The following is a 54774-nucleotide window of genomic DNA, read 5'->3' on the forward strand; positions in this document are numbered from 1 at the left end:
TTGGGATGTCACCCGGCTGCCCTATGACGGGCCGGCAGACCGCTGGTTCGATGCAAGATGGCTTACGTGAGGTGGCAACGTTGCCAGAAATCACCGCGACCAATGAAGGCTCGGCCCGTTCGATCCGGGGAACATTTAGAGCTCGTCGCGGCCCAAGTTCCAGTCCGCATTTTATGCAACTTTACATCGACCACAGAACCGACAGCGGTGCGGCTTGCAATTTTTCGCCGAACGGCGTCACACGGTGATGATCGTGCAGCACTAGCCCGCGCACAAAACGATCGCGGGACTCCTTCCTGCAACTGGCGCAATCCCCGAAAGTCCTGCGGACGCACCGTTGCGGAGGCCTTCACCTCGATACCGACGACCCGACCGCGTCGATCCTCGATCACGACGTCGACCTCGTCCTGATCCTTGGTCCGGTAGTGTGAGAAAGACACCCGTCGCTCTGACCACGATGCGAGCTTCAGGAATTCCGACACCACGAAGCTCTCGAGCAAAGCACCGAACCGCGATCGGTCCTACATCCTTCATCTACGGCCGCTCACAAGATTGTCAACAATCTTTAAAAGTTTTGTTGACAGGTGATTGATTTGAGCCTTCACTCACAAAAGTCCGCGTATCGGTCGAGTTCTGTCGCAACAATGCGCGGCCTCCAAGGGGAAGAACAATGATCAACAGACGTTCAATAATCACATTCTCCGCGCTCGGCGCCGTCTCCGCGCTGGCAATCATGGCCGGCGGCACAATCACGGTGCACGCCGCCAACAAGGAACTCAAGATCGGCTTTGTCGGCGTGACGAGTGGCGCGGCCGCTGCGTGGGGCACATCCAACGTCCGCTCGATGCAGACACGCGCCACCTGGATCAACGAAACCGGCGGTGTGAAGATTGGTGACGAGACCTATGACATCAAAATCGTCACCTTCGACGACCAGAAGGACCCGAAGCGGGCGATCGCCGGCATGGAGAAGATGGCCCAGGAGGGCATCCACTATGTCGTCGGTCCGAATGTCGACGACGGCGCGGCGGCGGTGCGTCCCGTGGCAGAATCCAAGGGCATCATCTATTTTCCCTACGCATTCCCGAAGGAACTCTACACCCCGCCGGCGTCCAACGCCGTGCTCGGCATGATCGCCAACTACCAGTCGGCTCCGGCGATCTACAAATATCTCATGGAAAACAGGGGCGTGAAAAAAGTTGCCTTTGTCGCCGCCAACGAATCCGATCCGCTGAGCCAGCGGGATGGCGGTGTTGCCGCGGCAAAGGCGCTCGGGCTCGAGGTTGTGGCTGCCACGGATGTCTACCAAAACGATACCCGCGATTTCACGCCGGTACTGACGCCGATCGTTTTGCAAAAACCGGACCTGCTGGTGCTTTCGGGTGTCGCGCCGGGCAATGCGCCGCTGCTGATCCGCGCCGCGCGCGAGCTCGGCTACGAAGGCCTGATCTCCACCGAAACGGCGCAGGATGCCAAGGTGCTGGAAGAGGGCGCGGGCGAGTTGGCCAACGGCTTCATCTCGGTCGGGGGCGCATCGACGCCCGACATCGCGTCCGACACGATGAAGGAATTTGTCGACCGCTATACGAAAATGTTCGGCGAATACAATGACGAGTCCAACACCAAGGTCTACGCGCTCGAATACATCATCGAGACGCTGAAGGCGAACCCGGCCGCGATCGACAATGTCGAGGAGTTCAAGAAGACGATCGACACTTTCTCAGCGCCCAATCCCTACCTGAAGGACGATGCCAAGCTGACCTATGTCGGAATGACGTCGTTCGGCCAGAAGCGCCAGCTTTCGGTCCCGATGGTGGTCACGGAATACCGCGACGGCAAATTCGAGACGCTCTTCGTCGCTGAAGTCGATTGACGCAACTGCACCGAAGCGGATTGCCGCGGAGGCTCGAGCATTCGTCTTCAGCCTCTGAACGGCCGGAACCATCCTGATGGAACAAGTCATCGCCAACGGGCTCTATCTTGGCGCGCAATACGCCTTGATCGCGCTCGGTCTGACCCTGATCTTCGCGCTGATGAACGTGCTTAACTTTGCCCATGGGCAGATGTACGTTCTCGGCGGCTTCGTCACCTACACCGTCTATGGCCAGCTCGGCATGCCTTTCGTCGTCGCGCTCGTCGCGTCCGGGATCACGCTGCTGGTCATTGGAGCGCTGGTCGAGAAATTCCTTTTCAGAACGGTGATTAAGCGAAGCGTGCGGGAGGAAAGTACGATGCTTCTGGCGGCGGCGGTCGCATTCTTCCTCGACGCCGTGATCCTCCTCCTGTTCGGTGAAAAGCAGCGCGGCGTGCCGAAGATCGTCAACGGCGTCTTCGTCTCCGACAGCCTCATAATGCCTTACGACCGGCTGCTGGTCGGCGCTCTCGCCATACTGTTCATCGCATCCTTCGTGCTTTTCATGCAGTACAGCAAGCCGGGACGCGCCATGCGGGCGCTGGCGCAGGACCGGGTCGCGGCGCAGCTTATGGGCGTCGAGGTCGACCGCTATTCGATGATCGGCTTTGCGCTTGGCGCCATGCTTGCCGGCATAGTCGGCGGGCTGCTGGTCGCCATCACCGGCGTCAATTCGGGCATCGGCGGGCCGATCTCGATCAAGGCGTTCTTGATGGTGATGATCGGCGGGGCCGGCGTGGTCAGCGGAGCGATCGCCGGCGGCTTCATCCTCGGCATGATGGAATCGGTCGGCCTGACGGTGCTACGCCAATATGGCGACGTCACTTATCTCGTCATCTTCGCCGCGCTGATGGTGTTCCTGAGCATCCGCCCGAACGGGCTCATGGGCAAGCCGTGGGGGTGATGGACATGAAGCGTACACGCAACATCCTCGCCGTCGCTGTCTTCCTGCTGGTCGTACTCATCGGCGTGCCCTGGCTGATCGAGGCGACCGGTCGGCTCGACCTCTACTACACGCTGACCTCGGTCGCGCTGCTCAGCATCGCCAGCGCCGGGGTGTGGGTGACTTTCTACATCGGCCGCATCAATATCGGCCAGGGCGCCTTCGCGCTTATGGGCGGCTATGTTTCGGCCATTCTTGTCGTCCAGTACGGTGTGTCGTTCTGGCTGACACTGCCGCTGGCTGGGCTATTCTGCGCCGCTGCAAGCGTGCTGATCGGACTGCCCATCCTCAGGCTTCGCGGCGTCTATTTCGCCATGGTCACGCTGGTTTTGACCGAAGTGGCGCGGCTGCTCGCGCTGGCGCTGCCGATCACCAACGGAGCCAAGGGCATGGTCAGCATTCCGCTCCCCGGCGGCATCTCGATCTTCGGGCTGACCATCCTTCCCGATTTCGCGACGCTCGCCAATCCGCGTCCCGCCTTCTATCTGGTGTCGGTTGTGCTGATGGTGCTGTGCTTTGCGGCGCTCTACCGCCTAGTCCATTCGCGCATCGGCAAACTCTGCCAGTCGTTGCAGCAGAACGAGGAACTGGCCTCCTCGATCGGCGTCAACATCGCCTATCTGCGCGTTATCGCCTACGCCATCTCCTCATTCCTCGGCGGTCTCGGCGGTGCGATGTTCGTCGCCATCTCGCAGTCGATCTATCCGTCGAGCTTCACCGTCACCGACTCGGTGAACTTCATGCTGAACTGCTTCCTCGGCGGGCTCGGCCATGTTTTCGGGCCGATGATCGGCACCTTCGTGCTCTATTTCGGCTGGGATTTCCTGTTCGAGACCGGCGAGTTCCAGTTGCTGATCTTCTCTTCGGTGCTGATCGCGCTGATGCTGTTCCTTCCCAACGGCCTGCTCAGCCTCAGGCTGTTCGGCAAGAAGCAGGGCTAGGACCATGACTGAGCTTCTCCAGATCAAGGCCGTGACCAAACGCTTCGGCGGGCTGGTCGCGGTCAACAATGTTTCCTTCGCGGTCCGCGAACGCGAAATCCTCTCCGTCATCGGCCCCAACGGCGCCGGCAAGTCGACGCTGTTCAAGCTGATTTCCTCTTTCCTCAATCCGACCTCGGGCGAAGTGCTGTTCCGGGGAGAGCGGATTTCAGGCCTGGCGCCGCATATCGTCGCCCGGAAGGGCGTGGTGCGCACGTTCCAGGAGACGACGATCTTCAAGGGCATGACGGTGCGCGACAATGTCATCATCGCGCATCACCTGCGTTCCAATGCCAGCCTTGCCGGCTTCTATCTCGGCACGAATACCGCACGGCGCGACGAGGATGAATTCGGCCGCTCGGCCGACGAGATCATCGACTTCCTCGATCTCGGCGCGCAACGGCATGAGATCGCCAGCACGCTGCCGCACGGCCATCTGCGGGCGCTCGGGATTGCCATCGGGCTCGCCACCAACCCGACCGTGCTTCTGCTCGACGAGCCCTTCGCCGGCATGAACCATGACGAAACCGTGCGCGCGGTGGAGATGGTGCGCGGCGTGCGGAAGCGCGGCGTGACTGTCCTGCTGGTCGAGCACGATATGCCTGCCGTCATGAACATTTCCGATCGCATCGTCGTCCTGAACTTCGGTGTGAAAATCGCCGAGGGAACGCCGAAGGAAATCCAGGAGAACGAAAAGGTCATCGAGGCCTATCTCGGCGCCGAAGATGAGACGATCGGATTTTAGCCATGAGCGAACTGCTGAAAGTCTCCGACGTCGAACTCTACTACGACCATGTCTATGCACTGAAGGGCGTGTCGCTCAACGTCAACGAGGGCGAGACCGTCGCGCTCATCGGCGCGAACGGCGCGGGCAAATCCTCGATCCTGCGCGCCATCACCGGCCTAAAGAAAGTCCGCAGCGGCGAGATTCATTTCCGGGGCCACCGCATCGACGGAACGCGCCCGGACGAGCTGGTCAGGATGGGCATCGCCATGGTGCCGGAGGGTCGGCGCGTCTTTTCCTACATGACGGTGCGCGACAATCTGATGATGGGCGCCTTCACCCGCACCGACAAGGCCGAAATCGCCAGGACGCTGGACATGGTGCTCGGGCGCTTTCCGCGCCTGAAAGAACGCTATTCCCAGACGGCGGGCACCATGAGCGGCGGCGAACAGCAGATGCTGGTGATCGGGCGGGCGCTGATGGCCAAACCGAAGCTTCTGCTGCTCGATGAACCCTCGCTCGGCGTCGCGCCGAAGCTCGTCCAGGACATCGCCCGCTCCATCGTGGCGATCAATCGCGACGAAAAGGTCAGCGTTCTCTTGGTCGAGCAGAATTCGCGCATGGCGCTGCGCATCTCGCAGCGCGCCTACGCACTGACGACCGGAAAGATCGCGCTGGCCGGACATTCGGCTGAGCTGCTTGGCGACGACCGGGTCAAAAAGCTCTATCTCGGCGGCGAAATATGAAAGCGCAAATGGACATACTCGTCGTCAATCCCAACACCACCGCGTCCATGACCGAAAAGATCGGCGAGGCGGCGCGCGGCGCGGCTTCGGCCGGCACCAGGATCATCGCCGTCAATCCGAAGGACGGGCCGCCGAGCGTCGAAGGCTATTTCGACGAGGTCTTCGCCATCCCGGGAATGATCGGCGAGATCCAGAGACATCCGGCGGCGAGCGCCTGCGTCATCGCCTGCTTCGACGATACCGGCCTCGACGCAGTACGCTGCGTCGGCGAGATGCCGGTGGTCGGCATCGGCGAAGCGGCGTTTCACATGGCGAGCCTAATTGCCGGCAAGTTCAGCGTGGTGACGACGCTGTCGCGTTCGGTGCCGGCGATCGAGCACAATCTGGTGCGCTACGGCCTCGCCAGCCGCTGCGCCAGGGTGCGGGCAAGCGACGTTCCCGTTCTGGAGCTCGAAGTGCCCGGTTCCAACGCCCGCCATCGAATTTCGGAGGAGATCGAGCGCGCCATCCGCGACGACCGGGCCGAAGCGATTGTGCTGGGATGCGCCGGCATGGCCGACCTCGCCGCCGCGCTCAGCCGCGAACATGGCCTTCCTGTGCTCGACGGCGTCGCCTGCGCGGTACAACTCTGCGAGAGCCTCATCAGCCTTGGCCTGTCGACCTCGAAGCGCGGCGGCTACCAGGTTCCACTCGAAAAATCCTTCGCCGGAATCTTTGCGCCCTTTTCGCCCTCCGGCCGTGTATCCTGATGCGTGCAAAATTGTTGAAATTCCCACACAGGATGTTCGATGTCCGGCCGGAAACGCGGTGTTCGCGCCGCTATGCGATCCGGCCGCCGGGACAATGAGACGATGGACCTGCTTGGACCAAAGACACGGGATGGCGACAAGCCGACGATGCGCTGGTTTCCGGTCTATGCCGGCCTGCGCGACGCCATCGTCAGCCACCGCCTCGCACCGGGCACAAAGCTGCCCGAGGACGAACTCGCCTCGATCTATTCGGTGAGCCGCGCGGTGATACGCGCGGCGCTGCAGGCGCTGTCGCATGACCGCTTGGCTCGGCTCGAGCCGAACCGCGGCGCTTTCGTCGCCCAGCCGACCAAGCAGGAAGCGCGCGAGGTGTTCGAAGCGCGGGCGCTGATCGAGCCCAAGGTCGCGGCGCTTGCCGCCGAAGTGGCAAAGCCGGCCGAGATCGCGCAACTGCGGCTTCATCTCGAAAAAGAGCACGAGGCCCTGCATGCCGGCCGCGACAGCGACGCCATAATGCTGTCGGCAAAATTCCATGTCGGCATCGCCGAAATCGCCGGCCATTCGATCCTGACCGGCTTCGTCAAAGACCTGTTGTCGCGGTCGTCGCTGATCATCGCGCTCTACTGGCGCCGCCGCGACACCACCTGCGAAAGCCACGCCCATCACGCCCTCGTCGATGCCATCGAAAAGCACGACGCAAAAAACGCGTCCGACCTGATGCGAAGTCATCTCATCGACCTTCTGTCGGGCCTTGATCTGTCGCTTGGCGAGAAGAAACCCGAGAGCCTGTCGGACATCTTGCGCTGATCTCGCTGTCAAAATCTTCGCCGGAGTTCGCCTATGTCCGCACCATGCTGCACTGCTTCTTCGTTCCTTCTGTCATAACAGTAGCGCTCGTTGAGTCCGCGGCGCTGCCCTCCAGCTGCACCTGCTCCTGCTGGGCCATAGAGTCCCTCCCGCACAACGGTCGGGCAACGCGCCCGATCAGAGCTTGACGCAGCGCAGTCGCAGCAAGGATTGGGCAAACTGCCGGTTTTTCTTATGGGCTTTAGATACGACCTGATGCGATCGGTCGATGGCCCTCGCGAGAGGCCAGTTCCAGACTGCATCTGCCTGGCAGGCGACGGCACGCCCCCTCAATGCCTCTTGAAATACTGAACCTCGCGTTCGTGCTTCTCCGCAGCCTCGCGGCTGTCAAACGTCCCGAGATTGCGGCGCTTGCCGGTCTTTTCGTCCTTCTTGCGCGAATAGAGGCGGTATTTTCCGTCTTTGAGTTTTCTGATCATCTGTCACTCCCCGAGCCGCTGCTTCCCCTTGAGATTGCGCGCGGCTTGTTCGATCGCCGCCCGGTCGTTTCCCAACCTGTCGATTAGCTCCTGCGCCTGTTCGCCCGATATGCCGGTGCGCACCGCCAGGGCCTCCACCGTCAAGACGTCGGAGCTCGCGACCTCGCGGGTTTCCGGCAGGGCATCGCCTGCCGTCAGCGGCAGGGCTGCCTCCCTGTCGATCTCGGCCTCGGCCCGGTGCCAGTGCCGCTCGGGATCGCCATGGATGCGGCCTTCACGTTCCCAGATCTGGTATGCGCGCTCGCGAATCTTGTCTTCCCGGTCGTCGCCCATCTTGATTCCTCCTTGGGTATCGGATGAATGCCGCGCCAACCCGAACGATCCAAGAAATCTGCGTGATCGGTCGCATAAGGCGCCACGCACTGCGCCGCCAACCCGCCACCCGCCTCCGCCCTGCCTACTCGCACTGCCGGCGCGGGCCGCCGGAATAGGGCTGGTAGGTGTTGTCTTCCGGCCGATAGGAGCGGTAGCGGCTGAAGCAATATTCCACGTGGTGGGGCGGAAGCTGGGCGCCGCCGGTTTCATCCGCCGGAACGTTCCCATCCATTGACCACGTGTCGGTCGCCTCGACATAGCTGGCGCTATCGTCGGCAGGCTGTGCGACGCGCTCGGCAGCGCCGGCATCGAGATAGGGCGAGATGCAGGGACGCTGCTCTCCGCTGTAGGATGTGTAGTGGTCGTCGCTTGGCCTGTAGGAACGGTAGCGGCTTGCGCACCATTCCACATGGGCGGCGGGCACCGCCTGCTGCTCGTGCGCTGCCGGCTTGATAGAGGCGGTAGCGTTGGGGTCGGGTGACGAAGATGCGGCATCGGCAGGTTTCGATGTGCGATCGACGGGGACCTGATCAACTGGGACTTCGCGGGCGGGAAGGCGCTCAAGACGCTGCGAAGCGGGGTTCACCTTCCGCGGCTCCCTCGGCCACAGTTCGGCAACGCTGGAAGTCGGGGCGGCCTGCCGCACCGGCTCGGCGGAAAGAATCCAGACGGCGAAGGCCAATCCGCTGGCGAAAACCGCCAGCGTCAGCACAAAGCCGCCAAGTACCGCGGATAAAACTTTCACCTGCGCTCCTTTGCCCCGTCATCTCTAGAAATGCGAGGCATTGGATCCGGTTCCAACGAGGAGTGGCACAAGCTTGCGCGCTGAAGGAAGTCTCCGTTTCTCGAAAGGCCCCTCTCCGTCTCGGCTTCGCCGAGCCACCTCTCCCGCTTTGGGGGCGAGGAACCCAGGGTTCAAAGGTCGCCGACAATCTCCGTATACGCCCTCAGCTCGCCATCCTGCCCGCGAATCCGCCAGGTCTCTCCGTCCTGCGCCTCGACATAGGATGCGCCGAGCGGCACTTTGCCGCCGCCGTCCGGCAGGTCCAGCACATAGACGGGGTTGCAGATGCCCGACAGGCGCGCGCGGAGCGCGCTGGCCAGCGCCTGTCCCTCGGCGATGGTGGTGCGCCGGTGCGCCATGCCGCGCGCGAGGTCGCCGTGGTGCAGGTAATAGGGTTTTACGCCGAGGCGGTACATCAGCTCGCGGCACAGCTCCTCCAGCACCTCGACCGTGTCGTTGACGCCTTTCAGGAGAACGCTCTGGTTGAGCAGCACGAAGCCGCCTTGCCGCAACGCGCGACAGGCCTGCTCAGCGGCATCAGTGATTTCGCGCGCGTGGTTGAAATGGGTGACAACCGTGACCATCAGCCGGCCCTGCAGGGAGCGAACCAGCCCTGAGGTGATGCGCGAGGGCAGAGCGACCGGCACGCGGGTGTGGATGCGCAAGAGCCGCACATGCGGAACCGCCTCGATGCGGGCGCGGATTTCCGCCAGCGCCTTGTCCGGCAGCGACAGCGGATCGCCGCCGGTCAGGATCACCTCGCGGATTTCGGGATGGGCCTCGATATAGGCGAAGGCCGGTTCCAGCGCCTCGCGCGAAAAACCGCGGCCGATCGAAGTCAGCGACTCCTTGCGAAAGCAGAACCGGCAATAGACCGCGCATTGATAGGTCGGGAACAGCAAAACCCGGTCGGCATGACGATGCGTCAATCGCGGCACCGGGCTGAAGGCATGGTCGGCGATCGGATCATCGAGCTCGCCTTCCAGCTCGGCCAGTTCTTCGGGCGACGGGATGACCTGCGCCCGGATGGGGTCGGCGGGGTCGCTCCAGTCGATCAGATCGAGATAGGCTTTTGGGATGCGAACCTTGTGGCGCGTCGCCGCGGCTTGAGCCGCCTCGCGCTCGGCCGGCGACAGCGGCAGGGAATCCAGATCGCGCACATGCCGCACGCCCGCGCGAACATCGTCCTGCCACGAGGCGTCATCATCGTGGGCGCGCCCATCATCGGCGGCCATGCCGGCTGCAGCCATGCTGGCGTCGGGGATGTCGAGGTGTGAGGTCATCGAAGGCTCCTTGAATTCGGGGCTGGATACAGCATTGGAGCCATGGCTTGAAGGCAATAAGCGTTGCCGAGATGGCAGGGACGAAAAGGCCGCGCTCAGCGGCTTCGGCGCCGCGACCCGGTGCACCCTACCCATCAGCGCCCGCTTGATTTCCCAGCGCGCCCATCCGGCTTCATGATGATCTCGCGATGCGGATAAGGGATGTCTATGCCGTTTTCCCTAAAGGTGTCCCACAGCGCCAGCAGTACCCTGCCGCGCACGTTGGTCAGACCTTGCTGAGGGTCGTGGATCCAGAAGCGCAGCACGAAATTGAGCGAGGAGTCGCCGAAGTCCGTGAGCCAGCAGACCGGCCGCCGGTCCGCTTCGACCCGGCCGACGCTCATGGCGGCCGCTATCGCCAGTTCGCTGACCTTATGCGGGTCGGCGTCGTAAGAGACCCCGAAATTCACGTCGAGCCGCACGAGGTTGTCGCTGAACGACCAGTTGATGACCCTTTGGGTGATGAAGTCTTCGTTCGGGATCAGGTATTCGCGGCCGTCGCGCGTCACCACCGAGACAAACCGCGCCCGCAATTCGCGTACCCAGCCGAAGGTGCCTTCAAGCGAAATGGTGTCGCCCGGCTTGATCGACTTGTCGAGCAGGATGATCATACCGGAGACGAAATTTGAAACGACCTTTTGCAGCCCGAAAGCCAGGCCGACGCCGACGGCGCCGGAGAATATCGTCAGAGCCGTCAGGTCGAGACCGACGGAGGACAGGGCGATGGCACCCGCCACCAGCACAAGGCCGACCTTTGCGACCTTGCCGACGAGGACGCGGATCGAGGGTGTCAGCTCTTCGGAGATCCGGACGCGTTCATCGATATACTTGCCGACGACCACCGCAAGCCAAACCGTGGCGATCAGCAGCAGCGCCGCCTTCAGCACCATGAGCGCCGAAAGGCGCGCCGCGCCCAAAGGTATTGCGAGGCTGTCCAGGAAAGCCGCGGCGTCGTCATCGATGCCCAGAATGACGAGGGCCGCATAGATCCAGGTCAGCCAGGCGAGAGCCCGCGCGACAAAGCGGTTGCGGATGATGCGCGACAGCACCGATGCGAACAGCCACGCGAGGGATAGCGAGAGCGCGATATAGATGAAATGGGTCCGGCTTGGCCAGGTGACGGCGCGCATGAGAGTGAGCGCGGCAAGCAGGAAGACCGTGAACAGGATCCAGTCGGTGCGCCGCAACAGCGCAACGACGACCCTCAACAGTCCGGGATGCCCCTTGATCTGGCGTGCCCGGTTCTCCATGAGCGGTTCGATGCGCTGCGCCGCGAGCTTCGCGACGAGGAAAAGCACGACGATGATGGCAGCCTGATAGAAGAACCACGGCGTGACGGCATAGTCGAACCATCGGCTGGCCCAGGCCAGCGATTCATCGATGGCGTTGCGAAAATCCATTCCCACACGACCGCTATGGACTGGCGAACAGCACATCCACAATGTCGCCGGCTTGGTGAAGGGTCAAGCCGACGATCGAGAAGCCCTCAAGCGAGCCCCAGCTCTGCGCTTCAGCCCCGGCGCCTCTGGCCGGTGCGCTCGACATTGCCGCAGCCACAGGTGTGGATGCCCTCTGGCGTCAGTTCCAGCACCCGGATTAAGCGCGCAGCAAGGAAGCGGCCGGCAGAAACATCCATGGTCAGGAAACAGCCGCTGGAAACGGCTAACGCATAACATTAGCTTGCGCTTACATTAGCTTAAGCGTATGTATCTCTACGGCCGGTGATCTACCCCCCAACCGGTTAGGCTCGGCGCCAGTCCCCCCCTCAGGCCAACGACGCCGGGCCGCTCGGGCTTTTTTCGCTCAATCCGGGAAGCGCTTTTTAAGTACCTCCTACTGTTCGCTTTCGCCGGGCTGCCGGTCGTCGAGGCCGGTGAACACATCGACTATCCCCTCAGGTGTCGGCCTTCCCGCCGCCAGCCACGCCCGCTAATCTCGGATCCCGGAAGAGGCTGGAGACGAGGGAATGACGAATGGTCTGTCGCCAAGGCTTTTGGCGATCGTCGATGCACTGCCTTTGCAGCAGGGCATGCGGGTTCTGGAGATCGGCTGCGGCCCGGGTGCTGCGTCGCGCGAGATCACGCGCCGGATTGGCGACGGCCACGTGCTGGCGATCGACCGCTCGGCCAAGGCCATCGCGCAGGCCAGGGCCGCCTCGCGCGCCGAGATTGCAGCGGGCCGGCTGAGCCTGCGTCAGGTCGCCATCGAGGATTTCCAGCTGGAGGCGGACGAGCAGCACTTCGACATTGCCGTTGCGGTGCGCGTCGGCGCGCTGGACGGGCGTCATCCCGAGGCAGGAAAGATCGCCCTGCAACGGCTCAAGGCCGCGTTGACGGCGCAAGGCCGGCTGTTCATCGACGGCGGCAATCCGCTGCGCGAAATTGTTCTGCACGGCTGAGCAGCCCGTGGCTTCCTTGAGCGGCAGCGCCGGGCCTGCGCCTCAGCTCCGCAACCCAGGCGCCTCTTGTCCCGTCCTCTCGACATATTCCGAATAGCCGCCGCCATAGGTGTGGATGCCCTCGGGCGTCAGTTCCAGCACCCGGTTCGACAGCGCCGCCAGAAAATGCCGGTCGTGCGAGACGAACAGCATGGTGCCCTCATACTGCGAAAGCGCTGTGATCAGCATTTCCTTGGTGGCGATGTCGAGGTGGTTGGTCGGCTCGTCCAGGACCAAAAGGTTGGGCGGGTCGAACAGCATCAGCGCCATCACCAGCCGCGCCTTCTCGCCGCCCGACAGCACCCGGCATTTCTTCTCGATCTCGTCGCCGGAAAAGCCGAAGCAGCCGGCCAGCGCCCTGAGCGGCGCCTGGCCTGCTTGTGGAAACGCGTCCTCCAGCGTCTGGAACACGGTGCGCTCGCCCTCCAGTACTTCCATGGCATGCTGGGCGAAATAGCCCATCTTGACGCTCGGGCCGCGCGCCACCGTGCCATTGTCCGGCTCGGAAGCGCCGGCGACCAGTTTTAGCAGCGTCGACTTGCCGGCGCCGTTGATCCCCATCACGCACCAGCGCTCGCGGCGGCGCACCTGGAAATCCAGCCCCTCGTAGATCGAGCGGCTGCCATAGCGCTTGTGGATGTTCTTCAGCGTCACCACGTCCTCGCCGCAGCGCGGCGCCGGCTGGAAATCGAACGATACCTTCTGGCGGCGCTTGGGCGGCTCGACGCGATCGATCTTCTCCAGCTTCTTCACCCGGCTCTGTACCTGGGCGGCATGCGAAGCGCGCGCCTTGAAGCGCTCGATGAAGGCGATCTCTTTGGCCAGCATCGCCTGCTGGCGCTCGAACTGCGCCTGCTGCTGCCGGTCGGCGATCGCCCGCTGCTGCTGGTAGAATTCGTAGTTGCCGGAGTAGGCGGTCAGCGAGCCGCCATCGATCTCGACCACCTTGTTGACGATGCGGTTCATGAACTCGCGATCGTGCGAGGTCATCAAGAGCGCGCCGTCGTAGTTCTTCAGGAACTGCTCCAGCCAGATCAGGCTTTCCAGGTCGAGATGGTTGCTCGGCTCGTCGAGCAGCATGGCGTCGGGCCGCATCAGCAGGATCCTGGCCAGCGCCACGCGCATCTTCCAGCCGCCGGAGAGTTTTCCGACGTCGCCGTCCATCATCTCCTGGCTGAAGCCGAGGCCGTCCAGCACCTCGCGGGCGCGGCCATCCAGCGCATAGCCGTCGAGCTCCTCGAAACGCGCCTGCAGGTCGCCGTAGCGGGCAATGATGGCGTCCATCTCATCTGATCGCTCCGGGTCGCCCATGGCGGCTTCGAGCTCGCGCATCTCGGCCGCCACTTCGCTCACCGGCCCGGCGCCGTTCATCACTTCGGCGACAGCGCTGCGGCCTTCCATGTCGCCGACATCCTGGCTGAAATAGCCGATGGTGACGCCGCGATCGACCGAGACCTGGCCCTCATCGGGCTGCTCCTCGCCGTTGATCATGCGGAACAGCGTCGTCTTGCCGGCCCCGTTGGGGCCGACCAGCCCGACCTTCTCGCCCTTCTGCAAGGAGGCGGAGGCCTCGATGAAGACGATCTGCCGGCCGTTCTGCTTGCTGATACTTTCCAGTCGAATCATGCTTTCCACGCGCGCCAAAGGGATTTTCCCCGCGCCAATACGCGATAGGCCTCGCCTGCGGAAGCCCGCAAATCAAATGGCAATACGACGCCAGTTTCGAGGTTCGAACTGAATCAGCGGAACCTTGGATATCGCCGGCAGTTTAGAAAGACAGGCTCAAACACCGAAAGGAGAATAAGATGAAGACGGTTACCGCTATTTTGCTCGCCACCTCAATGATCGGCCTGACCGCCGGCACGGCAAGCGCCACCTGCCATGACACGACTGCATCGATCGAAGCTCAATCAGGCATCGCAAAAGACGGAACGCGTGCACCCCTCGAAACTGATGCGAATGCCGGTAGCAAGGTTGAGGGCGGCCCTGCCAATAAGGACGGCAACACCATGCCGCTAGCCAACCAGGAAGCCGGTGGGGATAAAAACCTTGCCACCTCGCAGCAGGATGTCGAGGCGCAGCAGGAGGGCGACAAGACAGCGGCGGCCAAAGCCGACCCCTGCAAGCCGGACTAACGCAGATTGAGAAGCCGGCCGCAGGCACGGCGCCGTATGCCGCCATCGGCGGCGAGCGTAGCGCCGTTCCTGCCCGATCTACTTGCGCAGCGAGCGCCGGAATTGCTCGTCGAGCCGCTGGAACTCGGCAAACAGCCTATCGCAAGCCCGGCGACCTGCTTCGCATCGCATAGTCCGTTTTTGGCGCCAGCTGCCTTGCCAATCCCTGCTGAGGCGTCTGCACGTTATGGCGGGGTAGGCCTGTTCGGTGGGTCTTGTGAAACTCCACTGCGTCAGCTCGTCAGCAGAAACGAACAGTTCGAAGCGGGATGAAGCAGTAACCCGGCGCAGCCCTGGAGATGCCTTCACTCGCCTGATCAAATCAAGTGCGTCAACACCCTGGAAACCGCACATCGTTGACGGCCCTTTTCCGTCGCGGTGAATGTCTTCGGCCAAGTTCTGAGCGTACGAGTTGCCGTAGGTTGCGAGCATGATCGCGCCAATTACAAGAGATCTTCTCATCCGAGCTTTCCTATCGCCTGCTGTCTTCCGTCAGCATCTGTACTTGCAGCAGCCCCCTCACCCAATCCCGCCTGTCACCGCGTAGGCGCCGGCCGCGCTCCCGTCCGCTAACCGCACCACAGCAGTGGCGATCGAGCCGTACGAGCCACGCCAGGCGCTGTGGATTCTCTCATGCTCTTTCGCGGGTACGGCCGCACGCCCGGTGAAGCGCGCCCCGGTCCGCTGCATGCGAATGGGCTGGCCGTTGATATGGACTTTCACGCTGGTCTCGGTTCCGACCTCGCCATGCACATCGAGCGTGATTGTTATCTCGTCCTGATCGCCCGCACGACGCGCCTCGGCGGCAAGCGTGACGGTCAGCGGCGGCGCCTCGCCCGGCCCGCTAGCGTTGTGTCGGGCGGGAAAGACATCGTCGGGAAGTTCGGGAGTGCGCGGCGGGCTGGTGCGGCGCTGGCCAAAACGCTCGAAATCGCCGGCTAGCCGAAGCAGTTTCGTATCCTCATAGGCCTTGCCGGCGAAGGTCAGTCCGACCGGCATGCCGATATCGGCCATTGTGCCCATCGTCACGGTGACGGTCGGAATGCCGAGATGGCGCGGCACCAGATTGCCGTTGGCGACCCAGGTGCCGTTGCGCCACGCAAGCGCGGCGGAGGTCTCGTTGACATCCGCATCGGCCGGCCCGACATCGGCGACGGCCGGAAACACCACTGCATCCAGCCTTTGCGCGTCCAGCCAGTCCTCGAAATCGATCCGCCGCGTTGCCTCGAGGCCTTTCAGGCCAGCGTCCAGCTCGGGAATGGCCTCGAATGGGGTGACGCCGCGCTTGGCACGCCCGACATACTCCGCTAGATCGAAGCTGTCCTCGTAGCGGTCCGGCAGCGTGCCCGGCGGCTGCGGAAAGATCTTTGCGCCGTCGACCGAGGCGAGATCGGGGATGGCCGGATCGGCATTGGCGCGCAGGAAATCGTCCCAGGCGAAGACGCACAGGTCCCATATCTCGCGCTCGGCGAATTCTTCCGGAACCAGCCCGCGATCGACCATGTTTTTGGTGCCCGGCCGGTCGCGCTCGTAGTTGGAGACGACGGGGAAATCGACCTCGACCACATCAGCACCGAGCCGCCGCAAATCCGATGCCGCATGCTCCCACAGGTCGAGCACCGACTCGCGGGTCGGGATCGGAACGTCAGCCTCCGTGTCGCGGCCGATATACATGCGGGGCACGCCGAGCCGCACGCCTTGCAGCGCTCCCTCCGGCGTGAGGCCGGTATAGCGTGGCGGTCTGACATCGGAGCTCGTCGGCAGCGCCACCCAGGGCTGCGCGCGCCAGAAATCGCCTCTTGTGTTCGGGTCGTCGGCGACGATCACGTCGAGCAGTTCGAGCATGTCGGCAACGCTGCGCGTATGCGGCACCACCACGTCCATGGTCGGCACCAGCGGCCAGTTGCCACGCACGGAAATGACGCCGCGCGACGGCGTGTAGGCGACCAGCGCGTTGTTCGACGCCGGCGCCCGGCCCGACGACCATGTCTCCTCGCCGAGCCCGAAGGCGGCGAAGCTGGCGGCGGTCGCGGTGCCGGAACCATTCGACGAGCCCGAGGCGAAGGCGGCGGTCAGGTAATCGGCATTGTAGGGGCTTTCCGCCCGGCCGTAGACGCCGCGCTGCATGCCGCCATTGGCCATCGGCGGCATGTTGGTAAGCCCGATCAGCACCGCGCCGCCGCCCCGCAGCCGCGCAATGGTGAAGGCGTCCTCGTTGGCGACGAGATGTTCGAAGGCCGGCGAGCCGGAGGCCACCGTCAGGCCCGATACCTTGTAGCTGTCCTTGGCGGTATAGGGGATGCCGTCCAACGGGCTGAGCACGGCACCATTCCTGCGGCGCTGGTCGGACGCGGCCGCCTCGTCGAACATTTCGGGATTGAGCACAGGGACGGCATTGAGGGTGATGCCATGGCGGTCGTAATGCGCAATCCTGCGCATGCAGGCGCCGACCAGCTCGACGCTGGTGACCGTGCCGTCCTCCAGCGCTTGCCGCAACTGCTCGATCGAGGCTTCGACGATGTGGAGATCGGTCATGGTGTTCCTGCGCCTGCGCGACGATGAGGCCTTACGTCGATTTTGTATAGGTCGCGACCCTTCAGAGGGGGTCGCTCAAGCTCCGGTGAAATTGATCACTCCGGCGCGCCGGCGAAGAGCACTATGCCGTCGCCGCCGCCCGCCGGCCAATCCCAAATTGTGCGGTCGTAGCCGCCGGTCAGCACCGTGCCGTCGGCGGCGAACGCCACGGCGTAGACCGGACCGGACCGGCTGTCGAACAGGGCGGTCTCGCTGCCGGTTTCCATGTCCCACAGCCGTGCCGTGCCGTCGAGCGATCCGGACAGCAGCCGCTTGCCGTCGGTCGACATCGCCAGCGCATAGACCGTGCCCGAATGGCCCTCGAGGCGGCGGACTTCGCGGCCGGTGTCGAGATCCCAGAGCTTGATCGTATAATCGCCGCTGCCGGTGATCAGATGGCGCCCATCGGCCATGAACACCACGCCATAGGGGCCACGCTCATGCCCGTGCCAGCTGCGCAGCTGCTTGCCGGTGCCGATGTCCCATAGTTTTAGCGTGCCCTCGATACTGCCGCTGATCGCGCGTGTGCCATCGGGCGAGACGCCGACCCCGCTGATCGACCAGTCGTGCCCCGGCATCACATGCAGCACCGAGCCTTTCTCGATATCCCAGACGATGACCCTGCCGGTGTCGTGCCCGCTGACAGCACGTTTGCCGTCGGGGCTGATCGCCAGCTTGTTGACGCCGCCGTTCTGGCCTGACGAGAAGACGTGCAGCACCGCGCCATCGGAGAGCTGGCGCAGCACGATCTCGCCATCGTCGCCCGCCGTCAGCGCTCGCGCCCCATCGGGCAGGAAAAGCGCGGTACGCGCCATGTCCTTGTGGATGCCGAGGGTGCGGATCAGGCGCTTGCCGTCGATATCCCAGAGCTTGATCGTGCGGTCGGTACTGGCGCTCAGGATCGAGTGACCGTCGGGCGCCACCGCCAGCCAGACCACTGCATCACGGTGACCGTCGGGTTGCGTCGGCTGCGGCGGCGGAGCCTGCGGCAGCGGCGCGACGGTCTGCGGTGGCGCAGCCGGGGCTGGAGCAGCCTCCGGCGGTAAGGCGGGCGGGCCCAGCGCGACCTCGGATGGCGAGGCAGGCGCCGGCGGGTGTGCCGGTTCCCTGCTGGCGCCAGGGTTTGCACCTTGCGCAACCGCATCGCTGGGCTGATTGCCGTTGCCGCTCGGCGGCGGAGGCGTAGTCGCTTGTTCAGGCGGCTCGCGCGCTTCCGGCGCAGGGGCTGGTGCGCTGGCGACGTCCTGGCCTTCCGGCACGCTCGGCGCGGGTTGCTCGGCGATCAGGCTTTTGCCGACGTCCTGTGGCTGCCGCGACCAGGGGCCGAACTGGTCGGCCATCAGGGCCAAGACGGCGAGGAACGGAACGACGGCAAAGAGCTGCCGCAGGCGTGGTCCTCCGGCGGGTTGCGCTTCGGCGCCCCTGCCGAACAGCGGCGTCTTCGGAGCGAGCGTCGACCGGCCTGGCAACCGGCCGGCCCAGAACAGCAGGGCTGCAAGGGCTGAGAAAACGCCCGCCGCGCCGAAAAAAGCCAGGCGCACCGACGCGAAAGCGTCGCGGGCGCCCTCGTCACCCAGCGCGAGATACACACGTGTGAAGCAGAGCATGCCGATCGCCAGCAGCAGCATTGCGAGCAGCCTGTCGACAAACCTGTGCATCGGGCTCCCCCCTGGGCGCTTTCGCTTTGCCCGCAATGATGCAGGTCGGCGCCGGGCTTGTCGATGCCCCGGTTCAATTCCGAAGATTACCAGCGAACGGCGAGTGCAAAAACGCTCGCCTGCGCCAAAGCGCTGGATGCGCCCGGGGATCTCTCGGTCGCCGCAATGTTGCCCGGTCGTGCGCTAGGATCCCTCGGCAGGGCTCAAGACCGATCGAGGCCAAGCGATGGATGATTGGAAATTACCTTGGGAAGGCGGCTGCCTGTGCGGTGGGATACGCTTTCGGATAAGTGCGCCGCCCTTGCTGACAATGGCCTGTCATTGCACCGGCTGTCAGAAGCTGAGCGCGAGCGCTTATTCGCTGACTATGGCCGTGCCAAGCAACGGTTTCACCATAACGCAAGGCGAGCCGGTGGTCGGCGGCATGCATGGGCCGCACCGGCAACTCTACTGCCCGCACTGCAAGAACTGGATGTTCACGCATCCGCACGGCCTGGACTTCATCGTCAATGTTCGCGCTACCATGCTGGACGAGCACCGTTGGTATGTGCCCTTCGTCGAGGTCTTCACGTCGGAAAAGCTGCCTTGGGCCACGACCGCCGCCAGCCACAGCTTCGCCATTCAACCCGACCTTGAGGGATACGCACCTTTGATCGAGGCCTTTGCGCGCGAAGCGGCGCGACCGGTGGGACTGGTTGTGAGTGAGGGTTGGCGATAGCGCCAGCAACCGCCAACCTCCCCATAAACGGGGAGATCGAATGTTCTCCACCCCTCACCGCAATTCCACCCACACCGGCGCGTGGTCGCTGGCGCCGGGCTCGCCGCGCACTTCGCGGTCGATGCCTGCCCGGGCCAATCGGCGCGCCAGTTTCTTGGAGAGCAATATATGATCGAGCCGCAGGCCGGCGTCGCGCGGCCAGCGGTTGCGGCGATAATCCCAGAATGTGTAAAGCGTCTCCTTCGGGTGCTTCTTGCGCAGCGCGTCGGTCCAGCCTTGGGCGAGCAGCGCGGCGAACGCGGCGCGGCTTTCCGGCTGCACCAGCGCATTGTCGTCATAGGAGCGGGTTGGGTAGATGTCGCGCGGCTCAGGCACGATGTTGTAGTCGCCGGCCAGCACCACCGGCAGGCCGGTGTCGAACAGTTCCGCCGCATGCGCGTTCAGGCGCTCGTGCCACGCCAGCTTGTAGGTGAATTTCGGACCGGGCTGCGGGTTGCCGTTCGGCGCATAGAGGCAGGCGATGACGATGCCGCTGACCGCTGCCTCGATGTAGCGGGCCTGGTTGTCGCTCTCGTCGCCGGGCAGTGCCTCGCGGATCAGAACGGGTTCTGAACCCCGCGCGAGTATGGCGACGCCGTTCCAGGTCGGCTGTCCCACCCATACCGCGCCATAGCCCGCAGCGGCGAGTGCTGTGCGCGGAAACTGCGTCTGCCTTGCCTTCAGTTCTTGCACGCAGACGATGTCGGGCTTGGCGACAGCCAGCCAGGCCAGCACGTTTTGCAGCCGGCTGTTGATGTTGTTGATGTTGAAGGTGGCGATCTTCATCGACAGGGTCAGGAAGCGATCCTGCTCGTCCAGGCCTTCACCGCGTCAGCGAGCGTCTTCAGATGATCGGCGACTGAGAAGCCGGAGATGCTTTTGCGCGGCTTCAAATCGTGGTCGCCATCTTCCAGCCAGAACATTTCGATGCGGTCGGAGAGATCGTAGGTCGCGACTTCGTCCTTCGTGCCGAACTCGTCGCGCGTGCCCTGGAAGATCAACGTCGGGGTTTTGAGGCCAGCCAGATGCTTGGTGCGCAATTGCGTTGGCTTGGCCGGCGGGTGGAAGGGATAGCCCAGACAAAGCAGGCCCGAGATTTCGCCCTTGGAAAACATCTCGTCGGCGATCATCGAGGCGACGCGGCCGCCCATCGACTTGCCGCCGATGATCAGCGCCCCCGTCACGCCCTTCGCCCTCAGATCGGCGATCGCCTTGACATATTCCGGGTTCACTGTCTCGGCGCGCGGCGGCGGCTTGCGGTGGCCGTAGCGGCGGGCGGCCATGTAGTGGAATTCGAATCGCGCGACGCGGAAGCCGGCTTCGGCCAGCGCCTTGGCCGTGGCGGTCATCGAGGCCGAATCCATTGGCGCCCCGGCGCCATGGGCAAGCAGGACGGTGATGGGGGCGGTTTCGGGCCCGTCGAAGAGGAAGGCGGTCATTGGGTGGCCCGCAGATGAAGGCCGAGTTCCTTCGCGCCCCCCTCTGGCCTGCCGGCCATCTCCCCATCAAGGGGGGAGATCGGCAGCTTCGGTTGTCCGCCCAGCTTCCAACGTTGGTGATTGGCCAAAACGATGGCGACATCCAACCTCCCCCCTTGCGGGGGAGATGGCCGGCAGGCCAGAGGGGGGTGTTCAGGCGCGACCATTGCGATCCTTTTTATGCAGAGACCCCACCGCAAACCTTTGACTGAAGATACTCGACCTGAGCGGCCAGCAATCCGGGCCAGCCAGTCGCATCAATGTCACCTATCCATTTGCAAGCAACCTCACGCCCATGAACTTGTTCCAGCAGGCAGAAATATGCCGTGTCACGCCATGCTCCGCATAATTGCGAATTGCCATCCATCACCTCCAGAGCCGACGCCCAGGTGAACCATCTCCTGATCCATTCGCCGACTTTGCCGTCGAGATCGGCGGCGCACTGAGTTATGAACGCATCGAGATCACCTTCATTTGCCACCCAAAACGAGCCACGACCTCTGACGAAATCCCCGTCAATGGCATCGAACCCTACCCTGCAAAATGATTTACTCGATCGCCGAGAGCTTTTGGTTTTGAACTGTGCCGAACTTGGATCCTCGACTTCATACCAAGCGTCAAAATCCTTCCATAATTTGGCAAATTTCTTCCATTTGAAGACAGCTGCGATCGAGCAGTCGTATTCGCCATATCGGCGGTCCGTATAGCAATCAAGCTCAACACTGAAATCGGTGAGGTTACCGACCGGCGTGACAACAAGCTTAGGGCTATCTGGCTTGAACCATCTTTCGCCAAGCCGCGTAAGGAGCTCTTCGACAATTCGCGCTCGGATGGTTTTTGCATCGAGCATCACGTTTGGTCTTACCCCGCCGTGCGCGCCAGTTGCAGATCGATGAACTGGATGCCCTTGGCCGCCATGCGCGCCCATTCAGAACTGGCATCGAGCTCAAGATAGCGCGCCCAACGCCGCCGCGCCTCGGCCAGGTTGCCGGCGTCGAACTCCAGCCTCGCAAGGTTGAACACCGCATCGGCATAATCGGCATCGAGCGCAATCGCCTTTTGCAGATGCCGTCGCGCCGAGGCCTCGCGGCCTTGCTCGGTCATCAGCCCGGCCAGATTGAACCAGGCCTCGACAAAGCCGGGGTCACACTTGATGGCGCGGGCATAGTCATGCGCCGCCTCGGCCGCGTGGCCGGCGCCGCGCAGGCAGTTGGCGCGGTTGAAGGCGGCTATGGCGTCGGTCGGGTCGATGGCGAGACAGCGCTGGTAGAGTGCGGCCGCCTGCTCGTGATCTTCAGCCTCTTCCGCGGCTTCAGCGTCGGCGAACAGTTCTTCCAGCGTGTCGTCATCGGGCGACCCCAAGTCGAACAGCAGCTGGCCGTCGAGTTCGCTCTGGCCACCATCGAGATAGATCGCATCCGCGCGCCCGCGCTGTGAGCCGACATTCAACGACTTGGCGGTGAGCGAAGCCACCGGGCCGGAGCGGTGCACCGAGCGCGCGATTGCGCCCCACGAGGCGCCGCCGGCGACCAGCCCGGCATATTTGCGGGCCAGGATCAGGTCGCGAAACGAATAGGGCTCGCAATCATTCTCGAAGGCATCGAAGAGACTGAGAAGGTCGAGGTCGGATGCGGCCAATCGCGACTGATCGAGAAGCGACTGCCGCGACAGGGCCGAGGCCTCCAGCGCCTTCATCAGCCCTAGCAGGCGCAAAAAACCGTTTTCGCTGATCAGCTTTCGGCCGGCCGCGCGCTCGGCCGCGACGCGGCGCTCGATCTCGGCATCCCCGGCCTTGGCGAGAAGTGTGCGGCCGAACACCACATGGCTAGTGCGACGCGTGACGCCGCGCCTTAACTGGCCGTGCTGGCGTTCAACCTCGCGCGCCGCCAGCCTCAGTGGAAACGCCGCCAGCGCGCCGATGGCGCCGAAGACGGTGCCGGCAAGCGCCGTCACGCCTTGCTCTTGCCGACGGCCTTCAGCAAATTGGCCTTGAGCGGGTTTTCCTTGGCCGCGCCGGCCTTGCCCTTGGCGGCAGGCTTTGCCGCCTCATCGGCCTTGCTCTTCGACTTGGCCGGCGGCTTGGCCGATTGCGACAGGCTGGCCTTCAGCGCATCCATCAGGTTGATCACGTTGCCGCGCTCGGGGGCGGCCGCGATGATCGGCTTGTGGCCCTTGAGCTTCTCGCGGATCATCGCCATCAGCGCGATCTCGTAGCGATCCTCATAATTCTTCGGGTCGAAGGTGGTTTCCTTCTGCTTGATCAGCGCTTCGGCGAGCTGCAGCATTTCCGGGTCGGGCTTGCCGGCCGGGATGTTGCCGAAATATTCGGCCGTACCGCGCACTTCATTCGGGTTCCTCAAGGTGCAGACGAACATGCCGTTCTCGCGCGCGCCGATCGTCACGACGCGCTCGCGGCTGGACAGCACCAGCCGCGCGATCGCCAGCTTGCCCGACTTGCGCATCGCTTCGCGCAGCACCGCGAAAGTCTCCTCCGCCATCGCGCCATCGGGCGCCAGATAATAGGGCGCGTCCTGGTAGATGACGTCGACCGAATGCTCGTCGACGAAGGCTTCGATGTTCATCGTGTGGTTGGATTCGATGCGCACCGCCTCGAGGTCGGCATCGTCGATGATGATGTACTGCTTATCTTCGTATTCGTAGCCCTTGACCAGATCCGAGCGCTCGACCAGCCCGAGCTCGGGATCGACCGGCTTCATATTGATGCGGTTGTGGGTGTCCTTGTGCAGCTGATTGAAGCTGATCCGCTCGCTGGCACTCGTCGCCGGATACAGCCGGACCGGACAGCTGACGAGACTGAGCTTGAGGTAACCTTTCCAACTTGCCCTGGGCGCCATAAAACTCTCCTACGCGGCCGTGCACTGTCGAACTGTTCGCAGCGCTTCGTCCAAAGGACGAACAACGCTGCGCAAAACCTACATCGCCCTCACAATACCGGCAAATCCCTAGCGAAATCTTCCATGTTGGCCCAGGGATCGCCGGAGGTGGCCAGAAGGCCCGGCAGCGAAGAATAATTCAAATCTTCCGGAGCGTCGATGGATTCCAGATCGGACCAACTCACCGGCGTGGAGGCCGGCAGGTTGGTGCGGGCGCGCAGCGAATAGGGTGCCGCCGAGGTGTGGCCGCGCGCATTGCGGTGATAATCGATGAAGATGCGCCGCTTGCGGTTGTCCTTGCCCATCGTGGTGGTGAAGGTGTCGGGCGCGGAGGCGGCCAATGCCGAGGAAATGGCGCTGGTCGCCTGGTGCAGTTTCTTCCAGTTCTGTTTTTGCGTTACCGGCACGGTGATGTGTATGCCCTTGCCGCCCGACGTTTTCGCGAACGGCATCAGCCCCATCGCCTCCAGCTCGGCGCGGATATGCACTGCCGCCTCCACCACCTCGCGCCAGCTAATCCCCTCGCCCGGGTCGAGGTCGAAAACGATCAGGTCCGGTCTGTCTAGCCGCGTGCGGTGGGTGCCCCAGGTGTGGAACTCGACGACGCCGAACTGCGCCAGCGCCAGATAGCCCTTGGCATCTTCCACCGACAGATAGGATTTAGTCTCGCCCTCGGAATTGGTCGTCTCGAAGGTCGCCACCGATGAAGGCATGCCGGTGAAGGCATGGCGCTGGAAGAAACAGTCCTGCGGCTTGCCGGTCGGGCAGCGCACCAGCGACACCGGGCGGCCGAGGATGTGCGGCAGCATGAAGTCGCCGACCAGCGCGTAGTAGACGGCGATGTCGAGCTTGGTCGGTCCGGTCTTGCCGAACAACCGCCGCGTCGGATTGGTCACCCAGATTGTGGCGAGATCGGCTTCCGCAATCAGCCGCTTGCGCTTGGCCGACACCGGCGTCGATAGGCCGACGTCGCGCAGACCGCGGAACACCGCATGGCGCAGCGCATTATCGGTGGTCCGGTTGGCATAGTGGATATGGGCCGAAAGCAGTGGCCGCACCCAGTTCATCTCGCGCATGATCTCGCGCGGAACCCCTTCGGGTGCAGACGCGCCGGCGCGCAAGGGCTCCAGCCGAGCCAGCAACGCGCCTGATGTGGCGGCATCGAAGCCGGTGCCGACCTTGCCGCGATAGTGCAGTTCGCCGCCCTCGAATTCGCCGAGGCCGAGGGCGGCCAGCCCCTCAGCCGCATCTGATGTGGTGTAGCCGGCGATGACGAAGTCGCCGGTCTGCAGCGCCTTGGTCTTGGTCCATGTCTTGGTGCGGCCGCTCTGGTAGACCGCCGTGGCGCGCTTGGAAACGACGCCTTCCAGCCCAAGTTCGGAGGCCTGATCGTAGAGTGCTTGGCCGTCGCCCTCGACATGATCGGAGAACTGGATGGCAGAATTGGCGCCAAGGCCGGCAAGCAGTTGCGACAGCAGCGCCTTGCGTCGGCCGAGCGGCGCTTTCCTCAGATCCCAGCCGTCGAGGTAAAGCAGATCGAAGGCATAGAAATGAAGCTTGCTGCCGGCGCCTTCTGCCAGAGCGTCCTGCAACAATGCAAAACGGCTGATACCCTTGGCATCGAGCACGACGATCTCGCCGTCAATGACGGCGTCGCGGCACGGCAGTTTTGCGAAGGCGTGCGGCAGGTCGCCATAGCGCTTGGTCCAGTCGATGCCGGCGCGGGTGATCAGCCGCACCTCTCCCTCGGCCAGATGCGCCATCGTGCGATAGCCGTCGAACTTGATTTCGTGCAGCCACTCCTCCCGGGTGTTCACTCCATCCGGCGGCTTTGCCACCGTCGTCGCCAGTTGCGGTTCGATACGGGCGGGCACCGGCGCCTTGACCGCGCCCGGCAGCGCACCGGGGTTCAGCACCGCCGGCTTGGCAAGCTTGGCCGCCGGCTTCGATTTTTTCACCAGTTCCTCGATGCGTCTTCCCGATTTGACGCTTTCAGGCCGCGCGGCAAGAATGTCGAGCGCTGTATCGGCAGCGAGATCGCGCTCCTTGAACAGCAGCCAGTTTTTCTTCTCGCCGTCCTCGCCCGGCTTCGGCTTCAGCCGCGCCAGCATCCAGCCGCCATTCAGCTTCTCGCCGGCGAGACGGAACTTGAAGGAACCGGTGCGGAGGCTCTTTTCGACTTCGTCCATCGGTGCCCAGACGCCGGTGTCCCAGACGATCATCGGCCCGCCGCCATATTCGCCCTCGGGAATGACGCCTTCGAAGTCGATATATTCAAGCGGATGGTCCTCGGTCTCGACCGCCAACCGCTTGTCGGCGGGATTGAGCGACGGGCCGCGAGGCACCGCCCAGCTCTTCAGCACACCGCCGACCTGCAGACGTAAATCATAATGGTCTGATGTGGCATGGTGCTTGTGAACGACGAAGCGGTTGCCTTCTGCGGCAACAAGCCCGCCGACGGGTTCCGGCGTCTTACTGAATTCGCGTTTGGCGCGATAGGCCTTGAGTTTGGGGGTCATGTCCGCATGCCAGGCGGAATGCTTCGGCTGCGCAAAAACAAGGACTTGACCCGTATCACCTGAATCATTTTGTCAGCATGCGGCGGGCCGATGTCGTGCCTCACACAGCTCAATCGTCGGTGGCCGGCGTCAATTCGAGCTCGGCCGGCGACAGACCCTGCTGGAGCTGGCTCAGCCGGAATTCGTCGACCCAGTAGGCCTCGCCGTCGACGAGGACACGCGCTTTGTAGGCGCCGGCCGAAAAGCTCTGTGCGGTGATATAGACCTTGTGGCGGTCGAGCGCCTTGCGCACGGCGGCACGCTTGGAATTCTGGCTGGTGACGGAACTGGCCATGTTGCGCTCATACACACGCCGCCGCAGGAAAAGGCGGCTGGCATAAGGATGGCCGAGACCGGGTGTTCTGTCAATTTGGGCAGTGGCCAGGGAGTGGGCAAGGCGCTTAGCGGAAAAGCTCACACGATCGTGCGATCAGCCTCGACCGAGCGACTGTGGAAACCGAGCGAGCGCTCTATATGGTCCTGACGCAATAGTCCTGACGCACGCGAACCCTGTCATTATCCGGAGATCTCATCTATGACCTTGAGCACACGCAAGCTGGGCAGCCAGGGGCTGCAGGTATCGGTGATCGGCCTCGGCTGTATGGGCATGAGCCAGTCCTACGGCCCGGCCGACGAGGCGGAATCGATCGCCACCCTGCACCGCGCCATCGAACTCGGCTGCACCTTCCTCGATACGGCGGAAGTCTATGGCCCGCACACCAATGAGGAACTGCTCGGCCGCGCGCTGAAGGGCCGGCGCGACCAAGTGACGATCGCCACCAAATTCGGCTTCCGTATCGAAAACGGCAAGCAGATCGGCACCGACCGCGACAGCCGGCCGGAGCATATCCGCGAGGCGCTCGAAGGCTCGCTCAGCCGGCTCGCGACCGACCATATCGACCTGCTTTACCAGCACCGCGTCGACCCGGCAGTGCCGATCGAGGATGTGGCGGGTGCTGTCGGCAAACTAATCACTGAAGGCAAGGTGCGCTTCTTCGGCCTGTCGGAAGCGGGTGCGGCCAACATCCGCCGCGCGCACGCCGTGCTTCCGGTATCAGCGGTGCAGAGCGAATATTCGCTGTGGGAACGCAACCTCGAACCGGAGATTATCCCGCTGCTGAGCGAACTCGGCATCGGCCTGGTGCCGTTCGCGCCGCTTGGCCGCGGCTTCCTCACCGGCGACGTCAAGCGCGGCGAGGATTATCCGGAAGGCGATTACCGCCGCGGCGACCCGCGCTACCAGGGCGCCAACTACGACGCCAATGTGCAGGCAGCCGGAATTGTCCGCGACATCGCGGCGGCCAAGGGCGTCAAGCCGGGCCAGATCGCGCTGGCCTGGCTGCTGCACAAGGGCAGCGATTTCGGGCTGGACATCGTGCCGATCCCCGGCACCAAGCGCAGAAAATACCTCGAGGAGAACGTCGCCGCTGCTTCCCTCCAGCTTGACACCGTCGCAATGCAGGCGCTCGACGACGCGCTGGCGCCGGGCAAGGTCTCGGGTGAGCGCTACAACGAACGCGTGATGGTCACGATCGATCGTTGATCTTCCCTTCTCCCCCTGTGGGAGAAGGTGGCCGAGCGAAGCTCGGTCGGATGAGGGATGCTGGACGGATCGCCACATTGGAGACGTAACCGCCTAAAATTCTTCGATATTTTCACGCCGCGTTCCCAACACCCCTCATCCGGCTTGGCGCTGCGCGCTGATCGACCTTCCAGCACCCAGTTCTTGCGCAAACCTCCGGCCTTGGCTAGCATCCGCCCGCCGGCGCCGAGCGGAGGAGAACGTCGCGGTGGACCGGCTGGAGCGCCGTTGCGTCCCCTTGGGCGCTCAAAGGACACTCCATTTCTAGATCGACGCTAGGAACCTTCCGGAAAACCGGAACCGTTTTCGGGTTCATGCGCATGTGGAGGAGACTAAATTGATGAACAGACGTGAGTTCCTGCTGTCGTCCGTGGCGATGGGCACATTGGCGCTGGCCGCGCCGCAACTGGCTTTCGCCCAGGACAAGCTGACTATCCTAGGGTCGGTGCCGAGCCTCGGCTTTCCGTTCTTCGTTCACATGCTGAACCAGATCAAGGCGGAGGCGCAGGCGCAAGGCGTCAACCTGACCGAGAGCGACGGCCAGAATTCGGCGCCCAAGCAGACCGCCGATATCGAGGCTGCACTTGTGCAGAAGGTCGACGCCATCGTCATCTCGCCGCTCGACGTCAACGCGCTGGCGCCGGCCATAGAGCAGGCGGTCCAGGCCGGCATTCCGGTCGTCACCATCGACCGCCGCGTCGACGGCGTCGAAGGCATCCTCGCCCATGTCGGCGCCGACAATGTCAAGGGCGGCGAGGCCGAAGCGCAGGCCATGGTGGCGGCGTTCCCGAACGGCGCCAAGATCTTCCATTTGCAGGGCCAGCCAGGTGCTGGGCCCGCGATCGACCGCAACAAGGGCGTACACAATGTTCTCGATCCGCTGAAGGACAAGTTCCAGATCGTCTTCGAGCAGACCGCCAACTTCGCCCGCGCCGAGGCGCTGTCCGTCACCGAGGCCGGCCTTGCCGCCAACGGCAAGCCCGATGCGATCATCTGTGCCAATGACGACATGGCGCTTGGCGCGGTCGAAGCCTGCGCGGCGCGCAATTTCACCGACGTCAAGATCTACGGCTTCGATGCGCTCCCCGAAGCGCTGGTCGCCGTGCGCGACGGCAAGCTGGCCGGCACCGTCGAACAGTTCCCCGGCGAACAGTCGCGCACCGCGGTGCAGATCGCCGTCGCCTATGCCAGGGACAAGACCGAGCCGAAGGAAAAGCTCGTCCTGCTGACGCCGATCGTCATCGGCAAGGACAATCTCGACAAGGCTGAAAGGCTAGGTGAGACGAAGTAGGGAGACGCCGAGGGCGCGCATAGCGGCAAAAGTAGCGTTCTGCCGCGCCCCCCTCTGCCATGCCGGGCATCTCCCCCACTTGGGGGGAGATTGGCAGCTTCGACGCCGGCTCTCCCTCTGCAACGTTGGTGATTGGCGAAACCAGTGATGAAGGCGCAATCTCCCCCCTTGTGGGGGAGATGCCAAGTGGTGGCAAAGAGGGCAGGAAAGAGGGGGGCGCTGTCCCGCCAACCTTGTGTAACAATCGGAACGATCGATCTTATCTTTCAGGGAGGATTTTTTGTCTCCAGCCGAAGCCGCAGCGCCGTCGCCATCGCCCGCCCTCCTCGCCGTCGAGGGCGTGACCAAGCGCTTTGCCGGCGTCACCGCGCTCAGCGACGTCTCGCTCGAGGTTCGGCCCGGCGAAATCCTCGGCCTGCTCGGCGAGAACGGCGCCGGCAAGTCGACGCTGCTCAAGATCCTGTCCGGCGTGATGCCGCCTTCCAGCGGCCGCATCGTCTTCGACGGCGTAGAATTCAATCCGCACAATCCGCAGGATGCCAAGCGCCTCGGCATCGTCACCATCTACCAGGAACTGAGCCTGATCCCGACGCTCACCGTGGCGGAGAACATCTTCATCGGCCGCGCGCCGCTCGGGCCGCTCGGCCTCGTCAGCTGGCGGAAGATGGAGGAGGACTCCCGCGCGATCATCGCCCGCGTCGGCCTGAATATCGATCCTGCGACACCGGTGTCGGCACTGTCGGTGGCCGAGCAGCAGCTGGTCGAGATCGCCCGCGCGCTGTCGCTGAAGAGCCGCCTCATCATCATGGACGAGCCGACCTCGGCGCTGACCGAAACCGAAGTGCAGAAGCTGATGTCGATCATGGGCCGGCTGCGCAAGGACGGCGTCGCCATCATGTTCGTCACCCACCGGCTGGAAGAGGCCTCTGCCATCTGCGACCGCATGACGGTGCTGCGCGACGGCAGGCTGGCCGGCCATCTCGACCGCGACGGCGGGCCGATCAAACTGCCGAAAATCATCGAGAAGATGGTCGGCCGCGCTGCATCCGAGCTTTACGCCAGACCGACGCTGCGCGACGTCGCCGGCGACGTCAGGCTCTCCGTGCGCGGCCTGCGCACAGTGCGCGATCCGCAGGCGCCCCACGCCATCGTGCTCGAAGGCGTCGACCTCGATCTCAAGGCAGGCGAGATCCTCGGGGTCGCCGGCCTCGTCGGCTCCGGCCGCACTGAGCTCGCCCGTGCCATCTTCGGCGCCGACCGCATCGCCGCCGGCACCATCACGCTCGGCGGCAAGCCGATCGCACCTGAAACACCCGCCGACGCCATCGCGCTCGGCATTGGCCTGGTGCCGGAAGACCGCAAGCATCAGGCGATCTTCGCCGCGCTCGGCATCCTGACCAACTTTTCCATCGCCGCACTCGGCCGCTACTCCAACGCCGCCGGCTTCATGGCCGAGCGGCGCGAACGCGAGGCGCTGGCAAGCTACAGGAAGACGCTGTCGATCCGCATGGCCTCGCCCGAGCAGCCCATAGAGGGGCTGTCCGGCGGCAACCAGCAGAAGGTCATCCTCGCCCGCTGGCTGGCGCGCGACCCCAAGGTGCTGATCGTGGATGAACCAACGCGCGGCGTCGATGTCGGCGCCAAGGCCGAGGTGCACCAGATCCTGGTGCAGCTCGCCGCGCGCGGCATCGCCATCATGATGATTTCGTCCGAATTGCCCGAGGTGCTTGCCGTGTCGGACAGGATCGTCACCATGCGGCGCGGACGCATCACCGGCGAGATGCCCGGCATCGAGGCGACAGAGGAAAAACTGATGGAACTGATGGCGCTCGACCAAACGCAGGAAGCGACGCAATGACCAGCACGACCGAACCGAGCCAGCGCGGCGGCATCAATGTCGCGCGGCTGCTGATGAGCTTTGGCCCGCTGATGTTCCTGGCGCTGCTGATCGTCGTTTTTACCGTCCTGAAGCCGAGCTTCATCGACCCCATCAACATCTTCAACATCATGCGGCAGATCTCGATCACCGGCCTGATCGCGCTCGGCATGACCTTCGTCATCCTCACCGCCGGCATCGACCTGTCGGTCGGTTCGCTGCTGGCCTTTTGCGGCATGGTCGCGGCGGTGGTGGCCAAGGGCGGCACCGCCAACACGCTGTCGCTGTCGACGTCCGGCACGCAAGGCTATGGCTGGTTCGCAGCCCTTCTGGCTGCCGTCGTCGTCGGCGCCATGGCCGGCGGCGTCCAGGGCTTTGCCATCACCAGGCTGAAGGTGCCGCCTTTCGTCGTCACGCTCGGCGGTCTCACCGTCTTTCGCGGCCTGACGCTGACGATCTCCAATGGCGGCCCGATCTCCGGCTTCGATGCCTCGATGCGCTGGTTCGGCACCGGCCTGATCGGCCCGGTTCCTGTGCCGGCGATCATCTTCGCGGCAGCGGCGATCCTCTGCCACATCGTCTTGCGCTACACGCGCTACGGCCGCGCCGTCTACGCCGTCGGCGGCAATGCCGAAGCGGCACGGCTGTCCGGCCTGCGCGTCGACCGCATTTTGATCTCGGTCTATGTCATCGTCGGCTTCTTCGCCGGCCTTGCCGCCTTCGTGCTGTCGGCAAGGCTCAATTCCTCGGAAGCCGTCGCCGGCATCGGCTACGAGCTGACGGTGATCTCGGCGGTCGTCATCGGCGGCACCTCGCTATTCGGCGGCGTTGGCTCGGTCGGCGGCACGGTGGTGGGTGCAGCACTGATCGGCGTGCTGCAGAACGGGCTGCAGTTCAACAACGTCTCGTCCTACACGCAAAGCATCGTCATCGGCCTGATCCTGATCCTCGCCGTGGCCTTCGACCGCTGGCTGAAATCGCGGGTAAGGCGGTGAGGATTGAGGATCCGGCGCAAAGCGATCTTACCTTCCCCCTGTTGTGGGAGAAGGAAAAGGCGCGTTCACGCTGGTGCGTTCACACGCTGCGAACGCGTCCAATCGGTGACTGTTCCGCCCGCAACCGTAGAGCTCGTCTGCGGCGCGAGAAGATCGTTGCGGCGGGCGAACGCCACGAAGGTTGCCCGCGCCGTCTCGGCGTCGATCTCTCCCTCCATCGCGGCACGGCAGGCTTTGGCGGCGATGTCATGCGCGGCCGTCCGGCTCGCCGACGGCCAGTCGGACAGCAGCGCATAGGCCTCAGCCGCGCTTTCTATCTTGGTCGGGCTACCGAGGCCGGTGAGGATGGTGACCGGCTTTGCAAAAGAAGAACGATCCATGACACTCTCCTTTGGAAGCTCAACTAGCTCCTTTCGGGACTCAACTGTCCGGCCGCTGCGATCCTCAAGAACGGCCTGCGCGATGACAGCGCCGATCTGCGAATGCAACGCGGCCGGCTGCGGCGGCATGCTCGGCCGTGGCAGCAGCCGGTGCACCTTGGCGAGCGTCTCCAGCCAGGCCATTACGACAAGGGGCGGATGTTCACGCCCGTAGAGCCAGGCCTTTGCCTTAGCGACCGGATAGCCCGCCTCTTCGGCGAAATCGGTTTCCGACCACCTCAGCAGGCGCAGGCACTCACGCATCCGCGCCGCAATCATTTGCGCTCCTCCTTGTCGGCTCCCAATCGCTGAGCCGACAGGAACATCAGCGTGTAGGCTGCCTTGCGGCGATCCCAGCCGGCCGACTCGACTGCGTCCAGCAATCCGTCGACAAGCGGCGCCAGCACCGTTTTGCACTCCGTTTCATAGTTGAAATCGGTCTTGGAAAGAGTCGGCGCCGCGATCTTTCCAAAACTGTTCATCATGTCCATGGCAACACCTGCTTATGATCCGGGCAAGGCCGTGCCCGACTTCGCGTCGGCGGACACGGCCATTTGTCCTTAGAAGCCTGGCGTCAGAAGTCCATGCCGCCGCCGCCGGGCATCGCCGGAGCGGCCGCTTCCTTCTTCGGCTTCTCGGCCACCATCGCCTCGGTGGTCACCAGCAGGCCGGCAACAGAGGCAGCACCCTGCAGCGCGGTGCGCACGACCTTGGCCGGATCGATGACGCCTTGTCCGTAGAGGTCGCCGAACTCGTTGGTCTGCGCGTTCCAGCCATAGCCGAAGTCGGTCGTCTCGCGCAGCTTGCCGACGATGATCGAACCCTCCGCACCGGCGTTCTCGGCGATCTGGCGCACCGGCGCTTCGATGGCGCGACGCACGATCTCGACACCGATCGTCTGATCGGGATTGTCGACGACGACGCCGTCGAGCGCCTTCGCCGCCCTGAGCAGCGCCACGCCGCCGCCGGGCAGGATACCCTCCTCGACCGCAGCGCGGGTGGCGTGCATGGCGTCGTCGACTCGATCCTTGCGCTCCTTGACCTCGATCTCGGTCGAGCCGCCGACGCGGATGACGGCGACACCGCCGGCGAGCTTCGCCAGCCGCTCCTGCAGCTTCTCGCGGTCGTAGTCGGAGGTGGTTTCCTCGATTTGCGTCTTGATCTGGCTGATGCGCGCCTGGATTTCATCCTTGCGGCCGGCACCGTCGACGATGGTGGTATTCTCCTTCTCGATCAGCACCTTCTTGGCGCGGCCGAGCATCTCCAGCGTGACGTTCTCGAGCTTGATGCCGAGGTCCTCCGAGATCGCCGTGCCGCCGGTCAGGATGGCAATGTCTTCCAGCATGGCCTTGCGGCGATCACCGAAGCCTGGCGCCTTGACGGCTGCAACCTTCAGGCCACCGCGCAGCTTGTTGACGACCAGCGTCGCCAGCGCCTCGCCTTCGACGTCCTCGGCGATGATCAGCAGCGGCTTGCCGGATTGCACGGCGGCTTCGAGCACGGGAAGCATGGCCTGCAGGTTGGACAGCTTCTTCTCGTGGATCAGCACATACGGTTCTTCGAGTTCGACGCGCATCTTGTCCTGGTTGGTAATGAAATAAGGCGAGAGATAGCCACGGTCGAACTGCATGCCTTCGACCACTTCCAACTCGGTCTCAGCGGTCTTGGCTTCCTCGACAGTGATGACGCCCTCATTGCCGACCTTTTCCATCGCTTCGGCGAGGAATCGGCCGATCTCGGCATCGCCATTGGCCGAGATCGCGCCGACCTGGGCAATCTCGTCGTTCCTGGTCACCTTGCGGGCATTGGATTTCAGGTCGGCGACGATGGCGTCGACCGCCTTGTCGATGCCGCGCTTCAGGTCCATCGGGTTCATGCCGGCGGCAACCGCCTTGGCCCCTTCCCTGACGATGGCTTGAGCAAGAATCGTCGCGGTCGTGGTGCCATCGCCGGCAGTGTCGCTGGTCTTCGACGCGACCTCGCGCACCATCTGCGCGCCCATGTTCTCGAACTTGTCCTCAAGCTCGATTTCCTTGGCGACGGTAACGCCGTCCTTGGTAATTCGCGGGGCGCCGAATGACTTGTCGAGGACGACATTGCGGCCCTTGGGACCGAGCGTCACCTTCACCGCGTCGGCGAGGATGTTGACACCGCGCAACATCTTCTCGCGGGCTTCGGTATGGAATTTCACATCCTTGGCAGCCATTGGATAACTCCTTCAAATAGGCAGCTTTTCGTTGACTGATTGCTTGTCCAGGCCCCGCTCAGGCGGCCTTCTGCATCTTGTCGGTCGATTCGATCACGCCCAGCACGTCGCTTTCTTTCATGATGAGCAGGTCCTCGCCGTTGAGCTTGATCTCGGTGCCCGACCATTTACCGAACAGGATACGGTCGCCGACCTTGACGTCGAGCGGCTGCAACTGGCCGCTATCGTCGCGCGCCCCGGGACCGGCGGCGATGACCTCGCCTTCCTGCGGCTTTTCCTTGGCGGTGTCGGGAATGATGATGCCGCCCGCGGTCTTCTCGTCGACCTCGATGCGGCGGACCAGGATACGGTCATGCAATGGACGGAACGCCATGTCGTTCTCCTCATAGGACAAACAGATTTTCTTGGACCTCCCTTCGCAGCCGACGGTACAACGGCCGACGCGACGGTGCGCGACCCCTGCTCGGGCATCGCGCGCTTATCGAATTAGTCTGCCGATCCAGGCTTTCAAGAGGATGCCAAAAAAATTTTAGCACTCGCCGTGGTCGAGTGCCAACGCACTGTAATAATGGCGCTATTCCAGGATTTGAAACCATGGATGCGGCTTGAAATCGCGGCGCAAGATTCCGACATCGTCGTCGATCCCCGGCACCGCCTGCCGGCGGCCGGAACAGATGAGGAAGCGGAGGCGTTTCCATTCGGAGGATGGACGCCTGATCGTTCGAAAAGGAGGCGGCATGGTCAACAATGAATTCCAGGTCAGCAACGCGTTCCGGCTCCAGATACAGGGTTTTGGCCTGACGACGGCCGAGATCCATTATCGTCTTCCCGATTATCGGAACCTGCTGCAGCTCTTCATCTGGCAGGAATACGACATCGCCCCGGATTTCCCGACGCTGAAGCATTTCCTCGAATATTGGGAACGTGAGATCGAAGGCCCGCTGCATTCCGTGCGCGTCGCCCATCATCGTCTGATCCAGCCCTCTGAATGGCGGGCGGTAGGTGGCGTCATTACGCTCCAGTGACACAGGCAGAGGCGGCGCTTTTCATGGAGGTGCCCGCCTCTGCCGCATAGCGCGTCCGCGCCGACGCTCAGGTGGATTCGTTCAGGTGGATTGATGCTCAGGTGGATTTACGTCCCGTGACAAGCAGTCCGGCCGTGCGAGCCGCCTTGACGAACGCCGTGCGAGCCTCGCGGGCGGTGCGCCAGCCGTCGAGCGCGTCGCGGCAGGCGCGATAGGCTGCGCGCCAGCTCCGGCCGCGTGCCCGGACCGGCCACTGCTGCATGCATTCGATGGCTTCCCAGCTGCTGGCGACCTTGCGCTCTCCGACGGATTGGAGCTTCAGCGTGATCGGCTCGGAAAATGGGACGTCGTTCATCACTTCCTCCTTCTTTCTGTTTTCTGTTTTTTTGAGCAAGTAACATCCTCGAATAAGCAGGAGGGCGGCCCGATCGGCGCCGGCAAACGAGATGGTTCGTCTGCCTGCGCGCTTCAAGACCTCCTGCCAGACCTGTCTCCCGCCAGACGCAACGGCCGTCTACATGTCGTCGTCCGGCGGCTCGAGAAGCCCGATCAGCGTCGCCACCCTAGCCGACGGCAGGGGGCGGCCCTCGTTCACCAGCGCCTCATCGGCGCCGACCCAGGCAAAGGCCTCGCGCAACTCTTCGATCGTCGCGCCGGTCGAGACGATGTCGGCGATGACGGCGTCGTCCACCGGGCCCAGCACCGAAATGACGTCGTCGCGTGTCATGGTCATGGTATCCTCCATGCGGTGTGCCGGCGCGACCCTCAAATGAAGGTTGAAACCGCCATTACCAGCCACACTGTGGGAACAAAAAATCTGGCAGCGGGACAGAATCTGGGTCTTGATTTCGGGCTGGCAATAACCAAATCGAAATTGCCGGTTGCCGAATGGGACCGGCAGAACCCAGGGAGCGCCAGCTCTTTGGCGTCCCTCGTACTATGTTGCTCAATGGAGGATGTAGCTATGAGAACCGCATTCGACTTTTCCCCGCTTTATCGGTCGAGCATCGGTTTCGACCGCGTCTTCAACCTACTGGAAAACGCGCCTCAGGCAGTCGACAGCTGGCCGCCTTATGACATCGAGCGAAGCGACGAGAACACCTATCGCGTGAAGATCGCCGTCGCCGGCTTCTCCGAAGACGATCTCGACATCAGCCACGAGCCCAACCTTCTCATCGTCTCGGGCGAGCGCAAGGAACTGGGCACAGTGGAATATCTGCATCGCGGCCTTCCGGTGCGGCCGTTCACACGGCGCTTTGAGCTTGCCGATCACATGACGGTGACCGGCGCCTCGCTCAACAACGGCCTGCTGACGATCGACCTTGTGCGCGAAGTGCCCGAGGAGATGAAGCCGCGTCGCATTGCAATCGCCAAGCAGGGCGGTGCGCCGAAGGCCGGGCAGGTCGAGAAGCCGAAGCAGGCCGCCTGAGCGAAGGCGATCTCTGACGTCGCCTTTGGCACAACCAGTCGAGAAAGGAGAACATCAATGGCTATTCGTGATCTCATTCCGTGGGGCCGGGAGAACAGTCCGGTTCCCAGCTTCTATCGTGACGATGACCGGGACCCGTTCATGGCGTTGCATCGCGAGATGAACCGCATGATCGACGACGCGTTTCGCGGTTTCGAAACGCGCATGCCGTCGCTCAGCGGATTTTCGTCGGCGCGCGCCAGCTGGCCGAGTGTTGAAATCTCAGACAGCGAGAAGGAGATCCGCGTGACCGCCGAAATCCCCGGCATGGACGAGAAGGACGTCGAGGTGCTGCTCGACGACGGCGTGCTGACGCTGCGCGGCGAGAAGCGCTCCGAGACCGAGGACAAGGACAGGCACTTCTCCGAGCGGTTCTACGGCCGCTTCGAGCGCCGCATCCCGCTCGGCTACGAGGTAGAGGAGGACAAGGTGAACGCCGCCTTCCACAACGGCGTGCTCAGCGTGACGCTGCCCAAGACCCAGCGCGCGCAGACGAAGGCCAAGCGCATCGCCATCAGTGGCAGCAAAGTCGGTTCTGGCGGAAGCAAGCACTGACGACATTGGCAGCCGGACGCGCACGCGCCCGGCTGCGCCGGACACCTTAGAACGACAGCCCTACCAGCATCAACTTCCTGCAGCGGGCTTTGCCATGACGTCCTTCAGCGCGGTCAAGAGATAGTCCTGCATCGTCGCCTGAAGGTTTGTCGTGGCGGTGCGTACTGCCGCCATCGCGTCCTTCACCGCCGCTTCGTCGAAGGGCGAGGCCTGCTGCGCCGCCGCCAGATTGGCCCGCGCCATGCGCAGCTCGCGCAATGCCGCCAAGGTGCGCGGACGATTTGCGAGGCGGATGCTGCGAAATTCCTTCCCCACCTCGGGCGAAAACCGTGTTGCTGTCCGGGCCGGTGAAACTGCGGGCCGAGCGGCCACGGAATCGACCGAGACGCAGGAAGCCCCCTATGCGCGCCGGCGAAAAATTCACACCGGCAGCCGGTTTCGGTGTCTTATCTAGTCAAGCAAACTCACTATTTGCAGGATCAGGACCAACAGCACAAAGCCAAGGACACACGCAAAGATCGCGACCAAAAAGACGGTGCGTTGCTGTCTGCCCACGGCTTTCTCCCTGAAAGCGCTCCCATCCACCAATACGAACGTTTGTCTCAAAAGTTTGCTTGAGGCCCGGCGGAGAGGGAGCAAACATGACTCAGGCAAAAGAATCTCCTGACAAGGTGTTCGTTTACGAGGGCGGTTACATCATTCATCCGGACGATGCATGGATATTAGAAAGTTCTAATAATTACTCCCGAGCGGCGGAACCTCCGGGTTCCTGCTGCGGATCGGGCTGCAACCCGATCGGGCCCGCGCTCTCCGCCAGAGGCGCGGGCTTCATTTGTTCAGCCGATGCGCCAGGCGGCGCGGAGGCCGCATATTGAATATCTACGGGAGCATTAGTAGCAGAAGTCGCTACCGTGGCGTTCCTGGCATCCAGGCAACGGAGCCCGTCATCCGAAAGGGTGGCGGGCTTTCGTTTCGATTATCGAACTGCTGAAGCACGTCTACAGAACAGGGCCTAACTCCATCACCACGAAAGCGGTGACACCCAGCACGACGAGTGCATAGGCCGCATAGAGAACAAGCAGCAAAACTTCAAGGTCGCGGAAAGAGGTTCTGGTAGCCCTGATCTGTTGAGGCTCTGTTTTCTCGATAAGGTCGGCTTGGGGTGGCTCTGCTGTCGCGACGACATAGACAATCCGGTCGTGCTCGGCTGCCTGCAATATCCGTTCCGCGATATCGAGAGCGATCACTGGATCATCGGTCAGCTGATCTCCAGCTATTCGGTATTCAGTAACGGTCTGGACCTCGCGTTTCCCCATGCACGATAATAGCGTCATTTAAATTAGGTTCCACTAAAGTGCAGCCGTTTGCGACCGGCCCGGTCGTCGTGTGACCAGGCGTGAACAATCCTGGGCCGCAATACCCTGCCCCGCGTCCTACAATTAAACGGCGCGGGCCTTTCTATCGCCTATCACGGGCGCCATTGCTGGCAAGTCGCGATGCTAGAGCGGGGTGAATTTAGGTTGGCGCACAGCCGGCCTCGATGAAGTAGTTTCTGCATTCGGTTGAGGTGACAGTGCCGAGGATTTGGCCGATGGCGTCACAGACGGTCTCGACTGTTCGCCTGGCAGCCTTGCGCAGCCAGTGCTTGAGCTTGGCGAAGAATTTCTCAATAGGGTTGAGGTCGGGGGAGTATTTGGGCAGCAAGAACAGCCTGGCGCGGGCCGAGCGGATGGCACGGCGCACGGCCTTGCCTTTGTGCGAACCGAGATTGTCATGATGACGATGTCACCGGGCTTGAGGGTGGGGACGAGAACCTTGTCGACATAGAGCTGGAAACGCTCGCCGTTGATCGGTCCGTCGATCAGCCATGGTGCATCGACGCGGTCGTGGCGCAGCGCCGCCAAGAAGGTCATGGTCTTCCAATGGCCGTGCGGCACCTTGGCCCTGAGCCTTTGGCCACGCGGCGCCCATCCTCTGAGCGGCGCCATATTGGTCTTGGTCCAGGTCTCATCGATGAAGACCAGGCGGGAAGGATCGATGCGGTCCTGATACTTTGCCCACTGTGCTCGCCTGCGCGCCACATCGGGGCGATCCTGCTCAGCCGCGATCAGCGTCTTTTTTTGTGACTGAGCTTCTCGGCATGGACGAACTCCCACACCGAGCGGTAATCGACCTTCAGGCCGTGATCGCCAAGCTCGGCCACAAGACCGCGCAGCGTAAAATCTTCGGCTCGGCAGCGCTGCAGCAGCCAGTCCCGATGTGCGCCAGCAATCTTCTTCGGCCTGTGCCCACCCATCTTGCCGGGTGTCAGCTTGTTCGTCTCGCGCAAGCGGCGCACCCATTGGATGGCCGTGCTGATTCCAACCCCGTAGCGCTCTGCCGCCTGACGTCGCGACAGGCCCTCCTGCTCAACCGATGCTACCACCCGCGTGCGAAGATCCATCGAATAAGGCTTGCCCATCCATGCTGGCCTCCTGACCCAGCCAGCAGGTTGAATCTGATTTGCTCGCCTTCGGGAATCCCCTTTCGATTCAGCCTCAATTCATCCAGCTCTAAAGCCGCATATAGACCCCGAACCGGGAGCCATTCCGCGCGTGGGCAACGCATCTGGCACGTGCCGCTGGTGACGACGAACGGCTTTCGATAACTTCTTGCTGGTGGTGCACCGAACTAACCTTGTTGCCGTAAGCGGCTCGCCAGTCCGATGCTAACAAAGCATCATCCCCAATGAGCCCCGCCCGACTATGCCGAGCTGCCATCCTGAGGGCGTCGTTGCGCCGCCGGCCCTCGCCAGCAGTGCTGGTCGCCCTATAGCTGAGATGCGCGCGCGCCCTTCTCAGCGCCCCCTTCTCAGCGCCCCCTTCTCAGGGCCTTGTCTCAGATCGCCTCGCGCTTCCGTTTCCGGCGTGGCGACCAGCAAGGCCGCGGCGGCGTTGGCGGCGGCGATGGCGACCTCGACCTGATGCCCGCGGGCAAGGCCTGCCGCGAACGCGCCGACGAACTCGTCGCCGGCGCCATGGGTGCTGACGACCTTCACCGGGATCGCCGCCAGCGCGAACGCCTGGCCGTCGCGGTCGCAATAGGCAACGCCCTCCCCGCCGGCCGTGACGATCGCGGCCGGGTAGAAATCGACCAGCATGCGTGCCGCCTCGGCAGCCCCCTCGAGCGTGTCGACGACCGGAATGCCGGCCAGAAATTCCGCCTCGATGGCGTTAACGATAACGATATCGGTGAGTGCGATCAGTTCGCCGGTCAGCTTTCGCGCGGGCGCGGCGTTGAGCACGATCCGACCACCGTGTCTCCTCACCGCCCGCGCTGCGGCAATGTTGGCGGCTTCAGGCACCTCGTTCTGCAGCAGCAGCACCGCCGTGTGCGCAACCATCTCGGTCGCGGCGGCGATGTCCTTCTCGCCCAAGGTGAGATTGCTGCCTGAGACGATCACGGCGCCATAGTCGCCGCCGTCGTCGAAGATCGCCACGCTCATGCCGGAGCCGGCGCCAGGCGCGACCCGCACGAAGCGGCTGTCGACGCCTTTGCGTTCGAGATTACCGAGAAGCACGCGGCCGAAATCGTCATCGCCAACGGCGCCGATCATCGCCGAGCGCACGCCGGCCCGCGCGGCCGACACCGCCTGATTGCCGCCCTTGCCGCCACATTTCGGCTGCCAGGCATGGCCGGTCACAGTTTCGCCTTTGCGCGGGCGGTCGGGGGCTTCGACCATGATGTCGTAATGCAGGCTGCCGAACACGGTGACCAGCGGCGGGGAAGCCGTCATGTGCCCCTGTCCCGGCGTTTCGACGTCACCGCCGACATGGTACGGCCGAGATTGCGCTCCGCCGCCTGGTAGTCGCGCTGCGCCACCGCGACGAACAGCGCGTCGAGAATGTTGAGTTGGGCAATGCGTGCCGCCGCGTTCTCGCCCATCAATGGCGAGCCCTGCGCGGTCGAGCACAGCACGATGTCGGCGACGGCGGCCAGCGGCGAGTTGTCGTAGTTAGTGATCGCCAGCGTCCGCGCCCCGCTCTTGCGGGCGAGGTGGATGGCGTCGATGACGGCGCTGGTGTTGCCGGAATGCGAGAAGCCGACGGCGATGTCGTCGGCGCCAAGCAGCGATGCCGACATCAGCATCATGTGCGAATCGTCGTAGACTGATGCGCGGATGCCGATGCGCAGGAATTTGTGCGAGACGTCGCGCGCGATCTGCGCCGAGCCGCCGACGCCATAGAAATCACGGTTCTTGGCGCGGTAGAGAAGATCGGCGGCGCGGTCGAAATCGTCCATGTCCAGGATGGCCAGCGTTTCCTCCAACGCCTGGATGGAGGTGCGGAATACCTTCTGTACGATCTCGGCCGAACTGTCGTCGACCGACAGCTCCTGGTGCATTTCGGCGGTCGGCAGGCGGCTGTACTCATAGACCGCGGTGCGGAAGTCGCGATAGCCGGAAAAACCCAGCTTCTTGGCGATCTTGACGACCATCGCCTCCGACACGCCGGCCTCCTCGGCGATCTGCTTGAGCGGAATGCTCTCGTCGAAGCCGCGCCGCCCGAACACGGTTTCCACCACCTTGGCCTCGAGCGGCGTCAGATGCGGCATCATCATGCGAATCCGCGGTCCTACTGCTTTCAGATCCAGACTGGTCAAGGTCATCCACGTCCCCTCGTCCCGCGATCGATGAGCATCGCGGCGAGGATTATAAGGCCAGTTGCCAGGAGCTGATAGAAGGACTGGACATTCATCAGCGTCAGGCCGTTGCGCATGGAGCCGAGGATGACGGCGCCCAGAATGGTGCCGACCACGCTGCCCTTGCCGCCCATCAGCGAGGCGCCGCCGATGGCCGCCGCGGCAATCGCATCGAGCTCCCAGAGATTGCCGAGAATGGACTCAGCAGCACCCAGCCGGCCAATCAGGATCTGCGCGGCAAGGGCCGCCAGCAGGCCCGAGATCATGTAGGCAGCGATCTTGGTGCGGGCGATCGGCACGCCGGCTATGTAGGCGGCCTCCTCGTTGCCGCCGACGGCGAGCAGATATTCGCCGAACGGCGTCTTCTTGAGGATGATCCAGGCGATCAGCGCGACCACGGCAACGATGATGACCGCCAATGGCAATCCGAACAAAGATCCGTTGAAGATGGCGCGGAAGCCGGCAGGCAGGCCGAGCACCGGGTTGCCGCCGGTATAGATCAGCGCCAGCGCCCGGTAGGTGCTGAGCGTTCCCAGCGTGACGATGAAAGGTTGCAGCCCGACATAGGCGACCAGCACGCCGTTGAGCAGCCCGCAGACGAGGCCGATGGCGAAGCCGGCGGCGATGGCCAGCGGAAACGGCACGCCGGCAACCAGCATAGACGCCGAGATGACGGCCGAAAGAGCCGCCGTCGGTCCGACCGACAAATCGATGCCGCCCGAGATAATCACCAGCGTCATGCCCAACGCCAGGCAGGCGTTGATGCTCGACTGCTGCAGGATGTTGATCAGATTGCGCTCAGCAAAGAAGCCCGGGACCAGCGCACCGAAGACGGCGAGGATCACCACCAGGCCGATCAGCGTGCCGGCGTCGCGCACGGAAAACCGGTGCAGGAAATCCGCCCGTGGCCGGGCTGCTGCATGTTCCGTTACATCAGTCATCCGCTGGTCCTGTCTGTTACGCCGACGTGGCGCGCCGTGCCGGCCCTCGCTTCCGATTGGGGTATGGCATGCGCCGCGATTGCCTGTTCGCTGAGATCAGCCCGGCCGAGTTCGGCGGCGACCGTGCCGTCGCGCATGACCAGCACGCGGTCGGCGAGCCGGATCACCTCGGGAAGCTCGGACGACACGACGACGACCGAATGGCTTTCGGCGGCGAGCTCCTCGATCAAATGATAGATCTCCGCCTTGGCGCCGACATCGATGCCGCGCGTCGGCTCATCGAACAAAAGGATGCGCGTTCCCGCCGCCAGCCAGCGCCCAATAATCGCCTTCTGCTGGTTGCCGCCGCTGAACAGCCGGATCGGCCGGTCGAGCAGGAATGGCCTGAGATTGACCCGCTTCATCTTCTCAGCCGCGATCCGCTTCAGCCTGGTGTGATCGATGACGCCGCGCGGTGCGAACACGCCCATCGACGCCAGCGCCATATTGCTGGAGATCGACCGCAACGGCACGATGCCTTCGCGCTTGCGCTCCTCCGGCACCAGGCCGATACCGGCGGCGATGGCGTCGCGCGGATTGGAAAGTTTGATCGCCTTGCCGTCGATCTCGACCGTGCCTGATGAGGCGCGGTCGGCGCCGGCCAGCAGCCGCAGCAGTTCGGTGCGGCCCGAGCCGACCAGGCCGGCAATGCCCAGCACCTCGCCGCGATGCAGGTCGAACGAGACGTCATGGACCTTGGTTGCCGAGGCGAGGCAACGCACGCTCAGCCTGACCTCGCTGGATGCGCGCGAGCGGTGCTGTTCCTGGGCAAGCTCGCGGCCGACCATCATCGAAACGACGGCCTTTTCCGACACCTGCGCGAGATTGACCGAATCGACCACGACGCCGTCGCGCATGATGGTGGCGCGTTGGCAGATGCCGAACACCTCGTCCAGCTTGTGCGAGACATAGACGACCGCGACACCGTCGCGGGCCAGGCCGGCAATGACTTCGGCCAGTCGCTCGAACTCGCTCGGCGTCAGGCTCGATGTTGGCTCGTCCATCGCCACGATGCGCGCACGATCGAGCAGCGCGCGGGCGATCTCGACGATCTGCCGCTGCGCGACTTTCAGGCTGCCGAGCGGAGCTGCCGGATCGATCGTCGGGTCTATGGCGGCAAGGGCTTCCGCGGCGCGGCGTTCCTGCTCGCGCCGTGCGACGAAGATGCCGCCGCGCGTCAGCGGATGGCCGAGGAACATGTTCTGGGCGACGCTGAGGTGCGGCACCTGCTGCAATTCCTGATGGATCATGGCGACGCCCGCTGCGCGCGCCGCGACCGGGTTGTTCAGCGCTACCGGTCTGCCGTCGATCAGCACGCTTCCGGCTGTCGGCCTGTAGACCCCCGACAGGATGCGCAGCAGCGTCGATTTGCCGGCGCCGTTCTCACCAAGCAGGCCATGGATTTCGCCGCCGCCGACCGAAAAAGACACATCGCCCAGCGCCCGCACGGCCGGAAACATCTTGGAAATGCCCTCGAATTGCAGCCGGGGGATCACGGACATTGGTTCTATTCTCCAGGCAAAGGGCGCCAGCCGAAGGGCCGGCACCTGTAGTCCTGCCGCTTAATTGCCCGCTGCCGCGTCCTCGAGCAGCGCCTTGCGCACGGCGTCGCCGGCGCCGGAATAACGGTCGGCATTGCCCCTGGTGATCAGCGCCTGCGGCGTGGCGACGACACGAGGCAGCTTCTGCCCGGCCACCAGTCGCAGCGCCGATTCCAGCGCCACCTCGCCGGTCAGCACCGGGAAGCTATCGACGGTGCCGGTCAGCTCCCCGGCGCGGATCGAGGCATAGGCGTCGGAGATGCCGTCGGTGCCGAAGACGGCGACCTTGTCCTGCAGCCCGGCGGCCTTGACCGCCTCAACGATGCCCAGCGCCATGCCGTCATTGTTGGCATAGAAGCCGATCAGGTCGGGGTGCTGTTGCAGGATGTTGGTGGCCGCGTCGTAGGAGGTCTGGCGATCCCAGTTGCCGGGGACGCTGGCGACGACCTCGAACTTGCCGGCCTCGGTGATCGTGGCCTTGAAGCCGTCGGTGCGCTGGACGGCGGCATAGACGCCGGCCTGGCCTTCGACGATGGCGACCTTGCCGCCATCCGGCCGGTTCTTGATGAACCATCTGGCGACGCGCACGCCATTGTCGCGCTGGACATTGCCGACATAGTGCTCGGCCTGCGGGATGACCGCGTCATTGACGTTGACCACCGGCACGTTGGCGGCCTTGGCCTGTTCCATGATCGGCTGCAGGTTGGAGTCGGTCTGCGGCGAGACGAGCAGCACGTTGTAGCCTTGCGTGACTAGGCCTTCGGCGATTGTGAGTTGGCCGAGCTGGTCGCCCTCGCTCTGCGCCGCCTGGTAGACGACGGGAACAGCGACGCGGTCGCCGAACGACTTGTAGCCCTCACCCAGCGAGCGCCAGTATTCGTTGGTCAGCGTCTTGGAGACGGCGCCGGCCCTGGTGCCGTCGGGCAGCTTGGGGAACGCACCGAACTTGGCCTCGAGCTGCGACCAGTCGATCCGATCCTTCTCGGTGTCGGAATTGAGCGGCGCAAGGTCCGCGGAAAAAGCCGAGCCGATGGACAGCGCCATCAGGCCAGCGGCAGCGGTGGCAAGCAGAAATTTCATGGTCTTCCTCCCTTGTTGAAAATGGTGAAGGCCGGCTCAGCTGTCGGGTCCGAGCATGGCTTCCTGGATGATGGCCTGCGACGCGACCGCGTCCTGACGGTCGACGGCGGTGGACAGGCGGTTGTCCTTTTCCAGCCGATCGACGACGCGCAGCATGCGCTTGACGGTCGCGATGTTGACTTCGCATTCGTGGACCGGATCGAGCCCGGTCATGTCGGGAAACGTGTCGAAGTAGATGGCGCCGGCGTAGCCGTCGCGGCGGATCTGCCTGAGCAGCTCGATCGTCTGCAGCGTATGCACCGCGCCGACCATCAGGCCGTCGTCGCGCTTGGCGTAGCCGTCATTGAGATGGACGCCGAGCAGCTTGCTGTGGCGCGCGACGAGTGCTGCGGCAAAGGCCGGCTGCTCGTCGGCATAGAGCACATGGGCGAAATCAAGCGTCACGCCGAGATTGGGCAGGGCGATCTCGCGGATGGCCAGCAATGTCGTCGCCGCGTCGGGCATCAGGCTGTAGGAGCGCGGCTCGTTGGGCTTGTATTCCAGGCTGATCTGGCAATCGGGGTCGTGCGCTGCAACTTCACGAATCCCATCAATCTCGTGTTGCCAGAGCGCGGCGTAATCGGCCTGGAAGGCATAATCGAAGCCGTCCTGCCCGAGCCACAGCGTCATCAGATTGGTGCCGGCCTCACGAGCGGCATCGATGCCAGCCTTGGTCAGGTCGATGGCTTCGCGGCGAACCGCGGGATCAGGATTGGTGAAGGCGCCGAGCTTGAAGGCCGGATTGGAGTAGTAGCGCATGGCAAAACCATTGACGGAAAGGCCGATGTCGCCGAGCTTTCGCGCCATTTCGGCAGGGTTTTCATCGACATGATCGGGAAAGTTGAGGTCGAGGTCGGTCAGCCCCGCAACCTTCGCCGCACGCGCCGCCATCTGCAGCATGGACGGCTTGCCGATAAGATCCGGCCATTCGGCCTGTGGCCGCGAGGCAAAGGAATTGAGGCGTGTGGCGAAACGATTGGCTGTCATGGATGATCCTTTGGTGGATATACTTCACATATGCACGAATATTTGTAAAGTAGCACTGAGAGGTGAGCCATGCCCACCAAACGGCGGGAGCTGTTTCGATCCGGCATGATGGCGGCCGCAGAGCGTGCACCAGGAAGAGAGCGGACTGCCAATAAACTGGTTTCGGCCCGCGTCCACGCAGCTTAAGCGGAGTTGTTACCGCTTTCGCGAAACGGTAACAACGCACGTGCAGCGGATTCCCCGCACATGCCAGGCGCTCTATTCCGAGCTTGCACAGCGGTCGCTTGTTGCCTCGGCCAGCGCTGCTGATCGTAACCATGTACAACCGCTCGCCGCCCTTGCGTCTTGCGCGCCAATTGACCATCCTCGCAGACGTTAGTTGCACCGCGGCCGGGGGGTTCGCACATGCCGACGCTTTATGCGCTCAAACCGGCCTTCCAGGCGAAGCTGCGGCCGCTCGCCGACCGGCTGGCCGGGGCCGGCGTCACCGCCAACCAGATCACGCTACTGGCTGCCGCCCTGTCGGTCGCCACCGGCATTCTGGTCGCGGCCCTTGCCGGCCATCGCGCGATCTTCATCCTGATGCCGGTGGTGCTGTTTGCGCGCATGGCGCTCAACGCCATCGACGGCATGCTCGCGCGGGAACATGGTCAGGCCTCGAAGCTTGGCATGTACCTCAACGAACTCTGCGACGTCGTCTCAGACCTCGCGCTGATCCTGGCCTTTGCCGCTCTCTTCCCCGCCTGGGGCGTCGTCGCCTTTGCCGTCACGGCAGTGCTTGTGGAATTCGCCGGTGTGCTCGGCATCGTGGCGGGCACGGGGCGCAATTATGCCGGGCCGTTCGGCAAGAGCGATCGGGCGCTGGCGCTCGGCATCGTCGCCTTCCTCATCGCCTGCGGCCTATGGGTGGAAGCGATCACGCGGTTTGTGTTTCCGGCAATGGCTACACTCTCGCTGGTGACCGCCATCAACCGGATACGCAGCGGCCTTAACGGGAGCGGTGGCTGAAATTCCGGTCGCATCCGCCAGGGGAACAACATGCTTCATGAACCAACGATTGCCGCTTCCGCAAGTGAGCAGCGGGTGGCGCAGGAGCGCACCTTCCGCACGCATGACGGCACCGAGATCTTCTACCGCTACTGGCCGGCGGTCGGGCAACCTGCCAAGGGCGCGGTCCTGCTGTTCCACCGCGGCCACGAGCATGGCGGCCGCATGGCGCATCTGGTCGACGAACTCGACATGTCCGACCATGCCTTTTATGCCTGGGACGCGCGCGGCAATGGCCGCTCGGCCGGCGAACGCGGCTATGCGCCGTCCTTTGCCGCGCTGGTGCGCGACATCGATTGTTTCGTGCGCGAGATCGGCAGAGACGGGTTCGGCCAGCGCGACATCGCGCTGATCGCCCAATCGTTCGGCGCGGTGCTCGCCGCCGCCTGGGTGCATGATTATGCACCGCAGATTCGCGCTGTGGTGCTGGCCTCGCCGGCCTTTTCGGTCAAGCTCTACGTGCCCTTCGCCAAGCAAGGCATTGCGCTGTGGCAGAAGATCAAGGGCCGCTTCTTCGTCAATTCCTACGTCAAGGCCAAGTTCCTGACGCATGACCCCGAGCGCATCGTCTCCTTCGAGGCCGATCCGCTGATCACGCGGCCGATCGCATCCAACATCCTGGTCGAGCTCTACGATCACGCCGCGCGTATCGTCGCCGACGCCCGCGCCATCACCGTGCCGACGCAATTGCTCATCTCCGGCAGCGACTGGGTGGTGCGGCATGGACCTCAGCACGAGTTCTTCGTCAATCTCGCCAGCCCAGCCAAGGAGCGGCATGTGCTGCCCGGCTTCTTCCACGACACGCTCGGCGAACGCGAACGCCGCAAGGCACTCGACCTGATCAAGCCGTTCCTCGAAAGACAGTTCGCGACCCCGGAGAAACCGGTCGACCTGACCGCGGCCGACCGCGCCGGCTTCACACGCGACGAGGCCGACCGGCTCGCCTCGCCGCTCGCCCTGCTGTCGCCGAGGGGCCTCTACTGGGCAATGAGCCGCGCCTCGATCCGTATGGGCGCCTGGCTGTCGTCAGGCATGAAGACGGGAATTGCCACCGGCTTCGATTCCGGCTCGACTCTCGACTATGTCTACGAGAACGAGGCGCGGGGCCACGGTCCGCTCGGCCGCATGATCGACCGCACCTTTCTCGACGCCATCGGCTGGCGCGGCATCCGCCAGCGCAAGGTGCACCTGGAAGAGCTGATCGGCAGCGCCACTCGGACGCTGAAGGCCGGCCGGCCGGTCCATATCGTCGATATCGCCGCTGGCCACGGCCGCTACGTGCTCGACGCCGTCGCCAAATGCACTGAGCCGCCGGCCAGCGTGCGGCTGCAGGATTTTTCCGACCTCAACGTTTCGCTCGGCCGCAAGCTGATCGCCGAGCGGCACCTGCCGACCAGCGTCTCGTTCCACCAGGCCGACGCATTCGACGCCCAAATGCTGGCCGGGCTCGATCCGGCGCCGGACCTGGCCATCGTCTCCGGGCTTTACGAATTGTTTGCCGACAACGCCATGATCGCCCGCTCGCTCGGCGGGCTGGCCAAGGCGATGCAGCCCGGCAGCCTGCTTCTCTACACCAACCAGCCCTGGCATCCGCAGCTCGAAATGATCGCGCGCAGCCTGACCTCGCATCGCGGCGGCCAGGCCTGGGTGATGCGCCGGCGCACGCAAGGCGAGATGGACCAGCTGGTGGCGGCGGCCGGCTTCGAAAAGCTCGACCAGCGCATCGACCAGTGGGGCATCTTCACCGTCTCGATCGCGCGGCGCGTCTGAGCATGGTCTTGCCAGTCCTTGGCGCCGCCGTTGCCGCGGCCCCTGCCCTTTCTGCCTCGGCGCGCGAGCCGTACGCCGGAATCGTGCTGCGCGCTGCGTTGTGGCTGGCGTTTCTGGCGCCGTTCTTCTACGTGACCTACGGCTTCGCCAACTGGCTGGCGTCGCAGCGCGACGATGTCGGCAGCATCGTCTTTGCCTGGGAGCGCGGCATCCCGTTCATCGCCTGGACGATCGTGCCCTACTGGTCGATCAACCTGTTCTACGGCCTGTCGCTGCTGTTGAACGATACCAAGCGCGGCGTCGACCGGCTCGCCGGCCGTTACCTCACGGCGCAGATCATCGCCGTCGCCTGTTTCATCCTGTTCCCGCTGACGGCGACCTTCATGCGGCCGCAGACATCAGGCCTGCCGGGGTTCATGTTCGCGGTGCTCGGCGGCTTCGACAAGCCGTTCAACCAGGCGCCGTCGCTGCACATCGCGCTGCTTGTCATCATCTGGGATCATTGGCGCTGTCGGCTCAAAGGCCTGGCCGCCATCGTCTGCCACGTCTGGTGTTTCCTGATCGGCGCCTCGGTGCTGACGACATGGCAGCACCATGTCATCGATATCCCGACCGGCGCTTTGCTCGGCTTCTTCGCCCTGTGGCTGTTCCCGCGCGACGGCGAATTGCCGTTCGCCGGCTTCCGGCTGACCGCCGATCCCAAGGCACGGCGGCTGGCGCTGTTCTACGCGCTCGTCGCAGCCCTGGCACTGGCCGGCGCCGTTGCCGGCGCCTTCGTCTCGGCGCTGTGGCTCATCCTGCTGTGGCCGGCGCTGGCGCTGGCCATCGTCGCCTTCGCCTATGTCGGAGCCGGCGCCAAAGTGTTCCAGAAAGCGGCCGATGGCAGCGTCTCGCTGGCCAGCCGTGTTTTGCTGCTGCCTTACCGGCTTGGCGCCAGGATCAATGTATGGGTGTGGACGCGCAAGCTGCCGCCGCATGTCGCGATCGCCGACGGCGTCTTCCTCGGTCGCTTTCCCACCGCCGCCGAGGCCGACGCTTTCGGCACGGTGATCGACCTTGCCGGCGAGTTGGAAAGCCCGCGCGGCGTCACCTGCCGCTGGACGGCTGTCGCCATGGTCGATCTTTTGCCGCCCTCGCAAGCGGCGCAAACGCAAGCGGTGGCGGCGATCGAGGCGGCCCGCGGCCACGGCACCGTGCTGGTCTGCTGCGCGCTCGGCTTCCAGCGCAGCGCCGGCATCGTCGCCAACTGGCTGGTTGCCAGCGGTCGCTCGCCAACGCCGGCGCAGGCGCATAAGCGGCTAGCGGCATCGGGCCGTCCGGTGCATCTTCGGATCGCGGCGGACGAGCCGGCATGAGTGCCCATCGAGACAAAGCCGAGGCCTTCGCCGCCAGCCTGATGACGCAGGCGGTGTGGCCGCTGCTGCTGGTGCTGGCCGCGTTGGTGGCCGCGCCGTTCATTGCCGTGGCAGCGCAGCCGCAGCCGACGACGCTGGCGTCGGCGGCCTGGCTGGTCGCGGCAGCGAGCGGCATGGTCACCCTCGCCGTCTCGGCCCTGCTTGTCTTCGACGCGCTGCTGTTCTGGCTGATGGCGAGCCACATCAGCGAAGCCGCCGGCGGTGCCTCGGTCGACGACGTGCTGGCGCGCATGCGCGTCAAACCGGCCGCTGCCGGCATCCGCTCGCTCGACCGGCGCATCGCGGGCACGCAGCGCCTGCTGATGAAGCAGCGCATCGCGCTCGGCCTGTTCGTGGCGGCATCCGCTGTCGCCTTGTCTTTCTGAGCCGGACGATGAGCAAGCTCGGCACAAAGACTTTCACCCTGCTGCAGACCGTGACCTCGGTCGGCCTATCGGCGCTGGCCTGGGCGGTGACCGGGGTGCGGCCGATCTGGAACGGCAGCCAGCCGTCGGACCGGCAGCGCATCTACTTCGCCAACCATGCCAGCCACGGCGATTTCATCCTGCTGTCTGCCTGCCTCAGCGAGAAGGAGCGCGCCCGCACCCATGCCGTCGCTGCCGCCGACTATTGGGGAAAATCGCGGCTGCGCCGGTTCATCGCGCAGGACATGCTCTCCTCGGTGCTCATCCACCGGCAGTGGATCGATGAGGCTCAGAATCCGATCTCGATCATGCTGTCGGTGCTCGATGAGGGTCATTCGCTGATCATCTTCCCCGAAGGCACGCGCAACATGACAGACGAGCCGCTTCTGCCGTTCCGCTCCGGCCTCTATAATCTCTCGATGGCGCGGCCCGACGTCGAACTCATCCCGTGCTGGATCGAGAACATGTCGCGGGTGCTGCCCAAGGGCCAATTCGTGCCGGTGCCGCTGCTCTGCCGCGTAGTCTTCGGCGCGCCGATCGCCATTGCGCCCGGCGAGGAACGCCGGGCCTTTCTCGACCGCGCCCGCCAAACACTGCTTGCGCTGAACCCCCGCCCGCCAACGCATGATGCGGAAAAGTGGAATCCGGTTTTCCGGAAAACATCATGCGACCAAAAGTGCGTAGAGCATCGTGCCGGATCCGATATCCGGCACGATGCTCGGAGGGACGACTAGAACAACATGCCAATGCACGAGACCCTCATTCTGGTTGTCGGCCTCACTGCGGTGCTGACCACAGCAAGCCTGGTTGCCGGCATCCTGTCGTGGCGCGCGCCGAAGCCGCTGTCCTCGACGCTGGTCAACCTCAACCAGCGCATCAACGCCTGGTGGGTGATGGTGGTCGCGATCACCGTCGCCTTCTTCTTCGGCCGCTCCGGCATGACCATCCTGTTCGCGCTGATCTCGTTTGCGGCCTTGCGTGAATTCGTGACGCTGACGCACAGCCGCCGCAGCGACCACTGGGTGCTGCTCGGCATGTTCGGCATCATCATCCCGTTCCAGTACTGGCTGGTGTGGACCGCCTGGTACGGGCTCTTCACCATCTTCATCCCGGTCTACTGTTTCCTGCTGATGCCGGCGATCACCGCGCTTCATGGCGACACCGAGCGCTTTCTCGAGCGCGTCTCGGCGCAGCAGTGGGCCGTCATGATCTCGGTCTACTGCGTCAGCCACGTGCCGGCGCTGCTGACGCTCGAGGTGCCCGGCTTCGAGGGCCGCAATTTGTTGCTGATCGCATTCCTGATCATCACCGTGCAAGGCAGCGACGTGCTGCAATACATCTTCGGCAAGCTGTTCGGCAGGCACTTGATGTCGCCGAAGGTTTCGCCGTCGAAGACCTGGGAAGGGCTGGTCGGCGGGCTGGCGACGTCGAGCCTGCTTGGCGCGCTGCTGTCGTTCCTGACACCGTTTTCGCCGCTCCAGGCGGCGGGCGTCGCCTTCATCGCCTGCTTGATGGGATTCCTCGGCGGACTGGTCGCCTCCGCCATCAAGCGCGATCAGGGGGTGAAGGACTGGGGCCATCTGATCGAGGGCCATGGCGGCATGATGGACCGCGCCGACAGCCTGGTCTTCGCCGCCCCGGTTTTCTTCCACACCGTGCGCTATTTCTGGACGTGACAGCGAACTACAGCCTTATTTTGCAGCCGCAAGCGGCGCTTTCTTGACAGCCGGCGGCGAATGCGGCGCCTGCCAGCGACCTTGAGCGCAACCTGCGGATCCCTCGACCACGCTACCCCTTCGAGTCTTGCCGCAGGTCGTGAGAGATATTTCCCGTGGCTCTGCTTGGACCAACGGGACCGCGGATGAAATAGTTATGGCGCAGCCAGAACGCCTCGGCGGATGGCAAGGGCGACATCGGCGGAGAACGGCGGCACATCAAGCTTCAGCCAGCCGTCCGAATTCGCTTGCCAATCCGCCGTTTGCCTGCCGGCAGTGGTATCCCAGGCGATGACGCGATAGGTGCCGCGAGCCAACCCGGGCAGCTCCAAGGCGACCGGAACCGGCGCAGCGCCGGCGCGAAGCATACCGTTCCCCCCGATCGTGTCGCGGCGAACCAGCCAGACCACTGCCTGGGAATCGTCACCGCAGGCAACAGCCGCGGCGTCGGGACCGGAAACCCGCATCTTGTTGCCGAGATGGGCACGCCGGAACGAAACCCAGTCGATCAGAGGGAGGAAATCGGCCAGCGAACGCTGCGCCCGCCGCATGCCGGGGGTGAGCACGTGCGGGGTGCGGTTTGGCCACCGCATGCCGCCACCCGCGCCCCCCGCCGCCAGGTGAGCCCATTGCAAATGGCGGAAATATTCATCATCGAAAGGTTCCGGAAGCGTGATTTTCTTGTCCTTGAACGAGTGGATCGGGCCGTGCTCGGAATCGAGAAAAGGGCGGCCGTCACGGATTTCGCCGAGCGCCTCCCCGACGATCCGCGCCATGCCGAGCGCCGGCGCCACCGTGTCACTGGGGTCATCGATCGTGCCCTCCTCGTAGAGATGGAGGGAGGCGAAGTCGAGGTCTGGGTGGCGGAAGATCGGCCCGGGCAGCGGCATGTGGGGCCGCCAGCGAAGCTCAGGTCCGAACAGCGAGACGGTCTGCGGGTGAGAGCGGCCGTAAAGTGACGTTTCCAGCCGGCGCACAAAATCGCTGAGATCATGGATGAAGGCGCCGAAGCCATCCGCGCTGCCCTGAGCCTGCTCGGGATGGATCTCGTTCCAGAGGTCCCATGCGAAGAAGGCTCCGCTGCCGCTCCATCTGCGAACCACGAATTCCAGCCTTGCCTTGATCGCGCGGCGCGTCTCGACGCAGATCAGGAATCGCGACGGGTGGTCCAGCACGCCTCCGTTATTGCGGTTGTAGGGGTGGTGGCGCCAGTGCAGCCACTGCCAGAACGTATCAAAGGGGGTGAGCAGGATTCTTAAGCCCTGTTTTTCGCAAAGACGAAAGAGGTCGTCCCACAATTGCACCATTGCCGGCACGAAGCGGCCCTGCGGTTTCTCGAAGTAGCGGT

57 protein-coding genes and 2 pseudogenes (1 of these 59 only partly in view) are annotated in these 54774 nt (G+C 63.9%); 25 read left to right on the plus strand and 34 right to left on the minus strand.

Annotated features, from left to right (window positions below; genetic code table 11):
• A partial coding sequence (locus tag ACWUKX_RS25265; RefSeq protein ID WP_456009602.1) for a hypothetical protein occupies window positions 1–248 on the plus strand: 248 nt, incomplete at its 5' end.
• Between the two features lie 153 nt (window positions 249–401).
• Here the strand turns inward: ACWUKX_RS25265 and ACWUKX_RS25270 are convergent.
• Window positions 402–485, minus strand: a pseudogene (locus ACWUKX_RS25270) (hypothetical protein); the annotation flags it as partial.
• Window positions 486–670: 185 nt separating this feature from the next.
• On the opposite strand from ACWUKX_RS25270, the gene ACWUKX_RS25275 reads away from it, so the two are divergent.
• From ACWUKX_RS25275 to ACWUKX_RS25305, 7 genes are all read left to right on the plus strand, one after another.
• Window positions 671–1873 (plus strand): ABC transporter substrate-binding protein, encoded by a 1203-nt coding sequence (locus tag ACWUKX_RS25275; protein ID WP_456009549.1) that lies wholly within the window; start codon window positions 671–673, stop codon window positions 1871–1873.
• Window positions 1874–1949: 76 nt separating this feature from the next.
• Window positions 1950–2816: a branched-chain amino acid ABC transporter permease gene (locus ACWUKX_RS25280; protein ID WP_123145977.1), complete on the plus strand. Its 867-nt coding sequence runs from the start codon at window positions 1950–1952 to the stop codon at window positions 2814–2816.
• A 5-nt stretch (window positions 2817–2821) separates the two neighbouring features.
• On the plus strand, window positions 2822–3796 hold the full coding sequence (locus tag ACWUKX_RS25285; protein ID WP_287074174.1) for a branched-chain amino acid ABC transporter permease: 975 nt from the start codon (window positions 2822–2824) through the stop codon (window positions 3794–3796).
• A 4-nt stretch (window positions 3797–3800) separates the two neighbouring features.
• Window positions 3801–4580: an ABC transporter ATP-binding protein gene (locus ACWUKX_RS25290; protein ID WP_091600118.1), complete on the plus strand. Its 780-nt coding sequence runs from the start codon at window positions 3801–3803 to the stop codon at window positions 4578–4580.
• A gap of 2 nt (window positions 4581–4582) precedes the next feature.
• Window positions 4583–5305 carry an ABC transporter ATP-binding protein gene (locus ACWUKX_RS25295; RefSeq protein ID WP_023797265.1) on the plus strand — a complete coding sequence of 241 codons (723 nt, stop codon included), beginning with the start codon at window positions 4583–4585 and terminating at the stop codon, window positions 5303–5305.
• A gap of 8 nt (window positions 5306–5313) precedes the next feature.
• Entirely contained in the window at window positions 5314–6054 is a 741-nt protein-coding gene (locus tag ACWUKX_RS25300; protein ID WP_192355761.1) for an aspartate/glutamate racemase family protein, read from the plus strand.
• Window positions 6055–6156: 102 nt separating this feature from the next.
• The gene (locus tag ACWUKX_RS25305; protein WP_123147303.1) at window positions 6157–6861 is read left to right on the plus strand and encodes a GntR family transcriptional regulator; all 705 of its coding nucleotides are present in this window, start codon (window positions 6157–6159) and stop codon (window positions 6859–6861) included.
• A 329-nt stretch (window positions 6862–7190) separates the two neighbouring features.
• Here the strand turns inward: ACWUKX_RS25305 and ACWUKX_RS25310 are convergent, their stop codons facing one another.
• From ACWUKX_RS25310 to ACWUKX_RS25335, 6 genes are all read right to left on the minus strand, one after another.
• Window positions 7191–7340, minus strand: coding sequence for a hypothetical protein (locus ACWUKX_RS25310; RefSeq protein WP_127204769.1), 150 nt, complete (start codon window positions 7338–7340; stop codon window positions 7191–7193).
• Between the two features lie 3 nt (window positions 7341–7343).
• Window positions 7344–7673, minus strand: a complete 330-nt coding sequence (locus ACWUKX_RS25315; RefSeq protein WP_292193644.1) for a DUF2934 domain-containing protein — start codon at window positions 7671–7673, stop codon at window positions 7344–7346.
• Window positions 7674–7797: 124 nt separating this feature from the next.
• On the minus strand, window positions 7798–8460 hold the full coding sequence (locus ACWUKX_RS25320; protein WP_456009550.1) for a BA14K family protein: 663 nt from the start codon (window positions 8458–8460) through the stop codon (window positions 7798–7800).
• 170 nt (window positions 8461–8630) lie between these two features.
• Window positions 8631–9749, minus strand: coding sequence for a KamA family radical SAM protein (locus ACWUKX_RS25325; RefSeq protein ID WP_456009601.1), 1119 nt, complete (start codon window positions 9747–9749; stop codon window positions 8631–8633).
• 167 nt (window positions 9750–9916) lie between these two features.
• Window positions 9917–11221, minus strand: coding sequence for a mechanosensitive ion channel family protein (locus tag ACWUKX_RS25330; RefSeq protein ID WP_456009551.1), 1305 nt, complete (start codon window positions 11219–11221; stop codon window positions 9917–9919).
• Between the two features lie 13 nt (window positions 11222–11234).
• Complete coding sequence (locus tag ACWUKX_RS25335; RefSeq protein ID WP_456009552.1) at window positions 11235–11366, minus strand: hypothetical protein; 132 nt, start codon at window positions 11364–11366, stop codon at window positions 11235–11237.
• 421 nt (window positions 11367–11787) lie between these two features.
• On the opposite strand from ACWUKX_RS25335, the gene ACWUKX_RS25340 reads away from it, so the two are divergent.
• Window positions 11788–12219: an SAM-dependent methyltransferase gene (locus ACWUKX_RS25340; RefSeq protein WP_029351295.1), complete on the plus strand. Its 432-nt coding sequence runs from the start codon at window positions 11788–11790 to the stop codon at window positions 12217–12219.
• Window positions 12220–12261: 42 nt separating this feature from the next.
• On the opposite strand, the gene ACWUKX_RS25345 is transcribed toward ACWUKX_RS25340, so the two are convergent.
• Window positions 12262–13884 (minus strand): ABC-F family ATP-binding cassette domain-containing protein, encoded by a 1623-nt coding sequence (locus tag ACWUKX_RS25345; protein WP_456009553.1) that lies wholly within the window; start codon window positions 13882–13884, stop codon window positions 12262–12264.
• A 179-nt stretch (window positions 13885–14063) separates the two neighbouring features.
• Between ACWUKX_RS25345 and ACWUKX_RS25350 the strand changes: the two genes are divergently transcribed.
• The gene (locus tag ACWUKX_RS25350) at window positions 14064–14393 is read left to right on the plus strand and encodes a hypothetical protein (RefSeq protein WP_455839525.1); all 330 of its coding nucleotides are present in this window, start codon (window positions 14064–14066) and stop codon (window positions 14391–14393) included.
• 78 nt (window positions 14394–14471) lie between these two features.
• Here the strand turns inward: ACWUKX_RS25350 and ACWUKX_RS25355 are convergent, their stop codons facing one another.
• The 3 genes from ACWUKX_RS25355 to ACWUKX_RS25365 all read right to left on the minus strand — a co-directional run bounded on the left by ACWUKX_RS25355 (window position 14472) and on the right by ACWUKX_RS25365 (window position 18664).
• A complete protein-coding gene (locus tag ACWUKX_RS25355) occupies window positions 14472–14894 on the minus strand; it encodes a hypothetical protein (RefSeq protein WP_456009554.1) in 423 nt (140 codons plus the stop codon).
• Window positions 14895–14951: 57 nt separating this feature from the next.
• Window positions 14952–16967, minus strand: a complete 2016-nt coding sequence (locus ACWUKX_RS25360) for an amidase (protein WP_456009555.1) — start codon at window positions 16965–16967, stop codon at window positions 14952–14954.
• Window positions 16968–17062: 95 nt separating this feature from the next.
• The gene (locus tag ACWUKX_RS25365; protein WP_456009556.1) at window positions 17063–18664 is read right to left on the minus strand and encodes a WD40 repeat domain-containing protein; all 1602 of its coding nucleotides are present in this window, start codon (window positions 18662–18664) and stop codon (window positions 17063–17065) included.
• Window positions 18665–18890: 226 nt separating this feature from the next.
• On the opposite strand from ACWUKX_RS25365, the gene ACWUKX_RS25370 reads away from it, so the two are divergent.
• Window positions 18891–19382, plus strand: a complete 492-nt coding sequence (locus tag ACWUKX_RS25370; RefSeq protein WP_456009557.1) for a GFA family protein — start codon at window positions 18891–18893, stop codon at window positions 19380–19382.
• Window positions 19383–19436: 54 nt separating this feature from the next.
• Here ACWUKX_RS25370 and ACWUKX_RS25375 read toward each other — a convergent pair whose 3' ends face one another.
• The 7 genes from ACWUKX_RS25375 to ACWUKX_RS25405 all read right to left on the minus strand — a co-directional run bounded on the left by ACWUKX_RS25375 (window position 19437) and on the right by ACWUKX_RS25405 (window position 26646).
• Window positions 19437–20207, minus strand: a complete 771-nt coding sequence (locus tag ACWUKX_RS25375) for an exodeoxyribonuclease III (RefSeq protein WP_456009558.1) — start codon at window positions 20205–20207, stop codon at window positions 19437–19439.
• Window positions 20208–20215: 8 nt separating this feature from the next.
• On the minus strand, window positions 20216–20860 hold the full coding sequence (locus ACWUKX_RS25380; RefSeq protein ID WP_456009559.1) for an alpha/beta hydrolase family protein: 645 nt from the start codon (window positions 20858–20860) through the stop codon (window positions 20216–20218).
• 217 nt (window positions 20861–21077) lie between these two features.
• A complete protein-coding gene (locus ACWUKX_RS25385; RefSeq protein WP_456009560.1) occupies window positions 21078–21749 on the minus strand; it encodes a hypothetical protein in 672 nt (223 codons plus the stop codon).
• Between the two features lie 11 nt (window positions 21750–21760).
• Entirely contained in the window at window positions 21761–22852 is a 1092-nt protein-coding gene (locus ACWUKX_RS25390; RefSeq protein WP_456009561.1) for a tetratricopeptide repeat protein, read from the minus strand.
• Window positions 22849–23754 (minus strand): non-homologous end joining protein Ku, encoded by a 906-nt coding sequence (gene ku / locus ACWUKX_RS25395; protein WP_456009562.1) that lies wholly within the window; start codon window positions 23752–23754, stop codon window positions 22849–22851. The genes ACWUKX_RS25390 and ku overlap by 4 nt, the downstream gene beginning before the upstream one ends.
• An 89-nt stretch (window positions 23755–23843) precedes the next feature.
• A complete protein-coding gene (gene ligD / locus ACWUKX_RS25400) occupies window positions 23844–26312 on the minus strand; it encodes a DNA ligase D (RefSeq protein WP_456009563.1) in 2469 nt (822 codons plus the stop codon).
• Between the two features lie 109 nt (window positions 26313–26421).
• The gene (locus ACWUKX_RS25405) at window positions 26422–26646 is read right to left on the minus strand and encodes a hypothetical protein (RefSeq protein WP_029351283.1); all 225 of its coding nucleotides are present in this window, start codon (window positions 26644–26646) and stop codon (window positions 26422–26424) included.
• A 240-nt stretch (window positions 26647–26886) separates the two neighbouring features.
• Between ACWUKX_RS25405 and ACWUKX_RS25410 the strand changes: the two genes are divergently transcribed.
• The 4 genes from ACWUKX_RS25410 (at window position 26887) to ACWUKX_RS25425 (ending at window position 32095) form a co-directional block, all read left to right on the plus strand.
• Complete coding sequence (locus tag ACWUKX_RS25410) at window positions 26887–27894, plus strand: aldo/keto reductase (RefSeq protein WP_456009564.1); 1008 nt, start codon at window positions 26887–26889, stop codon at window positions 27892–27894.
• Window positions 27895–28273: 379 nt separating this feature from the next.
• Window positions 28274–29224 carry a substrate-binding domain-containing protein gene (locus ACWUKX_RS25415; protein WP_029351280.1) on the plus strand — a complete coding sequence of 317 codons (951 nt, stop codon included), beginning with the start codon at window positions 28274–28276 and terminating at the stop codon, window positions 29222–29224.
• Between the two features lie 280 nt (window positions 29225–29504).
• Complete coding sequence (locus ACWUKX_RS25420) at window positions 29505–31082, plus strand: sugar ABC transporter ATP-binding protein (RefSeq protein WP_456009565.1); 1578 nt, start codon at window positions 29505–29507, stop codon at window positions 31080–31082.
• Window positions 31079–32095, plus strand: a complete 1017-nt coding sequence (locus ACWUKX_RS25425) for an ABC transporter permease (RefSeq protein WP_455847128.1) — start codon at window positions 31079–31081, stop codon at window positions 32093–32095. The genes ACWUKX_RS25420 and ACWUKX_RS25425 overlap by 4 nt, the downstream gene beginning before the upstream one ends.
• Before the next feature lie 65 nt (window positions 32096–32160).
• Here the strand turns inward: ACWUKX_RS25425 and ACWUKX_RS25430 are convergent, their stop codons facing one another.
• The 4 genes from ACWUKX_RS25430 to ACWUKX_RS25445 form a co-directional block, all read right to left on the minus strand.
• Window positions 32161–32793, minus strand: coding sequence for a DUF982 domain-containing protein (locus ACWUKX_RS25430; protein ID WP_456009566.1), 633 nt, complete (start codon window positions 32791–32793; stop codon window positions 32161–32163).
• On the minus strand, window positions 32790–33005 hold the full coding sequence (locus ACWUKX_RS25435; RefSeq protein WP_127208511.1) for a hypothetical protein: 216 nt from the start codon (window positions 33003–33005) through the stop codon (window positions 32790–32792). Before ACWUKX_RS25435 ends, ACWUKX_RS25430 begins: the two co-directional genes overlap by 4 nt.
• 83 nt (window positions 33006–33088) lie before the next feature.
• Window positions 33089–34720, minus strand: a complete 1632-nt coding sequence (gene groL / locus ACWUKX_RS25440; protein WP_455847126.1) for a chaperonin GroEL — start codon at window positions 34718–34720, stop codon at window positions 33089–33091.
• A 58-nt stretch (window positions 34721–34778) separates the two neighbouring features.
• Window positions 34779–35093 (minus strand): co-chaperone GroES, encoded by a 315-nt coding sequence (locus ACWUKX_RS25445; RefSeq protein WP_095493216.1) that lies wholly within the window; start codon window positions 35091–35093, stop codon window positions 34779–34781.
• Window positions 35094–35288: 195 nt separating this feature from the next.
• Here ACWUKX_RS25445 and ACWUKX_RS25450 point away from each other — a divergent pair, with 195 nt between their 5' ends.
• The gene (locus ACWUKX_RS25450) at window positions 35289–35471 is read left to right on the plus strand and encodes a hypothetical protein (protein ID WP_456009567.1); all 183 of its coding nucleotides are present in this window, start codon (window positions 35289–35291) and stop codon (window positions 35469–35471) included.
• Complete coding sequence (locus ACWUKX_RS25455) at window positions 35458–35745, plus strand: usg protein (protein WP_456009568.1); 288 nt, start codon at window positions 35458–35460, stop codon at window positions 35743–35745. The genes ACWUKX_RS25450 and ACWUKX_RS25455 overlap by 14 nt, the downstream gene beginning before the upstream one ends.
• A 97-nt stretch (window positions 35746–35842) precedes the next feature.
• On the opposite strand, the gene ACWUKX_RS25460 is transcribed toward ACWUKX_RS25455, so the two are convergent.
• Both ACWUKX_RS25460 and ACWUKX_RS25465 read right to left on the minus strand, forming a co-directional pair.
• Window positions 35843–36217, minus strand: a complete 375-nt coding sequence (locus ACWUKX_RS25460) for a DUF982 domain-containing protein (protein ID WP_455847123.1) — start codon at window positions 36215–36217, stop codon at window positions 35843–35845.
• A gap of 42 nt (window positions 36218–36259) precedes the next feature.
• Window positions 36260–36478 (minus strand): hypothetical protein, encoded by a 219-nt coding sequence (locus ACWUKX_RS25465; RefSeq protein WP_029351265.1) that lies wholly within the window; start codon window positions 36476–36478, stop codon window positions 36260–36262.
• Window positions 36479–36709: 231 nt separating this feature from the next.
• Between ACWUKX_RS25465 and ACWUKX_RS25470 the strand changes: the two genes are divergently transcribed.
• Together ACWUKX_RS25470 and ACWUKX_RS25475 are read left to right on the plus strand one after the other, a co-directional pair.
• A complete protein-coding gene (locus ACWUKX_RS25470) occupies window positions 36710–37174 on the plus strand; it encodes an Hsp20 family protein (protein WP_095520913.1) in 465 nt (154 codons plus the stop codon).
• A gap of 57 nt (window positions 37175–37231) precedes the next feature.
• Window positions 37232–37768 (plus strand): Hsp20/alpha crystallin family protein, encoded by a 537-nt coding sequence (locus tag ACWUKX_RS25475; RefSeq protein ID WP_029351261.1) that lies wholly within the window; start codon window positions 37232–37234, stop codon window positions 37766–37768.
• A gap of 69 nt (window positions 37769–37837) precedes the next feature.
• On the opposite strand, the gene ACWUKX_RS25480 is transcribed toward ACWUKX_RS25475, so the two are convergent.
• The 9 genes and pseudogenes from ACWUKX_RS25480 to ACWUKX_RS25520 all read right to left on the minus strand — a co-directional run bounded on the left by ACWUKX_RS25480 (window position 37838) and on the right by ACWUKX_RS25520 (window position 47075).
• Window positions 37838–38140: a periplasmic heavy metal sensor gene (locus ACWUKX_RS25480; protein ID WP_456009569.1), complete on the minus strand. Its 303-nt coding sequence runs from the start codon at window positions 38138–38140 to the stop codon at window positions 37838–37840.
• A 626-nt stretch (window positions 38141–38766) separates the two neighbouring features.
• Window positions 38767–39102: a hypothetical protein gene (locus ACWUKX_RS25485; RefSeq protein ID WP_456009570.1), complete on the minus strand. Its 336-nt coding sequence runs from the start codon at window positions 39100–39102 to the stop codon at window positions 38767–38769.
• Between the two features lie 181 nt (window positions 39103–39283).
• Window positions 39284–40229, minus strand: a pseudogene (locus ACWUKX_RS25490) (IS630 family transposase).
• A 375-nt stretch (window positions 40230–40604) separates the two neighbouring features.
• The gene (locus ACWUKX_RS25495; RefSeq protein WP_456009571.1) at window positions 40605–41543 is read right to left on the minus strand and encodes a ribokinase; all 939 of its coding nucleotides are present in this window, start codon (window positions 41541–41543) and stop codon (window positions 40605–40607) included.
• Window positions 41540–42415 carry a MurR/RpiR family transcriptional regulator gene (locus ACWUKX_RS25500; protein WP_287088196.1) on the minus strand — a complete coding sequence of 292 codons (876 nt, stop codon included), beginning with the start codon at window positions 42413–42415 and terminating at the stop codon, window positions 41540–41542. Before ACWUKX_RS25500 ends, ACWUKX_RS25495 begins: the two co-directional genes overlap by 4 nt.
• Window positions 42412–43389, minus strand: coding sequence for an ABC transporter permease (locus tag ACWUKX_RS25505; RefSeq protein WP_456009572.1), 978 nt, complete (start codon window positions 43387–43389; stop codon window positions 42412–42414). Before ACWUKX_RS25505 ends, ACWUKX_RS25500 begins: the two co-directional genes overlap by 4 nt.
• Window positions 43386–44930, minus strand: a complete 1545-nt coding sequence (locus tag ACWUKX_RS25510; protein WP_456009573.1) for a sugar ABC transporter ATP-binding protein — start codon at window positions 44928–44930, stop codon at window positions 43386–43388. Before ACWUKX_RS25510 ends, ACWUKX_RS25505 begins: the two co-directional genes overlap by 4 nt.
• 60 nt (window positions 44931–44990) lie before the next feature.
• Window positions 44991–46049, minus strand: a complete 1059-nt coding sequence (locus ACWUKX_RS25515) for a sugar ABC transporter substrate-binding protein (protein WP_456009574.1) — start codon at window positions 46047–46049, stop codon at window positions 44991–44993.
• Window positions 46050–46085: 36 nt separating this feature from the next.
• Window positions 46086–47075 carry a TIM barrel protein gene (locus ACWUKX_RS25520; RefSeq protein WP_456009575.1) on the minus strand — a complete coding sequence of 330 codons (990 nt, stop codon included), beginning with the start codon at window positions 47073–47075 and terminating at the stop codon, window positions 46086–46088.
• Window positions 47076–47480: 405 nt separating this feature from the next.
• Here ACWUKX_RS25520 and ACWUKX_RS25525 point away from each other — a divergent pair, with 405 nt between their 5' ends.
• The 6 genes from ACWUKX_RS25525 to ACWUKX_RS25550 are packed head-to-tail and all read left to right on the plus strand — an operon-like array spanning window position 47481 to window position 53387.
• A complete protein-coding gene (locus ACWUKX_RS25525; RefSeq protein ID WP_456009576.1) occupies window positions 47481–48083 on the plus strand; it encodes a CDP-alcohol phosphatidyltransferase family protein in 603 nt (200 codons plus the stop codon).
• Window positions 48084–48113: 30 nt separating this feature from the next.
• A complete protein-coding gene (locus ACWUKX_RS25530) occupies window positions 48114–49892 on the plus strand; it encodes a bifunctional alpha/beta hydrolase/class I SAM-dependent methyltransferase (RefSeq protein WP_456009577.1) in 1779 nt (592 codons plus the stop codon).
• Window positions 49893–49894: 2 nt separating this feature from the next.
• Window positions 49895–51247 carry a phosphatase PAP2/dual specificity phosphatase family protein gene (locus tag ACWUKX_RS25535; RefSeq protein ID WP_456009578.1) on the plus strand — a complete coding sequence of 451 codons (1353 nt, stop codon included), beginning with the start codon at window positions 49895–49897 and terminating at the stop codon, window positions 51245–51247.
• Window positions 51244–51672, plus strand: a complete 429-nt coding sequence (locus tag ACWUKX_RS25540; protein ID WP_456009579.1) for a hypothetical protein — start codon at window positions 51244–51246, stop codon at window positions 51670–51672. The genes ACWUKX_RS25535 and ACWUKX_RS25540 overlap by 4 nt, the downstream gene beginning before the upstream one ends.
• 8 nt (window positions 51673–51680) lie before the next feature.
• On the plus strand, window positions 51681–52445 hold the full coding sequence (locus ACWUKX_RS25545) for a lysophospholipid acyltransferase family protein (protein WP_456009580.1): 765 nt from the start codon (window positions 51681–51683) through the stop codon (window positions 52443–52445).
• A 12-nt stretch (window positions 52446–52457) separates the two neighbouring features.
• Window positions 52458–53387 (plus strand): phosphatidate cytidylyltransferase, encoded by a 930-nt coding sequence (locus ACWUKX_RS25550; RefSeq protein ID WP_065008658.1) that lies wholly within the window; start codon window positions 52458–52460, stop codon window positions 53385–53387.
• A gap of 194 nt (window positions 53388–53581) precedes the next feature.
• On the opposite strand, the gene ACWUKX_RS25555 is transcribed toward ACWUKX_RS25550, so the two are convergent.
• A protein-coding gene (locus ACWUKX_RS25555; protein ID WP_456009581.1) for a hypothetical protein crosses the window boundary here: on the minus strand, window positions 53582–54774 show its 3' portion. It continues 289 nt past the right edge of the window; the window shows 1193 of its 1482 coding nt (coding positions 290–1482); the start codon falls outside the window, past its right edge; the stop codon is at window positions 53582–53584.

Source organism: Mesorhizobium sp. f-mel, from assembly GCF_053850215.1.

What these genes read in the sequence shown, in the direction of transcription:
- ACWUKX_RS25525 (WP_456009576.1), top strand. Translation starts at nt 47,481, where the DNA reads ATGCCGACGCTTTATGCGCTCAAACCGGCCTTCCAGGCGAAGCTGCGG.
- ACWUKX_RS25465 (WP_029351265.1), bottom strand. Translation starts at nt 36,478, where the DNA reads ATGACCATGACACGCGACGACGTCATTTCGGTGCTGGGCCCGGTGGAC.
- ACWUKX_RS25545 (WP_456009580.1), top strand. Translation starts at nt 51,681, where the DNA reads ATGAGCAAGCTCGGCACAAAGACTTTCACCCTGCTGCAGACCGTGACC.
- ligD (WP_456009563.1), bottom strand. Translation starts at nt 26,312, where the DNA reads ATGACCCCCAAACTCAAGGCCTATCGCGCCAAACGCGAATTCAGTAAG.
- ACWUKX_RS25450 (WP_456009567.1), top strand. Translation starts at nt 35,289, where the DNA reads ATGGCGCTATTCCAGGATTTGAAACCATGGATGCGGCTTGAAATCGCG.
- ACWUKX_RS25315 (WP_292193644.1), bottom strand. Translation starts at nt 7,673, where the DNA reads ATGGGCGACGACCGGGAAGACAAGATTCGCGAGCGCGCATACCAGATC.
- ACWUKX_RS25360 (WP_456009555.1), bottom strand. Translation starts at nt 16,967, where the DNA reads ATGACCGATCTCCACATCGTCGAAGCCTCGATCGAGCAGTTGCGGCAA.
- ACWUKX_RS25415 (WP_029351280.1), top strand. Translation starts at nt 28,274, where the DNA reads ATGAACAGACGTGAGTTCCTGCTGTCGTCCGTGGCGATGGGCACATTG.
- ACWUKX_RS25405 (WP_029351283.1), bottom strand. Translation starts at nt 26,646, where the DNA reads ATGGCCAGTTCCGTCACCAGCCAGAATTCCAAGCGTGCCGCCGTGCGC.
- ACWUKX_RS25300 (WP_192355761.1), top strand. Translation starts at nt 5,314, where the DNA reads ATGGACATACTCGTCGTCAATCCCAACACCACCGCGTCCATGACCGAA.
- groL (WP_455847126.1), bottom strand. Translation starts at nt 34,720, where the DNA reads ATGGCTGCCAAGGATGTGAAATTCCATACCGAAGCCCGCGAGAAGATG.
- ACWUKX_RS25485 (WP_456009570.1), bottom strand. Translation starts at nt 39,102, where the DNA reads ATGACGCTATTATCGTGCATGGGGAAACGCGAGGTCCAGACCGTTACT.
- ACWUKX_RS25505 (WP_456009572.1), bottom strand. Translation starts at nt 43,389, where the DNA reads ATGACTGATGTAACGGAACATGCAGCAGCCCGGCCACGGGCGGATTTC.
- ACWUKX_RS25470 (WP_095520913.1), top strand. Translation starts at nt 36,710, where the DNA reads ATGAGAACCGCATTCGACTTTTCCCCGCTTTATCGGTCGAGCATCGGT.
- ACWUKX_RS25475 (WP_029351261.1), top strand. Translation starts at nt 37,232, where the DNA reads ATGGCTATTCGTGATCTCATTCCGTGGGGCCGGGAGAACAGTCCGGTT.
- ACWUKX_RS25435 (WP_127208511.1), bottom strand. Translation starts at nt 33,005, where the DNA reads ATGGACATGATGAACAGTTTTGGAAAGATCGCGGCGCCGACTCTTTCC.
- ACWUKX_RS25550 (WP_065008658.1), top strand. Translation starts at nt 52,458, where the DNA reads ATGCACGAGACCCTCATTCTGGTTGTCGGCCTCACTGCGGTGCTGACC.
- ACWUKX_RS25350 (WP_455839525.1), top strand. Translation starts at nt 14,064, where the DNA reads ATGAAGACGGTTACCGCTATTTTGCTCGCCACCTCAATGATCGGCCTG.
- ACWUKX_RS25340 (WP_029351295.1), top strand. Translation starts at nt 11,788, where the DNA reads ATGACGAATGGTCTGTCGCCAAGGCTTTTGGCGATCGTCGATGCACTG.
- ACWUKX_RS25410 (WP_456009564.1), top strand. Translation starts at nt 26,887, where the DNA reads ATGACCTTGAGCACACGCAAGCTGGGCAGCCAGGGGCTGCAGGTATCG.
- ACWUKX_RS25425 (WP_455847128.1), top strand. Translation starts at nt 31,079, where the DNA reads ATGACCAGCACGACCGAACCGAGCCAGCGCGGCGGCATCAATGTCGCG.
- ACWUKX_RS25455 (WP_456009568.1), top strand. Translation starts at nt 35,458, where the DNA reads ATGGTCAACAATGAATTCCAGGTCAGCAACGCGTTCCGGCTCCAGATA.
- ACWUKX_RS25530 (WP_456009577.1), top strand. Translation starts at nt 48,114, where the DNA reads ATGCTTCATGAACCAACGATTGCCGCTTCCGCAAGTGAGCAGCGGGTG.
- ACWUKX_RS25285 (WP_287074174.1), top strand. Translation starts at nt 2,822, where the DNA reads ATGAAGCGTACACGCAACATCCTCGCCGTCGCTGTCTTCCTGCTGGTC.
- ACWUKX_RS25500 (WP_287088196.1), bottom strand. Translation starts at nt 42,415, where the DNA reads ATGACCTTGACCAGTCTGGATCTGAAAGCAGTAGGACCGCGGATTCGC.
- ACWUKX_RS25330 (WP_456009551.1), bottom strand. Translation starts at nt 11,221, where the DNA reads ATGGATTTTCGCAACGCCATCGATGAATCGCTGGCCTGGGCCAGCCGA.
- ACWUKX_RS25430 (WP_456009566.1), bottom strand. Translation starts at nt 32,793, where the DNA reads ATGATTGCGGCGCGGATGCGTGAGTGCCTGCGCCTGCTGAGGTGGTCG.
- ACWUKX_RS25495 (WP_456009571.1), bottom strand. Translation starts at nt 41,543, where the DNA reads ATGACGGCTTCCCCGCCGCTGGTCACCGTGTTCGGCAGCCTGCATTAC.
- ACWUKX_RS25335 (WP_456009552.1), bottom strand. Translation starts at nt 11,366, where the DNA reads ATGTCGAGCGCACCGGCCAGAGGCGCCGGGGCTGAAGCGCAGAGCTGG.
- ACWUKX_RS25345 (WP_456009553.1), bottom strand. Translation starts at nt 13,884, where the DNA reads ATGATTCGACTGGAAAGTATCAGCAAGCAGAACGGCCGGCAGATCGTC.
- ku (WP_456009562.1), bottom strand. Translation starts at nt 23,754, where the DNA reads ATGGCGCCCAGGGCAAGTTGGAAAGGTTACCTCAAGCTCAGTCTCGTC.
- ACWUKX_RS25355 (WP_456009554.1), bottom strand. Translation starts at nt 14,894, where the DNA reads ATGAGAAGATCTCTTGTAATTGGCGCGATCATGCTCGCAACCTACGGC.
- ACWUKX_RS25325 (WP_456009601.1), bottom strand. Translation starts at nt 9,749, where the DNA reads ATGGCTGCAGCCGGCATGGCCGCCGATGATGGGCGCGCCCACGATGAT.
- ACWUKX_RS25520 (WP_456009575.1), bottom strand. Translation starts at nt 47,075, where the DNA reads ATGACAGCCAATCGTTTCGCCACACGCCTCAATTCCTTTGCCTCGCGG.
- ACWUKX_RS25445 (WP_095493216.1), bottom strand. Translation starts at nt 35,093, where the DNA reads ATGGCGTTCCGTCCATTGCATGACCGTATCCTGGTCCGCCGCATCGAG.
- ACWUKX_RS25275 (WP_456009549.1), top strand. Translation starts at nt 671, where the DNA reads ATGATCAACAGACGTTCAATAATCACATTCTCCGCGCTCGGCGCCGTC.
- ACWUKX_RS25535 (WP_456009578.1), top strand. Translation starts at nt 49,895, where the DNA reads ATGGTCTTGCCAGTCCTTGGCGCCGCCGTTGCCGCGGCCCCTGCCCTT.
- ACWUKX_RS25540 (WP_456009579.1), top strand. Translation starts at nt 51,244, where the DNA reads ATGAGTGCCCATCGAGACAAAGCCGAGGCCTTCGCCGCCAGCCTGATG.
- ACWUKX_RS25515 (WP_456009574.1), bottom strand. Translation starts at nt 46,049, where the DNA reads ATGAAATTTCTGCTTGCCACCGCTGCCGCTGGCCTGATGGCGCTGTCC.
- ACWUKX_RS25380 (WP_456009559.1), bottom strand. Translation starts at nt 20,860, where the DNA reads ATGACCGCCTTCCTCTTCGACGGGCCCGAAACCGCCCCCATCACCGTC.
- ACWUKX_RS25510 (WP_456009573.1), bottom strand. Translation starts at nt 44,930, where the DNA reads ATGTCCGTGATCCCCCGGCTGCAATTCGAGGGCATTTCCAAGATGTTT.
- ACWUKX_RS25385 (WP_456009560.1), bottom strand. Translation starts at nt 21,749, where the DNA reads ATGCTCGATGCAAAAACCATCCGAGCGCGAATTGTCGAAGAGCTCCTT.
- ACWUKX_RS25370 (WP_456009557.1), top strand. Translation starts at nt 18,891, where the DNA reads ATGGATGATTGGAAATTACCTTGGGAAGGCGGCTGCCTGTGCGGTGGG.
- ACWUKX_RS25365 (WP_456009556.1), bottom strand. Translation starts at nt 18,664, where the DNA reads ATGCACAGGTTTGTCGACAGGCTGCTCGCAATGCTGCTGCTGGCGATC.
- ACWUKX_RS25310 (WP_127204769.1), bottom strand. Translation starts at nt 7,340, where the DNA reads ATGATCAGAAAACTCAAAGACGGAAAATACCGCCTCTATTCGCGCAAG.
- ACWUKX_RS25295 (WP_023797265.1), top strand. Translation starts at nt 4,583, where the DNA reads ATGAGCGAACTGCTGAAAGTCTCCGACGTCGAACTCTACTACGACCAT.
- ACWUKX_RS25375 (WP_456009558.1), bottom strand. Translation starts at nt 20,207, where the DNA reads ATGAAGATCGCCACCTTCAACATCAACAACATCAACAGCCGGCTGCAA.
- ACWUKX_RS25280 (WP_123145977.1), top strand. Translation starts at nt 1,950, where the DNA reads ATGGAACAAGTCATCGCCAACGGGCTCTATCTTGGCGCGCAATACGCC.
- ACWUKX_RS25305 (WP_123147303.1), top strand. Translation starts at nt 6,157, where the DNA reads ATGGACCTGCTTGGACCAAAGACACGGGATGGCGACAAGCCGACGATG.
- ACWUKX_RS25290 (WP_091600118.1), top strand. Translation starts at nt 3,801, where the DNA reads ATGACTGAGCTTCTCCAGATCAAGGCCGTGACCAAACGCTTCGGCGGG.